This is a genomic window from Clostridium sp. OM02-18AC (assembly GCF_003481825.1).
Lineage (GTDB): Bacteria > Bacillota > Clostridia > Lachnospirales > Lachnospiraceae > Brotaphodocola.
Window position 1 is genome coordinate 1 of the sequence record NZ_QULW01000011.1, and the last position, 57671, is coordinate 57671.

48 protein-coding genes and 4 tRNA genes (1 of these 52 running past the window's edge) are annotated in these 57671 nt (G+C 48.8%); 19 read left to right on the forward strand and 33 right to left on the reverse strand.

Annotated elements, in window-relative coordinates; all coding sequences use genetic code 11:
* Nucleotides 1-527 precede the first annotated feature (527 nt).
* Together glgB and DXB18_RS08940 are read right to left on the reverse strand one after the other, a co-directional pair.
* On the reverse strand, nt 528-3218 hold the full coding sequence (gene glgB, locus DXB18_RS08935; protein WP_118707311.1) for a 1,4-alpha-glucan branching protein GlgB: 2691 nt from the start codon (nt 3216-3218) through the stop codon (nt 528-530).
* A 150-nt stretch (nt 3219-3368) separates the two neighbouring features.
* The gene (locus tag DXB18_RS08940) at nt 3369-4451 is read right to left on the reverse strand and encodes a DUF3810 domain-containing protein (protein WP_118707313.1); all 1083 of its coding nucleotides are present in this window, start codon (nt 4449-4451) and stop codon (nt 3369-3371) included.
* Nucleotides 4452-4686: 235 nt separating this feature from the next.
* Between DXB18_RS08940 and DXB18_RS08945 the strand changes: the two genes are divergently transcribed.
* The 6 genes from DXB18_RS08945 (at nt 4687) to DXB18_RS08965 (ending at nt 10117) form a co-directional block, all read left to right on the forward strand.
* The gene (locus tag DXB18_RS08945; RefSeq protein WP_118707315.1) at nt 4687-6018 is read left to right on the forward strand and encodes a potassium transporter TrkG; all 1332 of its coding nucleotides are present in this window, start codon (nt 4687-4689) and stop codon (nt 6016-6018) included.
* Between the two features lie 19 nt (nt 6019-6037).
* Nucleotides 6038-6685 (forward strand): TrkA family potassium uptake protein, encoded by a 648-nt coding sequence (locus DXB18_RS08950; protein ID WP_118544267.1) that lies wholly within the window; start codon nt 6038-6040, stop codon nt 6683-6685.
* A gap of 16 nt (nt 6686-6701) precedes the next feature.
* Complete coding sequence (locus DXB18_RS16170) at nt 6702-6875, forward strand: hypothetical protein (RefSeq protein WP_154106736.1); 174 nt, start codon at nt 6702-6704, stop codon at nt 6873-6875.
* 189 nt (nt 6876-7064) lie between these two features.
* Nucleotides 7065-8954 carry a DUF4118 domain-containing protein gene (locus DXB18_RS08955; RefSeq protein ID WP_182430524.1) on the forward strand — a complete coding sequence of 630 codons (1890 nt, stop codon included), beginning with the start codon at nt 7065-7067 and terminating at the stop codon, nt 8952-8954.
* Nucleotides 8947-9645: a response regulator transcription factor gene (locus tag DXB18_RS08960; RefSeq protein ID WP_118707318.1), complete on the forward strand. Its 699-nt coding sequence runs from the start codon at nt 8947-8949 to the stop codon at nt 9643-9645. The genes DXB18_RS08955 and DXB18_RS08960 overlap by 8 nt, the downstream gene beginning before the upstream one ends.
* A gap of 112 nt (nt 9646-9757) precedes the next feature.
* Entirely contained in the window at nt 9758-10117 is a 360-nt protein-coding gene (locus tag DXB18_RS08965; protein WP_118707320.1) for a cupin domain-containing protein, read from the forward strand.
* Nucleotides 10118-10200: 83 nt separating this feature from the next.
* Here the strand turns inward: DXB18_RS08965 and atpC are convergent, their stop codons facing one another.
* From atpC to DXB18_RS09050, 17 genes are all read right to left on the reverse strand, one after another.
* Nucleotides 10201-10599: an ATP synthase F1 subunit epsilon gene (gene atpC, locus DXB18_RS08970; protein WP_118544262.1), complete on the reverse strand. Its 399-nt coding sequence runs from the start codon at nt 10597-10599 to the stop codon at nt 10201-10203.
* An 11-nt stretch (nt 10600-10610) separates the two neighbouring features.
* Entirely contained in the window at nt 10611-12002 is a 1392-nt protein-coding gene (atpD, locus tag DXB18_RS08975; protein ID WP_118544261.1) for a F0F1 ATP synthase subunit beta, read from the reverse strand.
* Nucleotides 12003-12087: 85 nt separating this feature from the next.
* Complete coding sequence (gene atpG, locus DXB18_RS08980) at nt 12088-12951, reverse strand: ATP synthase F1 subunit gamma (RefSeq protein ID WP_118707322.1); 864 nt, start codon at nt 12949-12951, stop codon at nt 12088-12090.
* A gap of 19 nt (nt 12952-12970) precedes the next feature.
* A complete protein-coding gene (gene atpA, locus DXB18_RS08985) occupies nt 12971-14473 on the reverse strand; it encodes a F0F1 ATP synthase subunit alpha (protein ID WP_118544259.1) in 1503 nt (500 codons plus the stop codon).
* A 21-nt stretch (nt 14474-14494) separates the two neighbouring features.
* Entirely contained in the window at nt 14495-15043 is a 549-nt protein-coding gene (gene atpH, locus DXB18_RS08990) for an ATP synthase F1 subunit delta (protein WP_118544258.1), read from the reverse strand.
* Complete coding sequence (gene atpF / locus DXB18_RS08995) at nt 15031-15546, reverse strand: F0F1 ATP synthase subunit B (RefSeq protein WP_118544257.1); 516 nt, start codon at nt 15544-15546, stop codon at nt 15031-15033. The genes atpH and atpF overlap by 13 nt, the downstream gene beginning before the upstream one ends.
* A 58-nt stretch (nt 15547-15604) precedes the next feature.
* Nucleotides 15605-15865 carry an ATP synthase F0 subunit C gene (gene atpE / locus DXB18_RS09000; RefSeq protein WP_118544256.1) on the reverse strand — a complete coding sequence of 87 codons (261 nt, stop codon included), beginning with the start codon at nt 15863-15865 and terminating at the stop codon, nt 15605-15607.
* 170 nt (nt 15866-16035) lie between these two features.
* The gene (gene atpB, locus DXB18_RS09005) at nt 16036-16737 is read right to left on the reverse strand and encodes a F0F1 ATP synthase subunit A (RefSeq protein ID WP_118544255.1); all 702 of its coding nucleotides are present in this window, start codon (nt 16735-16737) and stop codon (nt 16036-16038) included.
* A gap of 19 nt (nt 16738-16756) precedes the next feature.
* On the reverse strand, nt 16757-17221 hold the full coding sequence (locus DXB18_RS09010; RefSeq protein ID WP_118544254.1) for a hypothetical protein: 465 nt from the start codon (nt 17219-17221) through the stop codon (nt 16757-16759).
* On the reverse strand, nt 17218-17562 hold the full coding sequence (locus tag DXB18_RS09015; protein WP_118707427.1) for an AtpZ/AtpI family protein: 345 nt from the start codon (nt 17560-17562) through the stop codon (nt 17218-17220). Before DXB18_RS09015 ends, DXB18_RS09010 begins: the two co-directional genes overlap by 4 nt.
* A gap of 350 nt (nt 17563-17912) precedes the next feature.
* The gene (locus tag DXB18_RS09020) at nt 17913-19100 is read right to left on the reverse strand and encodes an NADP-dependent malic enzyme (RefSeq protein WP_118707323.1); all 1188 of its coding nucleotides are present in this window, start codon (nt 19098-19100) and stop codon (nt 17913-17915) included.
* Between the two features lie 173 nt (nt 19101-19273).
* Complete coding sequence (gene citF / locus DXB18_RS09025; RefSeq protein WP_243103300.1) at nt 19274-20734, reverse strand: citrate lyase subunit alpha; 1461 nt, start codon at nt 20732-20734, stop codon at nt 19274-19276.
* Nucleotides 20700-21590: an aldolase/citrate lyase family protein gene (locus tag DXB18_RS09030; RefSeq protein ID WP_118707325.1), complete on the reverse strand. Its 891-nt coding sequence runs from the start codon at nt 21588-21590 to the stop codon at nt 20700-20702. Before DXB18_RS09030 ends, citF begins: the two co-directional genes overlap by 35 nt.
* A complete protein-coding gene (citD, locus tag DXB18_RS09035) occupies nt 21587-21859 on the reverse strand; it encodes a citrate lyase acyl carrier protein (RefSeq protein ID WP_118707327.1) in 273 nt (90 codons plus the stop codon). The genes DXB18_RS09030 and citD overlap by 4 nt, the downstream gene beginning before the upstream one ends.
* A gap of 21 nt (nt 21860-21880) precedes the next feature.
* A complete protein-coding gene (ttdB, locus tag DXB18_RS09040) occupies nt 21881-22501 on the reverse strand; it encodes a L(+)-tartrate dehydratase subunit beta (protein WP_118707329.1) in 621 nt (206 codons plus the stop codon).
* Nucleotides 22498-23397, reverse strand: a complete 900-nt coding sequence (gene ttdA / locus DXB18_RS09045) for a L(+)-tartrate dehydratase subunit alpha (RefSeq protein ID WP_118707331.1) — start codon at nt 23395-23397, stop codon at nt 22498-22500. Before ttdA ends, ttdB begins: the two co-directional genes overlap by 4 nt.
* Nucleotides 23398-23420: 23 nt before the next feature.
* Complete coding sequence (locus DXB18_RS09050) at nt 23421-24725, reverse strand: 2-hydroxycarboxylate transporter family protein (RefSeq protein WP_118707333.1); 1305 nt, start codon at nt 24723-24725, stop codon at nt 23421-23423.
* Nucleotides 24726-25002: 277 nt separating this feature from the next.
* Here DXB18_RS09050 and DXB18_RS09055 point away from each other — a divergent pair, with 277 nt between their 5' ends.
* The 7 genes from DXB18_RS09055 to DXB18_RS09085 all read left to right on the forward strand — a co-directional run bounded on the left by DXB18_RS09055 (nt 25003) and on the right by DXB18_RS09085 (nt 33876).
* Nucleotides 25003-25731, forward strand: coding sequence for a GntR family transcriptional regulator (locus DXB18_RS09055; RefSeq protein ID WP_118707335.1), 729 nt, complete (start codon nt 25003-25005; stop codon nt 25729-25731).
* A 232-nt stretch (nt 25732-25963) separates the two neighbouring features.
* Nucleotides 25964-27232, forward strand: coding sequence for a nickel-dependent lactate racemase (larA, locus tag DXB18_RS09060; RefSeq protein ID WP_118707337.1), 1269 nt, complete (start codon nt 25964-25966; stop codon nt 27230-27232).
* 28 nt (nt 27233-27260) lie between these two features.
* On the forward strand, nt 27261-28448 hold the full coding sequence (locus DXB18_RS09065) for a mandelate racemase/muconate lactonizing enzyme family protein (RefSeq protein ID WP_118707339.1): 1188 nt from the start codon (nt 27261-27263) through the stop codon (nt 28446-28448).
* 35 nt (nt 28449-28483) lie between these two features.
* Nucleotides 28484-29452: a D-2-hydroxyacid dehydrogenase gene (locus tag DXB18_RS09070; protein ID WP_118707341.1), complete on the forward strand. Its 969-nt coding sequence runs from the start codon at nt 28484-28486 to the stop codon at nt 29450-29452.
* A gap of 143 nt (nt 29453-29595) precedes the next feature.
* Nucleotides 29596-29925: a cupin domain-containing protein gene (locus tag DXB18_RS09075; RefSeq protein WP_182430525.1), complete on the forward strand. Its 330-nt coding sequence runs from the start codon at nt 29596-29598 to the stop codon at nt 29923-29925.
* Between the two features lie 382 nt (nt 29926-30307).
* Nucleotides 30308-32140 (forward strand): NAD(P)-binding protein, encoded by a 1833-nt coding sequence (locus DXB18_RS09080; protein ID WP_118544251.1) that lies wholly within the window; start codon nt 30308-30310, stop codon nt 32138-32140.
* A complete protein-coding gene (locus DXB18_RS09085; protein ID WP_118707345.1) occupies nt 32134-33876 on the forward strand; it encodes a [FeFe] hydrogenase, group A in 1743 nt (580 codons plus the stop codon). The genes DXB18_RS09080 and DXB18_RS09085 overlap by 7 nt, the downstream gene beginning before the upstream one ends.
* A gap of 198 nt (nt 33877-34074) precedes the next feature.
* Here DXB18_RS09085 and DXB18_RS09090 read toward each other — a convergent pair whose 3' ends face one another.
* Complete coding sequence (locus DXB18_RS09090; RefSeq protein ID WP_182430526.1) at nt 34075-36459, reverse strand: phosphoketolase family protein; 2385 nt, start codon at nt 36457-36459, stop codon at nt 34075-34077.
* Between the two features lie 276 nt (nt 36460-36735).
* Between DXB18_RS09090 and DXB18_RS09095 the strand changes: the two genes are divergently transcribed.
* The gene (locus tag DXB18_RS09095) at nt 36736-37635 is read left to right on the forward strand and encodes a LysR family transcriptional regulator (RefSeq protein ID WP_118543195.1); all 900 of its coding nucleotides are present in this window, start codon (nt 36736-36738) and stop codon (nt 37633-37635) included.
* Between the two features lie 47 nt (nt 37636-37682).
* Here DXB18_RS09095 and clpB read toward each other — a convergent pair whose 3' ends face one another.
* Both clpB and DXB18_RS09105 read right to left on the reverse strand, forming a co-directional pair.
* On the reverse strand, nt 37683-40274 hold the full coding sequence (gene clpB, locus DXB18_RS09100) for an ATP-dependent chaperone ClpB (protein WP_118543194.1): 2592 nt from the start codon (nt 40272-40274) through the stop codon (nt 37683-37685).
* A 225-nt stretch (nt 40275-40499) separates the two neighbouring features.
* Nucleotides 40500-41021 carry a phosphatase PAP2 family protein gene (locus tag DXB18_RS09105; RefSeq protein WP_118707347.1) on the reverse strand — a complete coding sequence of 174 codons (522 nt, stop codon included), beginning with the start codon at nt 41019-41021 and terminating at the stop codon, nt 40500-40502.
* A gap of 347 nt (nt 41022-41368) precedes the next feature.
* Between DXB18_RS09105 and bioB the strand changes: the two genes are divergently transcribed.
* The 4 genes from bioB to DXB18_RS09125 all read left to right on the forward strand — a co-directional run bounded on the left by bioB (nt 41369) and on the right by DXB18_RS09125 (nt 45160).
* Nucleotides 41369-42340 carry a biotin synthase BioB gene (gene bioB, locus DXB18_RS09110; protein ID WP_118543192.1) on the forward strand — a complete coding sequence of 324 codons (972 nt, stop codon included), beginning with the start codon at nt 41369-41371 and terminating at the stop codon, nt 42338-42340.
* A 22-nt stretch (nt 42341-42362) separates the two neighbouring features.
* Entirely contained in the window at nt 42363-42923 is a 561-nt protein-coding gene (locus tag DXB18_RS09115; RefSeq protein ID WP_118707349.1) for a biotin transporter BioY, read from the forward strand.
* Between the two features lie 93 nt (nt 42924-43016).
* The gene (locus tag DXB18_RS09120; protein ID WP_118707351.1) at nt 43017-43964 is read left to right on the forward strand and encodes an alpha/beta hydrolase; all 948 of its coding nucleotides are present in this window, start codon (nt 43017-43019) and stop codon (nt 43962-43964) included.
* A gap of 62 nt (nt 43965-44026) precedes the next feature.
* Nucleotides 44027-45160 (forward strand): diguanylate cyclase, encoded by a 1134-nt coding sequence (locus DXB18_RS09125; protein ID WP_347560876.1) that lies wholly within the window; start codon nt 44027-44029, stop codon nt 45158-45160.
* A 3-nt stretch (nt 45161-45163) separates the two neighbouring features.
* Here the strand turns inward: DXB18_RS09125 and bsh are convergent, their stop codons facing one another.
* Nucleotides 45164-46153, reverse strand: a complete 990-nt coding sequence (gene bsh, locus DXB18_RS09130) for a choloylglycine hydrolase (RefSeq protein ID WP_118707353.1) — start codon at nt 46151-46153, stop codon at nt 45164-45166.
* A gap of 162 nt (nt 46154-46315) precedes the next feature.
* Between bsh and hcp the strand changes: the two genes are divergently transcribed.
* Nucleotides 46316-47950: a hydroxylamine reductase gene (hcp, locus tag DXB18_RS09135; RefSeq protein ID WP_118707355.1), complete on the forward strand. Its 1635-nt coding sequence runs from the start codon at nt 46316-46318 to the stop codon at nt 47948-47950.
* 57 nt (nt 47951-48007) lie between these two features.
* On the opposite strand, the gene DXB18_RS09140 is transcribed toward hcp, so the two are convergent.
* The 10 genes from DXB18_RS09140 to ftsH all read right to left on the reverse strand — a co-directional run.
* A complete protein-coding gene (locus DXB18_RS09140) occupies nt 48008-48946 on the reverse strand; it encodes a mechanosensitive ion channel domain-containing protein (RefSeq protein WP_243031976.1) in 939 nt (312 codons plus the stop codon).
* An 8-nt stretch (nt 48947-48954) separates the two neighbouring features.
* Nucleotides 48955-50466: an AAA family ATPase gene (locus DXB18_RS09145; protein ID WP_118707357.1), complete on the reverse strand. Its 1512-nt coding sequence runs from the start codon at nt 50464-50466 to the stop codon at nt 48955-48957.
* Between the two features lie 112 nt (nt 50467-50578).
* The gene (locus DXB18_RS09150; protein ID WP_118707359.1) at nt 50579-51949 is read right to left on the reverse strand and encodes a VWA-like domain-containing protein; all 1371 of its coding nucleotides are present in this window, start codon (nt 51947-51949) and stop codon (nt 50579-50581) included.
* 107 nt (nt 51950-52056) lie between these two features.
* Nucleotides 52057-53388 (reverse strand): leucine-rich repeat protein, encoded by a 1332-nt coding sequence (locus DXB18_RS09155; protein ID WP_182430527.1) that lies wholly within the window; start codon nt 53386-53388, stop codon nt 52057-52059.
* Between the two features lie 384 nt (nt 53389-53772).
* Nucleotides 53773-53845 (reverse strand) — tRNA-Gly (locus DXB18_RS09160).
* A 125-nt stretch (nt 53846-53970) separates the two neighbouring features.
* A tRNA-Phe gene (locus tag DXB18_RS09165) sits at nt 53971-54043 on the reverse strand.
* Between the two features lie 4 nt (nt 54044-54047).
* Nucleotides 54048-54121, reverse strand: a tRNA-Met gene (locus DXB18_RS09170).
* Nucleotides 54122-54149: 28 nt separating this feature from the next.
* Nucleotides 54150-54231 (reverse strand) — tRNA-Tyr (locus tag DXB18_RS09175).
* A 293-nt stretch (nt 54232-54524) separates the two neighbouring features.
* Complete coding sequence (locus DXB18_RS09180) at nt 54525-56597, reverse strand: glycoside hydrolase family 13 protein (protein ID WP_118707437.1); 2073 nt, start codon at nt 56595-56597, stop codon at nt 54525-54527.
* 570 nt (nt 56598-57167) lie between these two features.
* Nucleotides 57168-57671: the 3' portion of an ATP-dependent zinc metalloprotease FtsH gene (ftsH, locus tag DXB18_RS09185; RefSeq protein ID WP_118707363.1), read on the reverse strand. The gene runs 1299 nt beyond the window's last position; the window shows 504 of its 1803 coding nt (coding positions 1300-1803); the start codon falls outside the window, past its right edge — the gene reads right to left on this strand; its stop codon occupies nt 57168-57170.

Sequence of the window (57671 nt, forward strand, 5' to 3'; positions counted from 1 at the left end):
AGCGGGGTGATGGAATACTGTGGGAAGCTCTTGTGGAACTCACGCGCCTGTTTGATATTCTCAATGCTCATAACAGGCAGGCACTTGTCTTCGCTTTTCGGCATCTTGTTTAATGTCCAAAGAATAGACTCCATTAGTAATATCCTCCTTATAAAATAATCTTACAAAAAGTTTGATTGTACTTATAAAATACAATTTTGAATTTTTGCGCGCATTTGTTATTTTGCATATTTTTTTTTCACTTGGACCATTTTTTTGTATATATTTACATATTATCATGTTTTTTTCAAAATGCAATAGATATTTTATAAAAAGTTAGCCTAAATTTTTTTTTGTAAGATTCTTGTTTTTATGTCAACTTTACTAATTTCGCTGTTATTTATTTAATATTATTAAATATTTTTTATTGTAAATGTAACACAGGATAAAAACGTCAGAATCCCGTGTTGTCCATTAATAAAAAAAAGCGACAAGGTAAACTTTAAAGTTCTCACCTCGTCACTTTTATCGCACATATTATTTTCTTCTTAGTTATTTTTCTTTACCACCGTTTTCTCCGTTGCTTTCTTCACTTCCTCCGCTGTTTTTCTCGCAGTTTCCTGTGCCTTTTTCACCACATCCTTGACTGCTGCTGCCGCAGTCTCTTTCGCAGCCTTTACTGCTTCTTCTGCGCTTCTCGCTACTGTTTCCAGATTTGTCTCCGCATCCTTTTTCGTAGTCTCCGGCTGTAATTCTACATGCTTCTTTGACGCTGCGTTTTTCTTTGCCTTTGTTGTCCGTTTTGGCACCGTAGTCATTTTGGCTGTCACGGTTTTTTCGGGCTCTGCAGACTTCTTCCTTCCAGCGTTCTTGGCAGTCGCTGCCTTTTTCTCCGCAGTCTTCGTTCCTGCTGTCTTCGTCTCTGCAGTCTTTTTCGCTGTCGCTTTCTTTGGTGCCGTCGGCTTCTTCGGTTCTGCCGCTTTCTTCGGTGCTGCCGGCTTCTTCGGTTCTGCCGGTTCGCAGGAGAACACGATCATCGCCATAGGCGGCACATCGACCAGCATGGAGTAATCCCGTCCATCGAACGCTTCCTTCTTTGCTGCCTTTACGCGGGAATTGCCCACACCGCTTCCGCCAAACTTCTTCGCATCGCTGTTGAAGATTTCTTTGTATCTTCCGGCAAACGGAAGTCCGATCTGATATTTTTCATGGACAACCGGTGCAAAGTTGCAGACAAAGAGCAAGGTTTCCTCCAGCTTATCGGTCTTTCTGGTAAATACGACGATATTGTCTGCCGCAGAGGTACAGTTGATCCATTCAAAGCCCTCCGGTTCAAAGTCTTTCTGGTACATAGCCGGATGGCTGCGGTAGAATTCGTTCAACGCTTTCACGTAGTCCTGCATGTTCTTGTGCAGCGGGTATTCCAGAATGTTCCACGGAAGCTCCTCATTCTCATTCCATTCGGAGATCTGCGCAAATTCCTGTCCCATGAACAACAGCTTCTTGCCCGGGTGTCCGTACATAAAACCGTATGCGGTTCGCAGGTTCGCTGCCTTTTCCTCATATGTCTCACCCGGCATCTTTAAGAGCATGGAAGATTTACCATGCACCACTTCATCGTGGGAGAATACCAGCACAAAGTCCTCACTGTAGGCATAGAGCATGCTGAAAGTCAGCTCGCCGTAATGCTGGTTGCGGAAATAAGGATCGCACTGCATGTAACCGGTAAAATCATTCATCCAGCCCATGTTCCACTTATAGTCAAAGCCCAGACCATTCTCTTTCACGGAACCGGTGATCTGCGGCCATGCGGTCGACTCCTCTGCAATCAGCAGACCGCCCTTGATTTCCTTCTTAAAGATACTGTTCAAATGTTTCAGGAACTCTACCGCTTCCAGATTTTCGTGTCCGCCATAAATATTGGCCACCCACTCGCCATCGTTCTTGCCGTAATCCAGATACAGCATGGACGCCACTGCATCCATACGGATACCGTCTGCGTGGTACTGCTTTGCCCAGAACAATGCATTTGCGATCAGGAAGTTTGTAACCTGCGGCCGTCCGTAATTATAGATCAGGGTACCCCAGTGCGGATGCGCACCCTGCCTCGGATCCTGATGCTCGTAAACACAGCTTCCATCGAAGCATGCCAGACCGTGGGCGTCACGCGGAAAATGAGCCGGTACCCAGTCCAGGATCACGCCGATGCCCTGTTCATGCATGTAATTCATGAAATACATAAAATCATCCGGCGTGCCATACCTGCTTGTCGGCGCATAGTAGCCGGTTACCTGATAGCCCCAGGATTCGTCTAACGGATGCTCCATCACCGGCATCAGTTCCACATGGGTATAGCCCAGCTTTTTCACATACTCTGCCAGCTTCGGCGCGATCTCCCGGTAGTTGTAAAACTCTGAACCGGTTACCGGCTCCCCGTCTTCTTCCAGTTTTAATTCATGGCGCATCCAGGAGCCCAGATGCAGTTCATAGATGGAAAGCGGCTTGTCCTTGGCCGCCTCCAGCTCCCGGTTCTTCATCCAGACCTCATCACTCCAGGTGAACTGCTCCAGGTCCCAGACGATGGAGGCATTGTCCGGACGCAGCTCTGAGTAGTTTCCGTACGGATCTGATTTCAGCATCGGTTCCCCGCGATGGTTCTTGATCTCATATTTGTAAAGTGTTCCAGCTTTCAGCCCCGGCATAAACAGTTCAAAGACCCCCGAATCCCCAAGACGTTTCATCTGATGGCGGCGGCCGTCCCACATATTAAAATCACCGACCACACTGACACGCATGGCACACGGTGCCCATACGGCAAAATAAACACCGTTTACACCGTCAATGGTCATCGGATGCGCACCCATTTTGCGGTATACATCATAATAGATTCCTGCGTCAAACTTTTTCAGTTCTGCGTCTGTAAACTGAGACGGAAATGCGTATGGATCCTGCAATTCCTCCGTTGTCCCGTTATCGTAAGTAATCTCCAGGAGATATTTGCTCATCTTCTTCCCATGCAGGAGCACCGCATAATATCCGGCCTCGTCCTGCAGTTCCATAGGATAGCTCTTATTTCCAACCTTCGCTGCCACAGCTACTGCGTGCGGCATGAACACCTGGATCAGCAGTCCCTCTTCCACCTCATGCGCTCCCAGAAGGCGTTCCGGATTTGCCGCCTCGGAATACACGATTTCCTCAATTCCAGCCCAGTCCATTAAATCATATAATACCTGATCCATTGATAGCCCTCCCAAAATATAGAGTCGGAAATTCGACAAAAATTGCGACTTTTCAAATTTTCCGATCATTAATTCTGAAATTTATTATAGCCGATTTTTCTCGCGTTTTCCACTGGTTTAATCCAAATTTATCAAGTTTTCGTTAAGAAATCACTGCTGTATTCTTCGGTAGGATAACATCAGGTCCACCATCCTTCCGTAGCTTTTCACGCCGTCGGCCTGGGAGTTCATTTTCAGATAAGTGTCATTCATCCGGGTTGCCGCCTCCGAAACTTTACTCTCGTACCGGTTCCAGAACTCGGAATTTGCATCCAGATCGGTTCGTGCTTCCTCACAAAGTTCGTTTGTCAGTTCTATGTAACGCGTCCTGTCTGCCCGTGCCAGGGCATTTCCCGCATAAACCCAGCCGGTCAGGTAACCGCTATAGCGGAACGCTTCATTTTCTGATGAAATACAGGCCAGATACCCGATAAAATTCGCCTCATCCTCCCGCATAAAGCCCTTCAGATGAGATAACTCATGGCAAAGGGTATGGGGCACGTTGTAATCCGGCATGTCCCCGTTATAGTTCGCTTCCACCGTAAACGGAGAGTAAACGCCACACAGCTGCTGCACGGAAAGGATCTGGGAAATGAAAACCTCTTTGGGTTTCGGATAAAAACCGGACAGGCACGGAAACTGCGCGCCCGCTGCCTGCATGGCGTGTACACTTTCTTCCATCCAGTTCTTTTTGTTTTCGCGATAGGACTGACGCCCGTTTTTTGCGGCTTCATTCACCTGCCGGACCAGTTCCTCGCAAAGCTCCTCCAATTCTCTCATGCTATATTTCCCATCCTCCAGACCGGCATAAGAAGAAAAAGAGGAGGCATAGTAATTGATGCCGCAGTTGACGGTGTATAAAAACAGCAGCGTACCGACGATCAAAAGCCACCGCCTGCCAATGACTGTCAGAATTTTTGCAGTTTCCGGTCGGATTAGCGCCGCAGACAGACGCACTACATCCAGAAACAGCAGGCACAGCAGACCATACAGCCCCATCTCCGCTACAGAAAATGGCAGCAGCCCCGTCAATCGCCCCACACCTTCCACGATCCACGGGTAAATATGGTGGGCATACCAGGTGCCAAAGCCCGGAAGTGTCCGGGCAGAAAGCTGAAATACTGCTGTCAGAAGCAGCAGGGAGATTCCTGCTGCCACAAAATATTGACTGTCATATCGCTTATTCTTTTTCATGAATCTCTCCTGAAATGTGTACCTCAAATATTGTCCAATAACAGCATGTTTTTACTATAGTTTACTATATATTTTCACTATTTTCCATACAATACAAAAAAAGCAGGAGCCAAAATCTTTGTACCATCTTAATACCGGGCAAAATACCTTTGTGCCCTCTTTAACTCTTTTTTTCTATAATAGAACTAACAAAAACAACGGTATCACTGCCCGACAGAAGATTGGAGCTGTATCCATGAAAACATTGTCCATAAAACCATTAAATTCTTTTCAGATCATTGTCCTGGGATTTGCCGGAGTCATTCTGGCCGGCGCACTTCTTTTAATGCTGCCGGTTTCCTCCGCCACCCACTGCGTTACTCCGTTTTTAAATGCGTTATTCACCTCCACTACCTCCGTCTGCGTGACAGGCCTGATCGTGGTCGATACCGGTACCTACTGGTCCGTTTTCGGTCAGGCTGTGATCCTGGTGCTGATCCAGATTGGCGGCATGGGAGTCGTAACTGTCGCTGCAGCAGTCACCATCGTTTCCGGACGCAAGATCGGTCTGATGCAGCGCAGTACCATGCAGGAAGCCGTGGCCGCACCAAAGATGAGCGGCATTGTGCGCCTGACCGGCTTTATCATCCGGGCTACGCTCCTGATCGAGCTGTCCGGTGCCGCTCTGCTGGCCCCTGTATTTTGCAGAGACTTTGGCCCCATCCATGGACTCTGGATGGCCGTGTTCCATTCCATTTCCGCCTTCTGCAACGCAGGGATCGATCTGATGGGAATCCGCATTCCCTTTTCTTCCCTCACACTTTATGCCGCAAGCCCACTGGTCAACCTGGTCATCATGGCACTTATCATCATCGGCGGCATCGGCTTTCTGACCTGGGAAGATATTCGCAGCAATCAGCTTCATTTCAGCCGGTACCGCATGCAGAGCAAGGTCATTTTAACCACCACAGCCATCCTGATCCTGTTTCCTGCCCTCTATTTCTATTTCGGAGAATTCCGGCAGGGAGGCTTTGGAACAAGACTTCTTTTATCCCTGTTTCAGTCGGTTACTCCGCGAACAGCCGGTTTCAATACGGCAGACTTCAGCCAGCTCAGCGCATCCGGCCAGATGCTGACCATCATTCTGATGCTCATCGGCGGAAGCCCCGGTTCTACAGCAGGAGGCATGAAAACCACTACCCTCGCAGTTCTTACCGCCACTGCCGTATCGGTCTTTCGGCGGAACGAAACCCCGGAGCTGTTTAAGCGCCGGATTGCCACGGAAACTGTAGCAAATGCTGCCTCCATCCTGATGATGTATCTCAGTCTCTGTCTGACCGGCGCATTTCTCATCAGCCGCATAGAGGAGCTTCCCATGATGGCATGTATGTTTGAAACGGCCTCAGCGGTAGGCACGGTCGGACTCAGCTTCGGCATTACTCCCGGGCTCGGGAGTATCTCCCGGATCATCCTGATCATCCTGATGTATCTGGGAAGAGTCGGAGGACTGACTTTAATCTACGCCGCATTGTCCGGACACCGGATCCGGCTTGGTAAATATCCATTGGAAAAAATCACTGTGGGATAACACGTAAAGGAGCAAGATCATGAAATCAATTTTACTGATTGGCCTCGGCCGTTTTGGAAAACATATTGCCATGGAGCTGCATTCCCTGGGGCACCAGGTGATGGCAGTCGATCATAATGAGGTGCGTGTCAACGAAGCACTTTCTTTCCTGACCAGCGCTCAGATTGGTGACAGCACCTCGGAGGATTTTCTTTCTTCCCTGGGCGTACGCAATTTCGATGTCTGCATTGTTGCTATCGGAACTGACTTTCAAAGTTCTCTGGAAACCACATCGCTCTTAAAGGAGTTAGGTGCCAGACTGGTTGTCTCCCGGGCTGCCAGAGATGTCCATGCCAAGTTCCTGCTGCGCAACGGCGCGGATGAAGTCGTCTACCCGGAAAAACAGCTGGCCAAGTGGACCGCCATTCGCTGCAGCTCTGACCACATCCGGGATTTTGTTGATCTTGACGGAGATCATGATCTGTTTGAAGTCGATCTTCCTGACCAGTGGATCGGCATGAGTGTCTCGCAGATCGACATCCGGAAGCAGTATGGCATCAACATCATCGGAGTGCGCCATAATGGCAAAATTGAGTATTCGGTTACGCCGCAGACCAGTTTTTGCGCAGGAGACTCCATCCTGGTCCTTGGCCGCTACCACGATCTGCAGAAATGTTTCCGGATCTGATTTCGGAGGTGATCTTATGGGAAATCTGATTCTGATTCTCTTTCTCATCCTGTTTTTTACCTTCATCTATCTGCTTATGAGCCGGATTGACCAGATTCTGGACCGGCTGCGCAAAGGGAATCTGCGCATGGAACAGCAGCGGCCGGATCCTGACCGGAAAATGCCGGAAGAAAATGATTCTTTAGATTGATTTGCAAAAGAATCCGTTTTATGATGGAAATCAGAAAAAACATGCCCGAATATGGAAGGATCCAGCATTATGATACAGGATAACAATTTTTCTGAAACATATCATTCCGAAAGGCAGACCAGGGAGCATATCCTCGTCTGTCTTTCTTCTGCGCCATCAAACCTGAGGATCGTGCAGACGGGTGCCCGTATGTCTGAGGCTTTTCATGGCACCCTGACTGCGCTCTATGTCCAGACACCGGATCATTCTGCCATGTCCAAAGAAGATCAGAATCGTCTGAAAGAACACATGCGTCTGGCCGAGCAGCTTGGCGCATCCATCGAAACGGTATATGGGGACGATGTTTCCTACCAGATCGCGGAATTCGCCCGGCTCTCAAATATCACCAAGATCGTCATTGGCCGCAGCAATGTCCGCCGCCGACATCTCTGGGGCAAGCCCTCACTGACAGAGCAGTTGACGGAAATCGCACCGAATCTGGATATCTACATTATTCCGGATGCAGCTTCCGTCCACAGCAGCTATCGTCCCAAAAAGCGCCTGAAAGCCGCCGACTGGAATATCCGGGCTGCAGATCTTTTTCGCACCTTCGTTGTCCTGGTTGCCATTACCCTGGCCGGACTCTTTTTCTACCGGCTTGGTCTGTCAGAAGCAAATATCATCACGCTCTACATTCTCGGTGTCCTTTTGACTTCCATCGCCACAACCGGTTGGAGCTGCAGTCTGCTTGCCTCTGCCTGCAGCGTCATTGTCTTTAACTATTTTTTCACTTCTCCACGCTTTACCTTCCACGTATACGGAAAAGACTATCCGGTGACTTTTGCTGTAATGTTTGTTGTCGCGCTGCTCAGCAGTGCCCTGACTACCCGCCTGAAAAACCATGCCCGGCAATCTGCCAAGCTGGCTTACCGCACCAAGGTTCTGTTTGACACCAACCAGCTTCTGCAAAAGGCTGACACCGATGAGGCTATTTTGAACACCCTGATCTCCCAGATTTGCAAGCTTCTCGGAAAATACATTCTCATTTATCCGGTCCTGGATGGCAAATTGAAATCCCCCATGCTTTCCCCGGATCCTGTTTCCGCAGAAAAAGGATCCGCCTTAACCTGTGACTCTGAGCGGGAGGTTGCCCTGTGGGTGCTTGCACACAACAAGCGTGCCGGAGCTTATACCGATATCTTCCCGGATGCTCTGTGTCATTATCTGGCGATCCGGGTGCAGGACTGCGTCTATGGTGTCGCAGGCATTGAAGCCGGGGAACATTCCCTGGACTCCTTCGAATACAGTGTTCTGGTTTCCATCCTCGGAGAAGGTGCCCTGGCTATGGAAAACCGCAAAAATATCCGGGAAAAAGAACAGGCCACGCTCCTTGCAGAAAAGGAACGGCTCCGCGCCAATCTCCTGCGCACCATCTCCCATGACCTGCGCACCCCGCTGACCTCTATATCCGGCAATGCAAGCAACCTGCTTTCCAACCACGCCGCAATCGATGAAGCTACCCGGCTGCAGATCTGCACCGATATCTATGACGATTCCATGTGGCTGATCAATCTGGTGGAAAACCTACTGGCTGTCACCCGCATCGAAGACGGCCGCATGAACCTGCGCATGGAAACCGAACTGGTCAGCGAGGTCATTTCCGAAGCGCTCCGTCATGTCAGCCGTCAAAGCGTTGAACATAGCATTACAGCAGAAAGCACGGATGATTTTCTGCTTGCCCGCATGGATGCCAGACTCATTGTGCAGGTCATCATCAACCTGGTGGACAATGCCATCAAATATACGCAAAAAGGCAGCCGGATCCAGATCCTGACCGACAGGCTGGCATCAAAGGTGCGGATCCGGGTCACGGATGACGGTCCGGGCATTCCGGATGAAGCAAAGCCTTTTGTCTTTAATATGTGTTATACCGGCGCAAACCGCATTGCAGACAGCCGCAGAAGCCTGGGACTCGGGCTCTGCCTGTGCCGCTCCATCATCCGGGCACATGGCAGCGAGATCACACTTACAGACAATACGCCTTCCGGCTGTATTTTTTCCTTTACACTACCCTGCGAGGAGGTAACCATTCATGAATAAACCACTGATTCTGGTTGTGGAGGATGACGCACCCGTCCGCAATCTGATCACCACTACATTAAAGCTGCACGACTACCGTTTTCTCACTGCTGCAACCGGAGAAACCGCGCTTCTTGAGGCATCCTCCCATAACCCGGATATTATCCTGCTGGATCTTGGGCTGCCGGACATCGACGGCATCGACATCATCCGGCAGATCCGCACCTGGAGCATCACCCCCATTATCGTCATCAGCGCCCGAAGCGAGGATACCGACAAAATTGAAGCTCTGGACAATGGTGCCGATGATTACCTGACCAAGCCCTTTTCCGTTGATGAGCTTCTGGCCCGCCTGCGCGTGACCCAGCGCCGCTTAAGCTTCATGCAGGAAACCATGTCTGCCCAGGATTCCGTGTTTGTCAACGGCCCTCTGAAGATTGATTTTTCTGCCGGATGCGCCTGCTTAAACAAGGAGCCGCTGCCCCTGACCCCTACCGAGTACAAGCTTCTGTGCCTGATGGCCCGCAACGTGGGAAAGGTCCTGACCCACACCTATATCACCGAGCATGTATGGGGGAGCAATTTTAAAAGCGATGTAGCCTCTCTCCGGGTCTTTATGGCAACGCTCCGCAAAAAGCTGGAATCCGCTCCGGGCGCTCCCCAGCAGATCCAGACCCATATCGGAGTCGGATACCGGATGCTGAGATTGTAATCTTCCATAATTTTATATTTCATTTTGTTTCAATTTGGGATATACTTTTGATAACACGTGACCGTGGAAACATGGAACAGTCACGATATTACAGACTAAGGAGGCTGAAATTATGGTTCGCAAAGAAAATACCGTTGCGGTTGAACATCTGGGTGGCGGCAAAGGTACCGCATATGTGCATCACATCATTTCCAAAGAAGAATTTTTTGGTCACGGCAGAATGTACGCTAAGGTGGTACTTCCTCCGGGCGCAAGCGTAGGTTGGCACCAGCACGTCCATGACACCGAGCCGTATTACATTTTAAAGGGACAGGCTGACTTCATCGACAACGACAAGTCTGTCACCAAGGTTGGCCCTGGCGACTGCTGCATCATCGAGGTCGGACAGTTCCACAGCCTGGAAAACAACTCCAGCGAAGATGTGGAGTTCATGGCACTTATTTATAATGAGCCGGGATTTTTGTACGAATAAAGATTCTTATACAAATTAACAGCAAAAACGGAGCATTCGCTAAGATCATTTGCGAATGCTCCGTTTTTATTGCTCTATTTTGTTTAATGTCTCAAATTCAAACGCACCATCGCGCGCTTGAGCGCTGCTTCCGCACGCGCTACATCCAGATCAGCCTGACCGGAGGAAAGGCGGCGCTCCGCACGGGAACGTGCCTCTTCTGCACGGTGATAGTCGATCTCATCCGGCCACTCCACTACCTCTGCCATGATCGTTACCTGCTCCGGCAGAATGGTGATGAATCCGGACATGAGTGCTGCTTCCTTCTCACCGCCGTTCTCATGGATCTTGAGGACGCCTGGCGCAACAACAGCAGTCAGCGGAATGTGGTCCGGGTAAATACCGATCTCACCCTCGGTGGTGGTCAGCTCTACCATGGAGACATCTCCGTCGTAGAACCCGCCGGTCGGGGTGACAACCTTTAATTTCATTCCATCAGCCATAGACGTACCCCCTATTTCACGCGGGCAAGAACGTCGTCGATATTACCTGCATTCAGGAAATACTGCTCCGGAATGTCGTCATGCTTGCCTTCCAGGATCTCCTTGAAGCCCTGAATGGTCTCGCTTAACGGAACGTAACGGCCTTCCAGACCGGTGAACTGTCCTGCTACGAAGAACGGCTGGGATAAGAATCTCTGGATCTTACGTGCACGGGATACGGTCAGCTTATCTTCCTCGGAAAGCTCATCCATACCTAACATGGCGATGATATCCTGCAGCTCTTTGTACTTCTGCAGAACTTCCTGCACGCCGCGGGCTACCTTGTAGTGCTCCTCACCAACGACACGCGGGTCGAGGATACGGGAGGTGGACTCAAGCGGATCTACTGCCGGGTAAATACCCTGCTCTACGATGGCACGGCTTAATACCGTGGTTGCATCCAGATGTGCGAAGGTGTTCGCCGGAGCCGGGTCAGTTAAGTCATCGGCCGGCACGTAAACTGCCTGTACGGAAGTAATGGAACCGTTCTTGGTGGAGGTGATACGTTCCTGCAGAGCACCCATCTCGGTCTGCAGGGTCGGCTGGTAACCTACTGCGGACGGCATACGTCCAAGCAGTGCAGATACCTCGGAACCTGCCTGGGTGAAACGGAAGATGTTGTCGATGAACAACAGGACATCCTTACCACCTTTGTCACGGAAGTACTCTGCCATGGTCAGACCAGTCAGGCCGACTCTCATACGTGCTCCCGGCGGCTCGTTCATCTGACCGAATACCATGGTGGTCTTATTGATAACGCCAGACTCGGTCATCTCGTAGTAAAGGTCATTACCCTCACGGGTACGCTCACCTACACCGGTGAATACGGAATATCCGCCGTGCTCGGTAGCGATGTTACGAATCAGCTCCTGGATCAGGACGGTCTTACCTACACCAGCACCGCCGAACAGACCGATCTTACCACCCTTCTGATAAGGGCAGAGCAGGTCTACGACTTTGATACCGGTCTCAAGGATCTCAGTCTGGGTGGACTGTTCCTCAAAGGTAGGAGCTTTTCTGTGGATCGGAAGGTACTCTTCCACCTGTGGCTTTTCTTTATTGTCGATCGGCTCGCCCAGTACGTTGAAAATGCGGCCCAGCGTATTCTCACCAACCGGTACGGAAATCGGTGCGCCGGTTGCAATGGCGTCCATACCACGTCTCAGACCATCGGTGGTTCCCATTGCGATACATCTTACGGTATCGTCACCAAGATCCTGTGCAACCTCGACGGTCAGGGTGCCGCCGTCCTCGAGCGGTACCTTGATTGCCTCGTTGATTTCCGGAATCTTGCCCTGGGAGAACTTGATATCCATGACCGCACCGATGATCTGTGTGATCTTACCAGTATTTTGTTCTGCCATCTTGCTTCTCCTTTTATTTCTTTCTCGAATGCACTCCCTGGGAGCGCTATCGTTTTGGCAGGGCACCAGGCTCTGTCAAAACAGATTAATTGATCGCATTTGCGCCTGCAATGATCTCCGTAAGCTCCTGGGTAATGGAACCCTGACGCGCACGGTTGTACTGCAGCTCTAACTTGCCCAGCATCTCTTCTGCATTGTTGGTTGCCGAATCCATGGCGGTCATACGCGCGCCATTTTCACTGGCAACTGCCTCCTGCAGCGCACCAAAGATCAGACTGCTCATATATTTCGGGATGATCATATCGAGCACTTCTTCTTCGCTCGGCTCGTAGTTCATGAGTGCTTCCGCTTTCGGAGCCTCTGCTTCGCCGCTTTCTTCCATGGTAAACGGAAGGAGCTTGATGAGCTTCGGAATATGAACTACGGTGTTCTTGAACGAAGTATATGCAAGATAGATCTCTCCGACCTCTCCGCGTCCGAATGCTGCCAGCAGTTCTTTTGTGAGATCTGCCGCATCCTGGTAAGCCGGCTCGTCTATCACCTCGGAGTAGTCCGCAGTGATCTCGTAGCCTTTCTTTGCCAGTCCGTCACGGCCCTTACGGCCAATGGCGTAGACCCGGGTCTTCTCCGAGGTCAGCGCCTCATTTCCTGCGATGAGCTTGACAATGTTGTTGTTGTAGCCGCCGGCAAGGCCGCGGTTGGAAGTGATCGCAATGACCGCCTTTCCATCCGTATTGCCTGCCCGCAGGTATTTGTGGTCGATGGTTCCTGACTTTTTCAGCATGGAAGAGATCGTCTCATACATCAAGTCGAAATAAGGCTTGGAGCCTTCTGCTTTCTGTCTGGATTTCTGCAGCTTGACTGTAGAAACCAGCTTCATGGCTTTGGTAATCTGGCCGGTGCTCTGGATACTTGCTTTTCTGCGTTTAATATCTCTCATCGATGCCATGATCGTTCACCTGCCTTATCTAGCGCTGCTCTTTGCACTCTTTGATCGCTTTTACAAGCAGAGCCTCGGTCTCCTCAGACAGCACCTTGGTGTCGCGGATTGCTGCCGGGATCTCCGGGTACTTGCTGTCAATATACTTAAATAAATCTTTCTCGAATGCCAGCACATCTGCAACCGGAATATCAAGAAGATGCTTTCTGGTTGCTGCGTAAATGATGATTACCTGGTACTCAACCGGCATTGGCTGGTACTGAGGCTGTTTTAAGACTTCACGGATGCGCTCGCCCTGTGCCAGCTGCTCGGTGGTTGCGGCATCCAGCTCGGAACCGAACTGCGCGAAGCTTGCCAGCTCACGGTACTGTGCCAGTTCCACACGGATCGGCGCTGCAATCTTCTTGATTGCCTTGATCTGTGCCGCGCCGCCTACACGGGATACGGACAGACCAGCGTTGATTGCCGGACGGAAACCGGAGTTGAACATCTCAGTCTCAAGGTAAATCTGACCATCGGTAATGGAAATAACGTTGGTCGGAATGTATGCGGATACATCGCCCGCCTGGGTCTCGATGATCGGCAGTGCGGTTAAGGAACCGCCGCCTAAATCGTCAGAAAGACGGGATGCGCGCTCCAGCAGTCTGGAGTGCAGATAGAATACGTCGCCCGGATAAGCCTCACGTCCCGGCGGTCTCTTCAGAAGAAGGGACAGGGTACGGTAAGCGGCAGCGTGCTTGGTTAAGTCATCGTAGACAACCAGTACGTCCTCTCCGTTTTCCATCCACTCCTCACCGATCGCACATCCGGAATATGGTGCGATGTACTGTAATGGAGCTAAGTCGGATGCTGTGGAAACTACGATGGTGGTGTAGTCCATAGCGCCGAACTCCTCTAAGGTTCTTACAATGTTGGCAACGGTAGATGCCTTCTGGCCGATTGCCACGTAGATACAGTGAACGCCCTGACCTTTCTGGTTGATGATGGTATCGATCGCAATTGCGGTCTTACCGGTCTGACGGTCACCGATGATCAGCTCACGCTGTCCACGGCCGATCGGGATCATGGCATCGATTGCCTTGATACCGGTCTGTAACGGGGTGTCTACCGATTTTCTCTCGATTACGCCGTGAGCGACACGCTCAACACGGCGGAATTTGTCAGTCTCGATCGGGCCTTTGCCATCGATCGGCATACCCAGTGCGTTGACAACTCGTCCGGTCATGGCGTCGCCTACCGGGACCTCAACCACACGTCCGGTTGTCTTAACGATATCTCCCTCACTGATGTTCCTGGTGTCACCTAAGAGAACGACACCTACGTTGTCTTCCTCCAGGTTCTGGACCATGCCGTATACTTCTCCCGGGAATTCCAGAAGCTCACCCTGCATGGCTTTCTCCAGTCCATGAACTCGAGCGATACCGTCCGCAACCGTGATTACGGTGCCGACGTCAGAGACTTCCAGTTTGGTAGAATACTTTGCAATCTGTTCTTTGATTACCGAACTGATTTCTTCTGGTCTCAAATTCATTGTCTGTTCCTTTCCGGCTTATTATGCCAGCTGAAGCGCGGATAACTCCTTCTTCAGCCCGTAAAGCCTTGTCTTAATACTGCTGTCTACCACGCGGTCACCGATGCGGATGACCATGCCTCCAAGAAGGGATGCATCTACATCGTAGTGCATTTCAAACTGCACATAGCCGGTTGTATCAAGCAGTCTTTTTTCCAAAGCGGTCTTCTGCTCATCGGAAAGCGCAACTGCGCTGGTCACATAAGCAGCTCCGATCTTTTTGAATTCTTTCACCCTCTGGATGAAATATTCCAGAATCGAGATCATCTCGTTCTGTCTGTCTTTCTCAACAATGATGCTCAAGAAGCCCATCAGCTCCTCCGCAATCTTTCCGGAAAAGACCTGATGTAATAAGGTAACCTTTTCTTCTTTTACGATCTGCGGATTTCCGAGAACGGAAAAGAGTTCCGGGTTGTCCTGTAAAATGGGGAGCAGGGCACTGGTCTCTTCGTAGAGCGTGTCCATGATCTCTTTTTCCATGGCTGTCTCAAACAATGCATCACCGTACACCTTTGAAACTAGCTTTGCCATGTATGTTCACCCATTTCCTTCAAAGTCTCATCAATCAAAGCATCCTGAATCTTTACATCGATGGAGTTTCCAACCACCTTCTCTGCCATGTAAGCAGCGATGTCTACGATCTCCTGCTTCATGTCATCGAGGGCTTTCTTCTTCTCCAGCTCGACCTCGCGGTTTGCCCGCTCAATGATTCTGGCTGCTTCGGCCTTGGCTTCATCGAGCATTTCCTCCTCACGGGCTTTGGCTTTACGCCGTGCAGTCTCCAGAATGCTCTCAGCTTCTTTGTTCACGTCTTTTAATTTTGCCTCGTACTCCGCCTTCATGGACTCTGCAGAAGCTTTATCTTCCGCAGCAGAAGCCAGTTCCCCGGCAATCTTCTGTTTTCTTTTTTCCAGCACATCGCGCACCGGATTGAAAAGCAGATAGGACAATGCAAAGAATAAAATGAAGATATTGATACCGGTCAGCACTGCATCATGCAGAAGCTGCGGATCAAATCCGATCAATCTGTCCAAGTCTTACGCCTCCTTTCGTTCGTTACTGTTCGCTACGCTCTCCGTAACGTTTCTGTTCTTATGCGCCGAACGGCTTAACGAACATCAGGATGATAGCAACAACCAGACCGTACAGACCGGTGGTCTCTGCTACTGCCTGACCAAGAAGCATGGTGGAAGTGATATCGGATTTTGCACCCGGGTTACGGCCTACTGCTGCAGCACCGTGACCAGCTGCGATACCCTGTCCTACACCAGGTCCGATACCGGCGATCATTGCCAGACCAGCGCCGATTGCGGAACAACCAAAGATAAAGTCCTGTCCTGAGATACCATTCATAGTTAAGTCCTCCTAAAATAAATTAATTGTGTCAATCCATGCCACCTCGATTCCGCTTCGCTTCATCTCGGTGTCGGGCTGCGCCCTATTCATCTGAATGTCCTCGTTCCGGCTTTGGAATGCAAGCATTCCGCGCCTGCACAAGTCCATCCATCTGAGCATGGCTTGGCTTATTCCATTTTGTCGTTGATGTATACCATGGTCAGCATACAGAATACGTATGTCTGGATCGCACCGGAGAATACATCACAGTAAACATGAAGTGCCGCCGGAATACCGATATTGGTAAAGATCGGCATCATGCCATACCATAATCCCATAATGATCACGCCTGACAGCAGGTTTGCGAACAGACGCAGGGAAATGGAAATCGGGTTCGCGATCTCACCGATTAAGTTGATCGGGAATAAGATCGGTGTTGGCTCAAACAGGCTGGTAAAATGTCTTACGCCCCTGTTCTTGATGCCCTGGTAGTTTACAATAAAGAACGTAAACATACCAAGCAGGAAAGTAACGCCATAATCTGCAGTCGGAGCACGCAGTCCCAGCAGACCGCTTAAGTTACAGAAGAGGATAAATACAAAGATCGTTCCAATGTAGTTGATGAAACGTCTTGCATTGCCTCCCAGAATTCCTGCAGTCATGCCCTGCAGTGCCTCGTACGCCATCTCCAGCACATTCTGAAACGTTCCGGGCTGGTCCGTTGCCTTTTTCAAGGTCCGGTTTGCCAGTACCGCAAGAATCAAAATCAGCGCGGTGATGATCCACATGCCTATGGTCGTTGTTGTGATCCAAAAATCCTGACCGAACAACTGGTATTTTAATACCCCGTGTATCATAAAGTCAGGCTCATTGGAAATCAGCATTCCCATTCACGGTTCCTCCTTTCTCTCATGATATCCCCGGACGGTCTTGCTCCGTGCTTTCCGCCTGGACAGAAGGCTCAGGATCTTTTCCACCGGAAATTCTGTGAATCAGTGGCTGCAGGTATGCACCTGCTTTCATGCCCATAGCGCCGATGACCGCTGCCAGAAGATCGATCTTAAGCACTTTCCAGCAGATCAGAAGTGCTGCCACAAACACAAGCTTGCGCAGCATGCTCTGCGCAACGGTATATTTGTTCGCATAGTTCTCACTTCCGCTGTCGAGTACCCGCTCGGTCGTCACCGCCATATGGATCAGCATGCAGATCGCTCCTGCTGCTCCTGCAATCAGTCCCAGGACTACCGGAATAACCGGATAGGAAACCTTGGGAAGAAGCAGAAACGAAAGAACGATCAGGACCAGATTGTAAAAAATAATCCCGGCCGACATCTCCGCAAGCAGCCGCTTTGTTGACTTACTCAGCCATCTCATTGTGATCTGCCTCCTTTGCTGTCTGACCCTGCACCTGCACCCGTAATACGGCTTGGCTGTTTCGGTTTGCTGATTCCACTGCGCTGCTGTCCGGCCTGCTGCTCACGTCTTAGACGTTCGTCCTCTTTTTGCTCCTGCAAAAGAGTATTCTTCGCCATAATCCAGCCACAGCGTCCGCCAGCCAACACCCCAAGGATCAGCATTGGTACCATGAGCTTCGTCCCAAAATGGGAATCCACCAGATAACCTGTATAAATGCACAGGAGGATTGGAGTCAGTACGCTAAGGCCAAGCTGTGTTACCATGGCAAGACTACGGAATACGCTTTTCTTATAATGCACCAACGCTCACCTCTTTCTGCATTTTTGCATGTACTACATATTATAACCAAACTTTTTGGTTTTGTCCATTATGAATAGTTGGTTCGGCAAAAAATGGTGAATCTTGCACATTGCAAACATTTCTGTCTTTTTTTTATCGAACATTTTCACAAAAACAACTGATAAAAATTGTCAAACTTGCCACTTAAAACCACATTTATACCAAAAAAACCGTCACACCCTGAAAATGTGACGGTTTTAACAGATTCTTTGCAGAAGAAATTTCTTCTTATCTTATATAGCACTTATGAGATCTTTTTGATTCTCATTTTTTCGTGATTTCTATTTCGTACGAATGAAGTTCCAAACCATTACTTTATCTCTTCATACGGAACCCGGTTGATGCCCTCTTCCACAGCAGCCTTTGCTACTGCATTCGCTACTGCCAGGGCAACTCTCTTGTCAAAGGAAGACGGAATCACATATTCTGCATTCAGTTCCTCCTCCGGAATGACGGAAGCAATCGCATGCGCTGCCGCGATCTTCATCTTCTCGGTAATGTCTTTCGCACGTACTGCAAGAACGCCCTTGAAGAGTCCCGGGAATACCAGCACATTGTTGATCTGGTTCGGATAATCAGAACGTCCGGTACCAACTACGGCTGCACCGCCTGCTTTTGCCTCATCCGGCATGATCTCCGGAACCGGGTTTGCCATGGCAAATACAATACCGTGGTTCATGGCAGCTACCATTTCTCTGGTCACCAGGTTCGGTCTGGACACACCAACAAAGATATCAGCGCCTTTTAAGGCATCAGCAAGTGTTCCATGCTCTTTATTCTTGTTGCTGATATGGGAGATTTCTTCCTGACCAGAATTTAAGTTTGCATCGCCCTCACAGATAATACCGTGGATGTCACACATGATAATATTTCCAAAGCCCATTGCAATCAGCTGCTTACCAATTGCCACACCAGCAGCACCAGCGCCATTGATGACAACACGGAGCTCGCCCATCTTCTTGCCGGTTACTTTCACTGCATTCAGAAGTGCAGCACCTACTACGATAGCAGTACCATGCTGGTCATCGTGGAAGACCGGAATGTCACAGCGCTCTTTCAGCTTTTTCTCAATCTCAAAACAACGCGGAGCTGCAATATCCTCCAGGTTGATGCCGCCAAAGCTCTTGGAGATCAGGGCAATGGTATTGACGATCGTATCCACATCCTTGGAATCCACGCACAGCGGAAATGCATCGACATCTGCAAAGGTCTTGAAAAGTGCGCATTTTCCTTCCATAACCGGCATACCTGCGGACGGTCCGATATCGCCCAGGCCCAGCACTGCGGTTCCGTCTGTGATGACAGCAACCAGATTGCCTTTACGGGTATAATCGTAAGCCTTGTCCTCATCCTCTGCGATCAGCAGGCACGGCTCTGCCACGCCCGGGGTGTAGGCGATGGACAGCTCCTCCGGAGTTGTAACCTTCGCACGGGAAATGACCTCAATTTTTCCCTTCCATTCTTTGTGTTTTTCAATTGCAAGCTGCTTCTTATCCACCAGTTTGTCCTCCTGTGTTTGTTAAATTTTCTACAATTACATTCATTTTCCCGGAACAGCTGTTATATTTCTGTCAGAATCCGTCATTCCGATTCTCGCATACACGCCTGATGACGGGCTTTTGCCGACTTCTCTGCTGTTCTGGTTTCTGATGCATTACAGCTAGTTTTATTCTAATACAAACCGGAAAACGCGTCAACTGCTGCGATTTCATCAATCTTCGTTCCATCGCGATAATAAACATCTGCTACTTTCTTTTCATGTTTTCTCACAGGAGCTGGTTTACCAGACATTCCTTCTGCTTTTTCTTTCAGTGCTCTAATATCAAAAACCGGAAGGCGGGCACTCGTAAAACGCTCAAGCAAGTCTTTTCTGTTCGGATTCACAGCAATTCCATACTGTGTCACTAATACATCTATGGTATCACCTGGTGTTGAAATGCATTGTACCCTTTCCCTGATCAGCGGGAGACGCGCCCGGATCAAAGGTGCCACGACCATTGCCATTTTAGCTCCCTGCGCTGCATCACTATGTCCACCGCTTCCTCCCATAATAACACCTTTGGAATCTGTGTGTACATTCACATTAAACGAAGTATCTACTTCCGTCGCACCAAGAATCGCCACATCCAAGCTATCTACCGTGCTGCTCTTTGCTGTAGGACTTGCATAATGAGAACAGGTAATTTCCCTATGATGAGGATTTGTTCTTAAGTCTTCCACTGCCTGCAGATCAAAACATTGCACATCCATCAGATTTTCAAACAATCCTTCATGCTGCATTTCTACCATATACCTCGTAATGCCGCCAGTGCAATAGCTGCCATGGATATTTTCTCTTTTCATGATTTCCCGCAAATAAGCGGCCGTTGCAAGAGAAGCTCCACCAGCTCCAGTCTGAAATCCAAAACCATTCTTTAAAAGTCCAGATGCAAAAATTGCCTGTGAAGCATAATCGGCAATCCGCAAAGCAACCGGATCTCTGGTTATGCTAGTTGTGCTAGATACAATTCCAGATGGATCACCAATGCAGTCAATTTTTACCACATAATCCACATATACTTCTGATACGGAAAAATCTGCCAACGGATAATCAACTAAATTATCCGTGATCACGATTACTTTATCTGCATATTGGGCATCACAAAAAATATACCCCATAGAACCACAAGCAGCAGGTCCATACTTTCCGGTAAAATTCCCCATACAGTCTGCACTGGGTGCTGCAATAAATGCCACATCAATATGTGTCTTTCCCTGCTCCAGATCACTCGGTCGTGCTCCATGCGTACAAAATACTGCTGGTTTTTCTAATTTTCCTTCAGAAACAGCGCGACCAACATCTCCACCTATATAAGGCGAAATGATCTGCGTGATCACTCCATGTTCTATCTGTTTTACGATTGGTGCATGTGCGTTATGAACCGAAGTTGCATTTAATGTCAGATCATGGAATCCCATATTTTCAAGGGTCTGACAAACCAGATTCATTACTTTATCGCCATTGCGTAAATGATGATGACAGGAAAAAGTCATTCCATCTTTCAAGCCAGATGCACGAATCGCTTCTTCCAGTGTTTCTATCATTTTTCCCTTCATCTTATCTTCCTCCGCCTTCACTAAAGCCACTTCCATAAATTGCTTCCGCAGCTTCCAGCACCAGTCTTGCACGTGCCACAATCGGTGCATCAATCATTTTTCCATTTAATGAAACTGCTCCTTTACCTTGACGCTTTGCCTCTTCCAACGCTTCAAAAACATCCTGTGCATGGCGGATTTCCAGTTCTGATGGACTAAAAACGCGATTTACTATTTCTACATGGCGTGGAGAAATTACTGCTTTCCCAGTGAAACCAAGACTTTTTGCAAACATTGCGTCAGCCTCAAGACCTTCCAGATCATCTACTGCCGTAAACGGAGTATCGTATGCTTCAATTCCAGCTGCGCGTGCCGCACAAACAAGCCTGGATCGACTATAAAAAATTTCATCTCCTTTTTTTGTTCGTTTGCAGCGAAGATCTGCCGTAAGATCTTCTGCTCCAAGATATAATGCCTCCATGCGCGGATCGGCTGTAGCAATCTGGTATGCATTTTCAATTCCCAATGTCGTTTCCAGCAATGGGATTAACCGGATCCCACCAATGGGCAATCCATTTTTTCCCTCCACCTCTGCCATTTTAGCTGACAGTGTTTTTATATAATCTGCACCGCTCACTTTTGTCGGCATGATCATATCTGGTTTCAATGGCACGATCGTCTCAACATCTTTTTCCCAATAAGGAGTGTCTAATGCATTGATACGCACGATCACTTCACATCCTTCAAAATTTCCATTTTTCAGGACGTTGCGTACCAAGATCCGCGCTGCATCTTTTTGTTCTGGCGAAACTGCATCTTCCAAGTCAAAAATAATACTGTCCGCCCCCAGTACTGCTCCGTTTAATACCATATTCGGGGAATTTCCTGGCAAAAACAACATTGTCCGTCTCATGCTTCCACCTCCCCACTGCGTAATACTGCCGTTTCAACCCGCGCACTAAGTACACAGTCTAATGCTCCATGATCTACCACTTTTATATAAATATCCTCAACCCCCAGATCATCGAGCATCTTTTTTATCACATGCTCCATTTGATCTCCATATTCTGCTTTTACCACTGACTGGAGTTCAATCTCACGCCCATTCTTACTGGGTTCAACAAAAACCATTGCATCGCTGGATTCCATGGTTCCAGCCACAGCATTTTTTATAATTTTCATACGGAACCTCTTCTGAACAGTCTACTGCACTTCTATTTTCTGATAATCTTTGACACTTTCTATGATCGGCTTTTCACATGCTTCCTTTTGAGATGCATAATAAGCCTTATTATCGAGAAACAGGTTATTTCCTTCTGTATCGATAGAAACAATCAGCGGCCCAAACTCTTTGACCTTCATAACCCAAAGGCACTCCGGCATTCCGAGTTCTCTCCAATATACATCTTCAATCTCTTCAACCATGGTAGCTGCAAGAACTGCACATCCACCAGGGAACACACAGTGGATCGCGTTTAATTCCTTACATGCCTTTGCTGTTTTTTCACCCATTCCGCCTTTACCAACCATGATTCTTACGCCGGTCTCTTTTATAAATTCTGCAGCGTCTGCCTCCATACGGATAGAAGATGTTGGACCTATCGAGATCATTTCATTATGTTCCGGACTTTCCTTAATAATGGGACCTGCATGAAAGATTGCAATATTTTTAAAGTCAACCGGACATTTCATATGTTCATGTACTACCCGGTGATGCACATCATCTCTTCCAGTTACCAGACAGCCTGTCAGATAAATGATATCTCCAATTCTAAGATCTTTAATGTCTTCTGCTGTAACTGGTGTTGTCAGGATTTTCTTCATAAGGTCACCCCCTTGTGGCTTAAAATTTCATAGGACATATCATTTTTAAAACGAATCACACTGCGGCGATGTGCATAACATGCCACATTTACACCAACTGCAATTGTTGCCGTATGCCGCGCACTGGATTCAATATGGACTTCCATTGCTGCATGCTTTCCTCGAAGCCCTTGTGCGCCAATCCCCAGTTTATTTAATCCTTCTAAAAGATCCTCTTCCAGTTTTGCTCCCTTTGGATGCGGATGATGTGTTCCTAACGGCCGAAGATATGCTTTTTTCGAAAGCATGGCTGCATTTTCCATATTATGCCCCAGTCCTACTCCTACAATCAATGGCGGACACGCATTAATGCCAAGATCCGATACCGTATCAAACACATATTTTACAATTGCAGCATAACCATCCGATGGTTTGAATACCTGACTGCGTCCAGGAAGACAGCACCCCCCTCCTGCAAAGTAGCAGATAATCTCCATTTCATCACCACCAGGTTCAATATCCCAATGGATCCAAGGCATTCTTTCTCCTGTATTATCTTCTGTATTTCTCTCCTCAAAATAATTTACTGTATTCTGACGTAACGGTACACTATAAGTTGCACGATGTGTTGCTTCACGCAAAGCATCTTCCACCATATCCATATGTTTAAACTCACTGCCAACAGTAATATAGAAATGAAGCAATCCGGTATCTTGGCAGCACGGTCTGTCCAGTTCCTCTGCCTTTTTCAAATTAGTAAAATACGCATCATATAAAACTTTCTGAATCGGATCGTCTTCCGTTTCCCTCAATGCTTTTAATTTTTCGTATACATCATCCGGAAGCCTTTTACAGCTCATAGCCATAAATTTTTCCATAATTTCTATAAACTGCTCTTTTGTCTTGTTGTCCGTCATTTATCAATACCTCCTCTCACCTTTTACAATCCTGCACCAATGATCAATGGCAAAATACTTGCCAACAAAATAATGATCGCACCACCAATACGAGATGATATCTGTGCAAATGGCATGAGTTCCATTCTATTCGCTGCACCTAATGTTGCAATATCTCCGCTACCGCCCATATTTGCCATGCAGAGACCTGCTGTGATTGCAGATTCAATCGGATAAAATCCAAGAAGTTTTCCAACAAACCAAGATCCTACAATTGCTCCAATTACTGTAAGTAATGTCAAAATAAGATAAATCGCACTCATGTTGGCAATTACAACACCAAGATCCGTATATACATAACCGATTGCAAAATATACTGCTGGTCCTGCACCTACCTTCATCATGAATTTATACCACTGACTTAAATCTGCCTGCAGATCTTCCGGTATAATATCGAAAATCTTGCATACTGCACATGCAATAATCGTCCATGCATAATAATGAATACCAGGCACTGCCTTTGCCAGTAGCCTTCCAATCAAGAAATAGCATCCAGTGATCACAAATCCTCGTCCGAGTGCTTCAATGGTGATCGGATCATTATCAAAATTTCTTTCCTGTAGTGTAAAGCCTTTCATTAACACACCGTTTCCCGTCGTGCTCGGGAATTTTTTACCTACACTATTCAATACACCAGCTGCAATAACTGCCAATGCATTACCAATAACAACTGCAGGCATTAAAAGTGACAGATAATACTCACTTCCCTGGCTCATAAGGTTTCCATATGTTTCAGATGTAGGTACAGCGCCTGCACTGGTGCCACCACCCATGATCGGCAAAGATACAAACAAAATTGCCTGACGCCATCCATAGCCAGAAATTGCTCCTGCAATTCCTGTTAACGTAAATGCTGCAACAATACCACCAATAACAGGGAGAAAATAACGGATACCTGCTTTGATCAATAATTTTCGATCCATTGTAAGAATACTTCCGCAGATCAATCCAGCCACAACCCAGCCGATATAATCCATATCCTTTACAAATGAAGTAAGCATCTTGGTCGTACCCTCTGGAAGAATTCCCAGATAAGCAATGATCGCTGCTCCAAAAATTGCAACAAATCCGCCACCACCAAGATAAGTCTTTACAAAAGGTGTATTATCACCGATCTTGACCAGTAACAGTCCCAAAATGGAACACAATGTAAATCCCCCCAAAAATCCAGGCGCATTCACATTAAAGAACTGCCCTACGATCACCAGTACCAACATGATTGCAAAATACCCTGCCGGAATATATCCGAACATACACGTTTGCCAAAATGATTTTTTATTTTCGCTCATAATGTAATCCCCTTTTTTGATAAGAAACAAAACATATTTGCAATTTGTTTTTGTGGATAACGTCCGGCAACGCCCCACTATTGGTCTGACCACATTGTATTTTCAAGATACCTCATTCCGTTTCACTTGTCAATACCATTTTTTTAAAATTGATCATACCAAAATTCTTTTCTGTTTCTCTTCATGTTTTTATTTCTTATAATCCAGTTTTCTTTGCAAATGCATTTTCCATATGTTATACTGATCTTATAACGAATAACAGGAAAGAGGAATCCCAATGTCAGCTACCGGTCAAAAAGTCTTGATTTATGAACAGACAGTTCAAAACATTTTAAAACTTGTAAAAGAAAGGAATCTAACCACCGGAGATAAACTTCCACCAGAGCGAGAACTTGCCGCTTTGTTAGGAGTGAGTCGCAGTTGTGTCCGTGAAGCCCTTCAAATACTGGCCGCTAATGATTATTTAAAAATAAAACGCAGCAGTGGTATTTATATTAATCTCCCAGAAATTCCAGCCGACATTTCATCTCTCAAAAGCGTTGAAGATAAGCTCAATCTTCAGGATATACAAAAGCTTCTGGAAACACGAATTCTTCTGGAAACATATGCAATCAAACAAACTGCTATGATAATTACAGAAGAACAACTTCAACAACTCTATGACATTGAAAATGAAGCATATCAAAGCATGATAGATGCGTCTCAAAAAGGAGGCAAACCATTCGGACACCCAAGTATTGTTCTGGAACATATGTTGGTTCAAATTCAGTCCAACCAATATATCACCGATTTTCACCGACGTATCTGTACCATCTGGCGCGAATACCTTGATAACAATGAGTTTGTTACCATGCCACCAGCCAAACGCCATCGCGATCATCTTGCAATTTTAAGAGCAGTAAGCGAAAACAATCCTTCACGAATCGAACGGTATGTTTCCATGCATTTACGTGACACCTATGACAGTATCTCTCTCCTAATCAACGAAATCGACTCAAAGCAATAATTCTTTTTAATAAATTGGTATTACCTATTTTACTATTTAGTATTTTTGGTCGTACCAATTTATTTATTTTTTACAATTTTTCACGTGTTATTTCGGTATTTCTGCCCGTTTACTTTTCTCGATTCTTCCCTCATAATAAAGGACAAGAAACTTTCTGTTTCCAGTACAGACCCGGCAGTCTGTGCGATTCCGGCATGTAACCATTCACAATGTGTAAAAAAGGAATCCATTTATGCAAATGTTACGTCTACCTTACGGTGACGGATATCAGACTGCCGAGATCGACGATTCTATAAAAATTCAAATGATCGATCCTCCTATTCATCCCGTCACAAAATCTTTAGAAGAGTTATTAGAATACGCCATGGAACATCCATATGGCACACCTACCTTGGAGAATTTGGCCAAACCCAATGATACGGTCGTAATTGTTATGAACGATCATACGCGTCCCGGTCCTAATCCGCTAATTCTTTCTGCTATCATGAAACGATTAGAGCACGCCGGAATTCCCGATGAAAATATTACCATTCTTTTTGCAACAGGAAGTCATCGTGCCCCTACTCCTGAAGAAGCAATTCGTATTATGGGAGAAGAATATTACCATCGGTTAAAATCCGTTGCACACAATTGTAAAGATGATGATGCAATGGTTTGTATCGGTAACACAAGTGAAGGTGTTCCGGTTTATGTAAATCGTTTAATCACGGAATGTAGCTTGTTAATCACAACCGGTCTTGTGGCTCCTATTCATACAGCCGGCTACAGTGGTGGTCGCAAAAGTATTTTGCCAGGTGTTGCCGGTTTGAAAACCTTGCATATTCATCATTCTTTCCCGGTTTACCAGTACGAACCTGCTATGGGATTTATTTATGGAAATCCATTTCATGAAATTGCTTTAAACGCAGCCCGCAAAGCAAATGTTCGTTTTATTGTAAATGCTGTACAAGATCCACATAAACAATTTTTCAATTTTGTAGCGGGTGATCTAGCAGAGGCACATGCTGCTGGTGTTGCCATGTGCAAAGAAGTAAGTGAAATTTCTATTGAAGAACGAGGCGATATCATTATCGCAAGTCCTGGCGGATTTCCACGTGATATTGATTTATATCAATCACAAAAGGCACTTTCTGTTGCTGAATTACTTGGTAACGAAAACTGTACTTTCATCATTGTTGCTGAATGTCGGGATGGCTTTGGAGAAAAGACATTTCATCAATGGATGGTTGAATGCCCAACTATCCAAAGTATTATTGACCGTTACGCAAAAGAAGGATTCAATGTTGGAAATAACAAAGCTTTCAACTATGCTAGAGCATTAAAAAAAGGACGCGTTATTATAGTGACTGACAAAATCAGTAAAAATGAATTGGAAGAAGCAAAACTAGAAAGTGCCGCAACACTTCAAAAAGCAATCGAGATGAGTCTCTCCAAACACCCTGCTAACATTATCACAGTTCTACCACAAGCAGCTAATATTATTCCTGTATTAAAAAAATAACAAATTCAAAATATAAGGAGGACGGCAAATGAAAATTACCGATATTAAAGTCATCTTAGTCAATAGTTTCATGTATGTAAAAGTATTCACAGATGAAGGTATTGAAGGAATCGGTGAATCTGGCGCCTGGGGTTTTTTGCCCGCAAGCGCAGAAGCTGTAGAATCATTTAAAACATATCTCATTGGTCAAGATCCTTTACAGATCGAACATCATTGGCAATACATGTATCGCTGCTTTCATTTTCGAGGTGCCGCCGTTATGGGTGCAATCAGCGCAATTGATATTGCACTCTGGGATATTGCCGGAAAATATTTCGAAGTTCCAGTCTACCAACTTTTAGGCGGCAAGTGTCGGGATAAAATCCGCACTTATTATCATGTCAGTGGTTCTACAACCGAAGAACTGGTGCAAAATGTGGTAAAAGCAAAAGAAGCTGGATATAACGCAGTCGGTCATCTTTCTCCATTTCTGGATGAACCGCGTAGTCTGCGATATCATGACAGTTATAGCCGTATGATCCACGACGCTGTAGAACGCGTACGTTTAATGCGTGAAGCCGTTGGAGACGATATGGACTTCTGTCTTGAGCTTCATCGCCGTATGAAACCTGGTGAAGCAATCGCATTTGCTAAGCAAGTTGAAAAGTATACGCCATTCTTCTTAGAAGATCCTACTACACCGGACAATTTTGATTCTATGGCGCTAATCACATCCAAAAGCAACGTTCCAATTGCAACTGGAGAACGCATCCATACTGTTCATGAATTTGAAATGCTTCTATCGCGTAATGCCATGTCTTATGTACGCACCAGCGTCTGCCTCTGTGGCGGTATTTCTGGTACTAAAAAAATTGCTGCAATCGCAGAAGCACATAACGCTATGATTGTTCCTCACAACCCATTAAGTCCAGTAAGTACAGCTGCATGCCTGCAAATTGCTGCATCTACTGAAAATTTTGCCATTCAAGAACTCCCTGATCACACTGGCATTGCTGCTTCGGAGCGTTACACCAGTACCAACATTATGGATCAGCATTCCTTTAGTCAAAAAGATCTCGTCACTTGGATTCCTACTGTAGAAAAAGGTTATGCATTACTCCCGGAAGGTCCTGGCATCGGTGTATCCCTTCAACCTGATATCGAGACCAAGTTCCCGTTTAAACGACGTACTATCAATACCCGCCTTCATGAAGACGGATCCATTGTAGATCAGTAATTATTATACCTACAACCAAAGGAGAATAATATATTATGAAAATTGTAATTCTTGATGGATACACAGAAAACCCTGGAGATTTGAGTTGGGCACCACTTCAGGAACTTGGTGAGCTGACTGTTTATGATCGAACAAGCCTAACCGATGAAGCAGAAATTCAGAAGCGTATCGGAGACGCTGAAGCTATTTACACCAACAAGACTCCCATTAGTTCCGCTACTCTCAAAAAGGCTGCTGGTACACTGAAATTTATTGGTGTACTGGCAACCGGTTATAATGTCGTGGACACAGACACTGCAAAGGAACTTGGCATTACTGTCTGCAATATTCCGACCTATGGTACTGCTGCAGTTGGACAGTTCGCCATCGCTCTCCTCTTAGAAATTTGTCATCATATCGGACATCACAATGACGCTGTACATGACGGACGTTGGAATAAATGTCCTGACTGGTGTTTCTGGGATTATCCACTCATTGAACTTGAAAACAAGACTATGGGCATTATCGGTTTTGGGCGAATTGGGCAAAGGACCGGGCAGATTGCCGCTGCGCTTGGTATGAACGTGATTGCGTACGATGAATATCCTTCTGAATCAGGGCATGCCATTGCGAAATACGTGGACCTAGACACGCTCCTTTCTTCCTCTGATGTAATTGCACTGCACTGTCCTCTTTTCCCTTCTACCAAAGGGATTATCAACAAAGATTCTATTCATAAGATGAAAGATGGAGTCATCATTATCAATAACAGTCGTGGCCCTCTCATTGTTGAAGAGGATTTAACCGCTGCCCTTCAGTCTGGAAAAGTAGCTGCAGCAGGTTTGGACGTCGTATCTACGGAACCGATCCGTGCTGATAATCCGCTTTTAAATGCTCCAAACTGTATCATTACTCCGCATATTTCATGGGCTCCAGCAGAAAGTCGCCAGCGCCTTATGGACACTGCTATCGAAAACCTGCGCTGCTTTTTAAATGGCACTCCAATCAATGTCGTAAATTCATAGCATAATATTTAAAAATCCGTTGTTTGGGCAATTTTGTTGCCTGGACAACGGATTTTTTTGATCTCTGCGTTTATAATAAAATCTATATAACTGCGAAACCACTTAACAGTTATGACTAGATTTTACTTAGGAGGTTTATCATCATGAGCTTTATCAAAAATATCGACAAGTCCCAGGTTCTCACATTAAAAGATGAGGTTTCCTACCAGAAAGGTCAGGTCGTCAGCAAGACCCTCGCCCAGAACGATGCCTTAAGCGTTACCCTCTTCGCGTTCGACAAGGACGAGGAGATCAGCACCCACGAATCCGGCGGTGACGCATTCGTGACCTGCTTAGACGGCGTTGGCCGCATCACCATCGACGGCAAAGCATATGAACTGCACGAAGGGGAATCCATCATTATGCCGGCAAAGCATCCGCATGCCGTGTATGGACAGGATCAGTTTAAGATGCTGCTGGTTGTGGTATTTTAGTTGTTGAGAAAAAAAGATTCAACTGGAAACAAAACAAGACTTGCCCAAACAAGCGGTCCTATTGTATACTTGGTCTCAGCTGCGGTCATTTCAAGGACCGCGCAGTGCGGCTGTCTTGCCGGATAATATGAGAAAAAGTTTTAAGTTTATAAGATACCCAGAAGGGAGTCGCATGAAAGGTCCAAAGACCCGGAATGCGGCTTCCTTTGTTTTATTTCTGACAAACTTTTAGAAAACCTAAAAAATTTTTAGTTTTCGCTTGCCTTTTTCTCTGGCACTCTGTATACTTAGAGGCAGTTGTATTTGAGAAACATCATCATTTTGTACAATAACGTGGCAATCAAGCGCATGGCCACCTAACAAAAAGGGAGGAACACCTACTATGAGTCGTTTGGAAATCACCAGTCCCAACCAGGCTCAGCTCATGATCGAGGAGCTGTACAAAGACCTGGAACGCCGAATCGAATCCAGTCCGCCAGGTCTCTGCCCGGTTGACATGACCAGAGCCTTTGTGGAAATGTGCCACACCCACACCTGCGGCAAATGTGTCCCATGCCGTGTCGGCCTGTGGCAGTTAAAGAACCTGCTCACCGATGTTATGAACGGGGAAGCCACCATGGAAACCTTAAAGCTCATGGAGGAACTGTCCCAGAGCATTATGAACGGTGCTGACTGTGCCATTGGCTACGAAGCTGCCCATACGGTATACCGAAGCTTAAAAGAATGCCGTGAGGACTATGAGGAACACGTTCATCAGGGTCGCTGTACCTGCAACTACACGCAGCCGGTTCCGTGCGTTTCCCTTTGCCCGGCACATGTGGATATCCCAGGCTATGTTTCCCTGGTACGCGAAGGCCGCTACGCCGATGCCATCCGTCTGATCCGCAAGGACAATCCATTTCCGACCACCTGCGGCTTCATCTGTGAGCATCCATGTGAGGCCCGCTGCCGCAGAAACATCATTGACGATGCCGTCAACATCCGCGGATTGAAACGCTTTGCAGCAGATTATGCCGGCAAAGTTCCTCCGCCAGCCTGTGCTGCTTCCACCGGCAAAAAGATCGCCATCATCGGCGGCGGCCCGGGCGGCTTAAGCGCAGCTTATTATCTGCAGCTCATGGGACATCAGACCACCGTTTTTGAAATGCTCCCGAAACTGGGCGGCATGCTCCGCTACGGCATCCCGAACTACCGTCTGCCAAAGGAGCGTCTCGATGACGATATCAACGCCATTCTGGAGACTGGTGTGAAAGTCGAGTACGGAAAACGGATCGGTACTGACATTACAATTCAGGAACTGCGCAAGGAATACGATGCCGTGCTCATCACCATCGGCGCAAGCACAGATAAAAAGCTTGGCATTGAAGGAGAATCTGCAGAAGGTGTCATCTCCGCAGTCCGCTTCCTGCGTGATGTCGGAAAGAACTTAAATCCAGATCTGAGCGGACAGGAGGTTGCTGTCATTGGCGGCGGCAACGTTTCCATGGATGCAGTCCGAACAGCAAAACGTCTCGGCGCAAAGAAGGTTTCTATCCTCTACCGGCGCCGTGTAGCTGATATGACTGCACTTCCAGGCGAGATTGAAGGCGCTGTTGCCGAGGGCATTGAAGTAAAAACCCTGATGGCTCCGGCCCGGATCGATGTCGATGAAAACAACCATGTGCGCGGTGTCTATGTCACCCCGCAGATGATCAGCAAGATCAAAGGCGGCAGAGCCAGTGTGCATGCGACCGGCGAGCCGGATATCTTTGTTCCGTGCCAGACCCTGATCGTGGCGATCGGACAGGATATCGAATTCCAGCACTTCGAGGAAGCCGGTCTTCCGGTCAACCGCGGCAAGATCCAGACCGAGCGCTACGGCGGTTTCGACAATATGCCTGGCGTATTTGCAGGCGGTGACTGCGCGTCCGGTCCGGCATCCGTCATCAAAGCCATTGCCGCTGCCAAGGTCGTTGCGGCAAATATCGACGAATACCTTGGTTTCCGTCACACGATCAGCTGCGATGTTGTACTTCCGGAGCCTGATCTGCGTGACCGCATTCCATGCGGCCGTGTCAATATGACCGAGCGCGAGGCCTGTGAGCGCGTCTGCGATTTCGAAGGCGTGGAAAACTGCATGACCGAAGCAGAAGCAAGACAGGAAGCAAGCCGCTGCCTCGGCTGCGATCACTTCGGCTATGGAATCTTCAAAGGAGGTCGTGAAAACAGATGGTAAATTTAAAGATCGATCATAACGAAATCTCGGTTCCGGAGGGAACCACCATTATGGAAGCGGCTGCCCTTGCAGGAATCGACATTCCAAAGCTCTGCTATTTAAAAGATATCAACGAGATTGCGGCTTGCCGCGTATGTCTCGTGGAGGTTGTCGGAAAAGAGAAGCTGGTAACCTCCTGCAACAATAAAGTGCAGGAGGGACTGGAGATCCTGACAAACAGTCCGAGGGTCCGTGTGGCAAGAAAACAGAATGTACAGCTCATTCTCTCCCAGCACGACTTTAAGTGCGCAACCTGTGTCCGCAGCGGCAACTGTACCCTGCAGACGCTTTCAAACGACTTAAACATCATCGACCTTCCGTTTAAAGAGCGTGTAGAACATGCTCCATGGGATAAGAATTTCCCGCTCATCCGCGACACGGAAAAGTGCATCAAGTGCATGCGCTGCATCCAGGTCTGCGATAAAGTGCAGGGACTGGGTATCTGGGATGTGACCAGTACCGGTTCCAGAACCACCGTCAATGTCAAAGGCAACCGCAAGATCACCGATGCAGACTGTGCCCTCTGCGGCCAGTGCATCACCCACTGTCCGGTGGGCGCCCTGCGCGAGCGCGATGACACCGAAAAAGTATGGGATGCCATTGCAGATGAAAAGAAAACCGTTGTAGTCCAGATTGCTCCCGCGGTCCGCACTGCATGGGGCGAAGCCATGGGAATGAAACGCGAAGACGCTACCGTCGGCAAGATTTTAGATGCCTGGAAGCGCATGGGCGCGGACTACGTATTCGACACGTCCTTCTCCGCCGACTTAACGATCATGGAAGAAGCAACCGAATTTCTGGAGCGGTTCCAGAGCGGTTCCTTAAACAACCGGCCGATGTTCACCTCCTGCTGTCCGGGTTGGCTGCGTTTTGTAAAAACCCAGTTCCCGGAGATGGTTTCGCAGCTTTCGACCGCGAAATCCCCGCAGCAGATGTTTGGTGCTGTCATGAAGACCTACTTCGCCCAGTCCATCGGCGTGGACCCGGAAAATATTGTGACCGTATCCGTTATGCCCTGCATTGCAAAAAAAGCAGAGGCAGACATGGATTTCTACTATAAAGAATACGCAGGGAAAGACGTGGACATTGTGCTGACCACACGAGAGTTCACACGCATGCTCCGCGAAACCCACATCCGGCCGGAAGTGCTGACTGACCGAAAGCCAGACAGCCTCATGCAGGAGTGGACCGGTGCCGGCGTCATCTTCGGCGCAACCGGCGGTGTCATGGAGGCGGCACTTCGAACCGCTTACCATGCCCTGTCCGGCAAAAATCCGGACCCAGATTTCTTTGATGACATCCGTACCGTCAATGAGGACTATGCACTCACAGAAGCAAACCTCGACTTTAACGGAACCACGGTCCGCACCGCCATTGTCAGTGGCCTCGGCAACACAAGAAAACTCCTCGAGGCGATCCGGCGCGGCGATGTATCTTATGACTTCGTAGAAGTCATGGCCTGCCCCGGCGGCTGTGTCGGCGGCGGCGGACAGCCGATCTGTGACGGCAAAGAACTTGCAGGTGTGCGCGGTGAAAACCTGCACTTCCTCGACAAGAACAGTAAGATCCGGTTCTCCCATGAGAATCAGGACGTGGCAAAGCTGTACCAGGATTTCCTTGAACATCCTCTTTCCCACAAGTCCCACATGATCTTACACACGGACCACAATGCATGGTCCATGCACGATCCGGAGTAATGACGGTTCGTGCGATGTAATTCATTTCCTCATTATCCTTCTAAACATGGTGTGCCGCCCTGCGGTATACCCACAACTGCCAGATCAGCGGAGGTGCCACCGGCGCCTCCGCTGATTTTTTTAGACAAAGAAACACCGCCCATTTTGCGGACGGCGTTTCTTCTATATATAATACTTCTGTTTCACTATCATCTGTACTTATTTTTCTACCGGTACATGCCACTCCCAGTTGCGGATCTCTTCGAGGTCCTGGCCGTACTCGGCAATGTACTGCTTGTGCTCTACCAGTTTGTCGTTCATCTTCTGAATCAGGAAAGAACCACGATTGCCAAGCTGCGGCAGATGCATCACGGCATCTTTCACCAGGCTGAAGCGGTCAAGCTGGTTCTGGACACGCATGTCGAACGGTGTCGTGATGGTACCTTCCTCCTGGTAACCATGAACAGACATATTGTGGTTGTTGCGCTCGTAGGTCAGCTCATGAATCAGGGTCGGATAACCGTGGAATGCGAAGATAACCGGCTTATCCGGAGTAAAGATTGCATCGTACTCTGCATCGCTTAAGCCGTGCGGATGTTTATGGTCGGACTCCATCTTGAACAGGTCAACCACATTTACAACGCGGATCTTCAGCTCAGGAAGCTCATCTCTCAGAATGGTAACGGCAGCCATGGTCTCCAGGGTCGGAGTATCGCCGCAGCATGCCATAACAACATCCGGCTCCTCGCCGCAGTCATTGCTTGCCCACTCCCAGATACCGATACCCTGGGTGCAGTGCTTTACAGCCTGCTCCATGGATAGCCACTGGCAGCTCGGATGCTTGGATGCAACGATCGCATTCACATAGTTCTTACTCTTGATGCAGTGATCGAAGCAGGACAGCAGGCAGTTGGTATCCGGCGGGAGATACATGCGGACAACGTCTGCTTTCTTGTTAGCGATATGGTCTAAAAATCCCGGATCCTGATGGGTAAATCCGTTGTGGTCCTGCTGCCATACGTTGGAAGTCAGGATGAAGTTTAAGGATGCGATCGGGCGTCTCCAGGACAGCTGGTTGCAGACTTTCAGCCACTTTGCGTGCTGCGCAGCCATGGAATCCACGATACGGATAAATGCTTCATAGCTTGCGAAGAAGCCATGACGACCAGTCAGCAGGTAACCTTCCAGCCAGCCCTCGCACATATGCTCACTCAGCATACCATCCATGATACGGCCATTTCTCGCCAGCTTATCATCGGTCGGAAGCAGTTCGCCGTTCCAGTCGCGGTTCTGCTCCTCAAATACTTTGTAAAGACGGTTGGACATGCTCTCATCCGGTCCAAAGATACGGAAGTTCTTGCTGTCCTCATTGAGCTTAAAGATATCACGGATATAGCCGCCAAGTTCAATCATATCCTGAGCCTTGGTCTTGCCCGGCTCAACTGGAATGCCATACTCGCGAAAATCCGGGAGACGCAAATCTTTCAGCAGCAGTCCGCCATTTGCATGCGGGTTTGCGCCAAGACGGGCATTGCCCTTCGGAGCCAGCTCAGCCAGTTCCGGGATCAGGCGTCCGTTTTCATCAAACAGCTCTTCTGCGTGGTAGCTCTTTAACCACTCCTCTAACAGCTGTAAATGCTCCGGCTTCTCCATGCTGATCGGCACCTGATGGGCACGGAAGGAGCCCTCGATCTGCTGTCCGTCTACTACCTTCGGACCAGTCCAGCCCTTCGGAGTGCGCAGGATGATCATCGGCCACTTCGGACGCTCCGGGTCCTGCTCCTCTCTTGCATGCTTCTGAATAGCCTTGATCTCCTCGATCACAGCGTCCATGGTCTCTGCCATCTTCTTGTGCATGGTCATCGGGTCATCGCCCTCAACAAAGTACGGCTTCCAGCCGCAGCCCTCGAAGAAGGACTTAATCTCGTCATGCGGGATACGGGAGAAAATGGTCGGGTTGCTGATCTTGTAACCATTTAAGTGCAGGATTGGAAGAACTGCACCATCGGTGACCGGGTTTAAGAATTTATTGGACTGCCAGGAAGTCGCAAGCGGTCCGGTCTCTGCCTCGCCATCACCTACAACTACCGTTGCGATCAGGTCCGGGTTATCGAACACGGCGCCAAATGCATGCGCAATGGAGTACCCCAGCTCGCCGCCCTCGTTGATGGAACCAGGTGTTTCCGGAGCGCAGTGGCTCGGAACACCACACGGGAAGGAGAACTGCTTGAACATCTTCTTCATGCCTTCCTCATCCTGGCTGATATTCGGATATACCTCGCTGTAGCTTCCATCCAGATAGGTGTTGGCGATCAGGAAGTTTCCGCCATGTCCCGGACCGGAAAGAAGGATCATATCCAGATCATAGCGCTTGATGGCACGGTTGCAGTGCACATACACAAAGTTCTGGCCAGGAACGGTTCCCCAGTGTCCTACGATTTTCTTTTTGATCTGATCCATGCTCAGCGGTTTCTTTAAAAGCGGATTATCTAACAGATATAACTGACCGGCAGACAGATAGTTTGCCGCACGCCAGTAGGCGTTCATCTTTTCCAGCATTTCCTCACACAGAGGCTGCTTTTCCAGACAGGTGTTGTTCTCCATGATCTTACCTCTTTCTTTGCTTACGTCGTTTTGCTGCTGTCTGCGCAACATGGGAAACGTTGCGTTTCTTGCTCAAAAATTTTGGTTTGTTATTTTTCTAACGTTTACGCATTGTATTTTCGCACATACAATCCAATCTGTAAAATGCAATTTCTGCATTATATTCATATCAATTTGATATGGATATGCCGCAAACCGTGGATTTTCCTTGATTTCTGTACTATAATGGAGACAACCTTTTGAGAAAAACAGACTGATAAACTTGGAGAATATACCATGACATCTAATTTCGAATACTATAAAATCTTTTACTATGTCGCAAAATACGGCAACTTAACCCGCGCCGCCGCTGCTTTAAACACCAGCCAGCCTGCCGTAACCCGCGTCATCCACAAGCTGGAAGCAGACCTTGGCTGCCGTCTCTTTATCCGCAGCAAATCCGGAATGGAACTGACCGCCGAGGGAAGCCGCTTCTTTGAATACGTCTCCGCCGGATGCCTGCAGTTTTTCCGCGCAGAAAGCCACTTAAGTGATCTTCTGCAGCTGGAGAATGGAAGCATCTCCATCAGCGCCACGGAAACCGCCCTGCACTCCTGGCTTTTTGAAGCCATGGAAAATTTCCATGAGGAATATCCCGGTGTCCACTTCCAGATCTTAAATCACAGCACCCAGGATTCCATCCAGGCTGTGCGGGACGGCAAGGTGGATTTTGCCGTGGTTTCTTCTCTCCCGCTCCATATTTCTGAACCTCTGCGCATGAAAAAGCTGCACACCTACCGCGACATTCTCATCAGTGGAAAACGCTTCTCGGAACTGAAAGGTCATCCGGTCTCCCTGCGCGAGCTGGCCTCTTACCCCTGGATCAGCCTGACCTCAGAATCTATCAGCCGTACTTTTTTAAACACTTACTTTGCGCAGTACGGACTCTCCTTCTCGCCCGACATGGAGCTGGCCACCACCGACCTGATCCTGCCCGCCGTGCGCCACAACTTAGGGATCGGGTTCATCCCGGAAGCCTTCGCCCACAGCGAACTCGCCGCCGGAAACATCTTCCAGATCCAGGTGCAGGAGCAGTTTCCGGAACGAAACATCCTGCTAATCTCCGACTCCGAATATCCGCAGAGCGTGGCATCCAAGGCTTTCCAGAAATTCGCGAAAGAAATAAGCCCCGTGTGAACTGCCATTCGGCAGTTCACACGGGGCTGTTAAGCCTGATAATATTGTTATTCTACATATGCGATCAGCTTCTCGCCCTTCTCATCAGTATCGATCACGATGGTCTGACCTTCGCTGATGTTGCCTTCCAGAATGATCCTTGCTGCCAGCGTCTCTACATTCTTCTGCAGATAACGTCTCAGCGGACGTGCGCCGTATGCCGGGTCGTAACCATGGTCGGTTACAAAGCTCTTGGCATTATCGGTCAGTTCTACCTTCAGTTCGCGGTCTTCCAGACGGCGGTTGACATCGGCTACCATCAGATCCACGATGTGGCTGATGTTATCCTTTGTTAACGGCTTGAAGAGGATCGTCTCATCCAGACGGTTCAAGAACTCCGGACGGAAGTGGGCACGCAGATCCTGCATGACCATAGCCTCAGCCTCCGGCTTGATATTGCCGTTTTCATCGATGCCATCCAGCAGATACTGGGAACCGATGTTGGAGGTCATGATCAGAATGGTGTTCTTGAAGTCCACGGTCTTGCCAGTGGAATCGGTGATACGACCATCGTCCAATACCTGAAGCAGGACATTGAATACATCCGGATGTGCCTTCTCCACCTCATCGAAGAGGACTACGGAGTACGGTTTTCTGCGGACTGCCTCAGTCAGCTGGCCACCCTCATCGTAACCAACGTATCCCGGAGGTGCTCCGATCAGGCGGGCTACAGAATGTTTCTCCATGTACTCACTCATATCGATACGGACCATATTGTTCTCATCGTCGAACAGTGCCTCAGCCAGGGCTTTCGCAAGCTCGGTCTTGCCGACACCGGTCGGTCCAAGGAACAGGAAGGAACCAATCGGTTTGGTCGGATCCTTGATCCCGGCTTTGGAACGAAGGATGGCTTCGGTTACCTTTTCCACGCCTTCATCCTGGCCTACGACCCGTTTGTGCAGCACGGTATCCAGATGCAGGATCTTGCTGCGCTCGCTCTCGTTTAATTTATTTACCGGAATGCCGGTCCAGCGGGAGATGATCCGCGCAATCTCATCCTCGGTGACACTCTCATGCACCAGACTCAGATCCTGATTCTTGACCTTCTCCTCCTCGGCTTCCAGTTCTTTCTGCAGCTGCGGCAGCTTGCCGTACTGCAATTCTGCTGCTTTATTTAAATCATACTGCTGCTGGGCAGTCGCGATATCGCGGTTTACCTGCTCGATCTCCTCACGCAATGCAGACAGATGGGAAACGGAATTCTTCTCATTTTCCCACTGAGCCTTCTTGCTGGCGAATTCGTCGTGCAGCTCTGCCAGATTCTTCTGCAGATCAGCCAGACGCTCCTGGCTCAAATGATCTGTCTCTTTCTTTAATGCAGTCTCCTCAATCTCCATCTGCATGATCTTTCTGGAAAGTTCATCCAGTTCAGTCGGCATGGAGTCAAGCTCGGTCTTGATCAGGGCACAGGCCTCATCGACCAGGTCGATCGCCTTATCCGGCAGGAAGCGGTCGGTGATGTAACGGTCAGAAAGCACAGCTGCTGCCACCAGGGCAGAGTCCGTGATCTTGACACCGTGGAACACTTCGTAACGCTCCTTGATACCACGCAGAATGGAAATGGTATCTTCTACGGTCGGCTGGTCTACCAGCACCGGCTGGAAACGACGTTCCAGGGCCGCATCTTTCTCAATGTATTTCCGATATTCATCCAGTGTGGTCGCACCGATACAGTGCAGCTCGCCTCTGGCCAGCATCGGCTTTAAGAGGTTGCCCGCATCCATGGAACCTTCGGTTTTTCCGGCTCCCACAATGGTATGCAGCTCATCGATGAACAGAATGATCTGTCCTTCGCTCTTTTTGACTTCTTCCAGGACCGCTTTTAAACGCTCCTCGAACTCACCACGGTACTTCGCACCTGCGACCAGTGCGCCCATATCCAGCGCGAACAACTTGCGGTTCTTTAAGCCTTCCGGCACATCGCCGCGGACAATACGCTGGGCCAGTCCCTCGACAACCGCCGTCTTACCAACACCAGGTTCACCGATCAGGACCGGGTTGTTCTTGGTCTTTCGGGAAAGGATCTGGATCACGTTACGGATCTCGCTGTCACGGCCGATGACCGGGTCCAGCTTCTGGTCCTTCGCACGCTCTACCAGGTCGTAGCCATATTTTTCGAGGGTGTCATAAGTTGCTTCCGGATTGTCGCTGACAACTCTCTGGTTGCCGCGCACCGTAGACAGTGCCTGCAAAAAGGTGTCGCGGGTAATGCCATACTGACGGAACAGCTCCTTCATGGTGCGGTCCGCATACTTTAACATGGACAGGAAAATATGCTCTACAGAGACATACTCATCGCCCATGGCTTTGGATTCGTCCTCCGCATTGATGAGGACTTTATTTAAATCATTGCTGATGTAAACCTGGCTGGAACCGCTTACCTTCGGCAGTCCTGCCAGCTTCTGCTGTGCTTCATTGGTAATCAGCTCTTTGCTGATGCCCATCTTGGTTAACAATTTTAAAATAAGGCTGTCATCCAGTGTGAGCAGGCTGTAGAACAGATGCTCCTGTTCGATCTGCTGGTTGCCATATTCGTAAGCAAGCTTTTCACAGTTCTGGACGGCTTCCATTGATTTCTGGGTAAATTTGTTTATATTCATAAATCACACCTCCATTCCTTTTAGTGCAACGTCATCTTTTATCTCATCTGTTATACTACTTCTATAACATTGACTGTACTATAGCACATGTTGTTAGCACTGTCAATAGGTGAGTGCTAATTTTTTGTGAAGAATTTGTGTTTCTCACAATGCCATCTTCTGCAACTGCAAAAAGAGCTGGTTTTTCATCTGGAGGAATCCAAAAAAGTGCTTTCCAGTTAATTTTTACCGGGATGACTTAGCAGGAATTTTCTTTATCATCCAGTTTCCTGCGTACCCGCAAATGCATCCCACAAGAACGCCTGCGAGCACATCCGTCGGATAATGCACATACAGATACAATCTGGAAAATGCGATCAGTACAGCCAGCACCAGTGCACCTTTCCAGATTTTTTTCTCCCCGGCAAAAAAGAGTGCCGACACGGCAGCGAAGGCTGCCGCCGTATGACCGGACGGAAAAGAATAATCTGCCGGTTTTGAGACAAGAAGCTGAATCGACGGATTTGCTGTAAATGGGCGTGCCCTGCCTACCAACGGCTTCAAAATACCATTGCATAAAACCATATCCAGTACCAGAGCCGCAAGCACCACCATACCGTACTTTCTTGTTTTGGGGATCAACAATAAAATACAGGTAAGGACAATCCAGATGATTCCCGCATTTCCTATGCCTGTGATCAGACACATCAGCGAATCCCCAAGCGGTGTCCGAAAAGTCTGGATCCAGTCTAATATTCTTAATTCCATAATATTGATTCACCCTTCCTTTGATTTCCGGCAGCAGCCCCAAACCTGTCCTGCCCGGAAAATCATTTTATCATTTCTATAGGATATCGAATCGTACCTATCATATCGTATCTCGATTTTACCAACCTATTTTTAACAAAACAACGGTATTTTCTAAACAAATTCGAAACTCTGAAAATTTCATCGCAATACATGGACTCCCTTGTCCACATGCTCTGGCTGTCTTCTATTTCCTTGCATCTAATTGTTAACTAATTTTCAATTATAGGTTGACAATCATATCTCCCCGTGCTATTTTATTTCTCAAAGCCAATTTTTATTTACCATATCAAAGGAGATCCGATCTTATGAGCACAACGCCTGATATTTCCACCGATCCACAGCTTTCCCGCGAGGAAGCGCTTGCCATCTTAAACACTCCGGATGGAGAACTTCCGGAACTCATCGCCCGTGCAGAGGTCCTGCGCAGAAAGTATAAAGGAAACCATGTAAGCATCCATATCCTGACCAATGCCCGCAGCGGAAACTGTTCCCAGGACTGCGCTTACTGTGCCCAGTCCTGCCGCTCCAAAGCTGAGATTGATAAATACAAATGGGTAGACGATGAGAAATTATATAAAGACAATGACTTTGTCAACGAGAACCATCTGTCCCGCCACTGTATCGGCTTAAGCGGAATGAAATTCACCGACGCGGAAATCGAAGATCTGGCGAAACGGATCCGTAAAATGAAAGAAACCGGTACGCATCTGTGCTGTTCCATTGGTTTTCTGACCGAGCATCAGGCAAAAATTTTAAAAGAAGCCGGACTCGACCGCATCAACCACAATTTAAACAGCAGCCGTTCCTATTATCCCAACATCTGCTCCACCCATACCTTTGAGCAGCGCGTGGCCAACATCAAAATGCTTCAGGAACTGGGATTTGAGATCTGCAGCGGCGGAATCATCGGCATGGGCGAGTCCAAAGAAGATGTTGTCGACATGCTTCTGGAACTCCGCGAGATCCAGCCGGAAGCACTCCCGATCAATTTCCTGCTTCCGATCCCGGGTACGCCGTTAGAGCACGCCGATATTTCTGGGCTCACAACGGAATACTGTCTGAAGGTGCTCTGCCTTGCCAGACTTCTGGTCCCGAAATCTGATATCCGCTGTGCTGCCGGACGGGAAGTTTATTTTAAGGGAAAAGAAAAAGACCTGCTCCGCGTGGTGGATTCCATTTTTGCCTCCGGTTACCTGACCGCGGGCGGGCAGGGAATCCAGGATACCATCCGGGCCATTGAGGAAGCCGGTTTCACTTACGAAATCGAATCCGCTTAACAAAAAACGAAAGGAGTTCACTATGACAAACCAGACTACCGCCGGATCTTTCCGGAGAAGCAACACTTATGCCATGACTATGATAGCGCTTATGACCGCTGTCACCTGTATTCTCGCACCGCTGTCCATCCCGATCGGGCCGGTGCCGATCTCTCTTACTAATTTCGCCATCTATCTGTCTCTTTACCTGTTGGACTGGAAAAAAGGGACAATCAGTTATTTCATTTATTTACTGCTCGGCTTTGCCGGACTTCCTGTCTTTTCCGGTTTTACCGGTGGCGTTGCCAAGCTCGCCGGACCAACCGGCGGTTACATAGTAGGCTTTATCCCGATGGCAATCATTGCCGGATTTGTGATTGACCACTGCAAAAAGCGCTGGGTTCAGCTGGTCGGCATGATCGTCGGCACCCTGGTCTGCTATGCACTCGGAACCGTATGGTTCTGCTTCCAGGCCAACTACACGGTATCGGCTGCCCTTGCAGTCTGCGTTATCCCATTTATCCCGGCTGACCTCATCAAGATGGTGCTTGCCATGAGTATCGGTCCGGAAATCCGCAAAAGACTGGGTTCTGTGGTTCAATAATAGCAACAACTGTAGTATAATGGATGTCATGAGTGTCTCCATGAGACAACGAATCGTAAAAACACAAAACCTTAAACAAGCGAGGAAAAAAACATGACATCCATCCGAGGTCTCCTGATCAGTCATATGATCTGGAAAAATATGAATCATAATGCGCCACATAAAAAGCATTCTGCCGCAAGACACCGCTGGCAGGATGCTATTTTCAATAAAGACCGCTTGCCAGAAGCCTACACCTGGTCTGCAGAGACCACACCAGGCGGCACTGCCTTTCAACGTGTCATCCGTACAGACACCGGACGTACCGGACGTGTACTCCTATATTTTCATGGAGGTGCCTACCGGGACGGCCTGGTGCCATCCTACCGCAATTTTTCCACCGGCTTTTTTCAAGCAGCCAATGGCTGCGAGACCATTTACCTGGATTACCGGTGCGCTCCGGACTACCAATACCCCACACAATTAAATGAAGCCCTGGATCTTTGGGATAATCTTACCAAACGGCAGGGTTATGCGCCGGACCAGATCATACTGGGCGGTGACTCCGCAGGCGCCAATCTGGCCCTGGCTCTGCTCTTAAAGCTGCGGGATCTAAACAAAACCATGCCGAGAGCCGCATTCTGCATCTCCGCCTGGACCGACATGACCTGCAACACCCAGAGCTTCCGTGACAATTACGGAAGGGATGTCATGTTCGGCAACAAGGGAAAAACTCTGACCGAAGAGCGCCTGCAGGCACTCATGCAGGGAAAGATTTTTTCATTTCTGGGAAATGCAGACCGGACAGATCCGTATGTTTCACCGATCTTCGGGGATTATCACGGCTTTCCACCCATGTTTTTCTCTGTTGGCACCCATGAAATGCTGTATGACGAGACTTTACAGGTCGTAGAGAAGCTGAAAGCATGTCAGGTTCCGGTCACCTGTGAGATCCAGCCGGGAATGTTCCATATTTATGTCGTATTTGCCCGCCTGGTTCCGGAGGGAAAGATTTCTTACCACCGGCTTCTGGATTTTATCCGGGAAAGCTTCGCCCGTTAACAGCGTTTTAAATATTATGGAAACAATAGCCGCATTATAGCATATTTTTCGGAGGAGTTCTTATGAAACAAACATCATCAGCATCTTCAGACAGCATTGTCATGACACGTTCCCAGTTTGTCTCGGAACAGATAAAGAAACTGCAGAATTTTTTCACTGCCCTGCAAAGCATACTGATCGTGATCCTGATCGGACTTGTCAGCACCATGATGGTCCAGATCGGACAGATCCAGGGCACAGCCCGGGTCATCAACTATGCCGGACTGGTGCGCGGTGCGACCCAGCGTCTGGTCAAGCTCGAAATTACCGATGCCCCGAACAATAATCTGATCCAATATCTGGACAATATTCTGACTGGTCTGAAATACGGCACCGGCGAATACGAGCTGGTGCGCATCCCGGACGATACCTACCAGCAGAAGCTGGATGAACAGGTTGCCTACTGGGAAAAGCTAAAACAGGAGATTCTTCTGGTCCGCGAAAACGGATATCTGAAAACCGATGTGGTTGGCATGAGTGAGACCTACTTCGCCCTTGCCGACCAGACCGTAACCGCCGCTGAGGATTATTCCGAAATGCTGGCACGCCATATCCGGTCGATCGAATACATCTCCGCAGCCGATATGATCCTGCTTCTTATGCTGATTCTCCGCCAGTATATCACCGCAAGAAAAATCGCAAAAGCAAACAAAATCCTCCAGCAAAAGGCGTATCTTGACGTTCACACCGGCCTTCCTAACAAGAGCCGCTGCGAGGAGCTTTTGCAGGATTCCAGCTTTATCTCGGCAGAGGAACCCATCGGCTGCCTGGTTTTTGACCTGAATAACTTAAAAACCGTCAACGACTCCCTGGGGCACTCTGCCGGAGATGCGCTGATCTCCAATTTCGCACGGATCCTTAGAAACACCATCCCATCCATGGATTTTGTGGGACGCTACGGCGGCGATGAATTTATGGCTGTGATCTACAACACCGATGAACCCCAGATCATGTCCCATCTGAAGGCATTAAAGGAAACGGTTGACCGCTTCAACCAGTATGGAAAGCACACGCCAATCAGCTATGCATGCGGCTGGGCAGTATCCACCGAGTACAAAGAATGCACGCTGCGGACGCTGTTCGACAAGGCAGATCACTACATGTATCTGAATAAGCAGAAAAGTAAGATGGGGCGGGAATATAGCTCGGGGAAATAATTGTTATTTTCTCCGGTTCTGCCAGCAGATCTGCTCACCCTGCACAAGCGGATACCGTGCGAGTTCTGCCCCGTCCAGATTCTCCGCATGCATGTCCACGCCTGTAATCTGGTGATTTTCGTAGGTGGTGTAGTAGTAGATTCCCTTGTCTGCATTGCAACAGGAAGTATAAATCGTAATCTCATACTTTTCGCCGCCTACATCACAACAGCCTCTCTGCTGCTCTACGGAGTGCAGGATATGGAAGAACTGGCTCACGCTTGCGCTTTCAGAGTCTTTCGATAAAGAATTTGCACGGACATAAGCAGCCCGTATAAAGCGGGATGCAGAAGATAGATCGCCCGGCAGCCCCAATGCACCCATACCGCGACTGTAGGCCGTAAGGTCAAGTCCCGGTGCGAAGGTGTTTTCCGGCTGCCTCGGAGACAGACCGCGGTAATCATTTAAGCGGAACATCTGCTGCGGAAACGGCGGGTTATTTGTGAGGACTCCGGCCGGATTATCATAAATATGAAGTCCGTCTGCCACGGCTTCCACTACGATGGTTTCTTCCCGGTCCGCGATCATCCAGTGGAGCTGGGAAACCGGATATTTTTCATTGAATGGCGTATTCGTGATCTGGATTTTTGCAAGCAGCGCACGCACCTCTTTCACAGTTGCGCACTGTCCCAACAGCCACAGCGGCAGTTCAAACTGCGCAACATTTTCTTTTGTTCCATCGGTTACGGGTTCTCCGTACACAGCGTTTCCCACAAAGTTCAGACCGGCCATGCCGAGCCCTTTTTCATTTACCGCATCGTAATAAAGCGGATAGTTATCCGCAATATGTGCCATGCCGATCATGGCATAATGATGCTCCATCTCACCAAGGAAACGGAATTGGAACGGATAATTCCGGGGTGTGACTGTAACCTCCTCCCCGTACGGAAATTCGTAATCCAGATTCCGTCCAAAATAAAAGTCTTTTGTTTTATAGACTGCTGCTGTACACATCGCGGTTCCTCCTTCTTTATCATTCCATATATTTCCAGCATTTTAACACCATTATAATGCAATTTTGTTGTTTTAACAACATTCAAATGCAGCCATATCTATTATACTCTAACCATGTTGTTACGTTACTGATATTATTTGTATTGTAAGGAGGAAATATTTATGAGTCAGAATATGTTTTGCTATCAGTGCCAGGAAACTGCAGGCTGTACCGGATGCACCAATTCCGGTGTCTGCGGAAAAACTCCGGAGGTCGCTGCCATGCAGGACCTTTTAGTATATGTTACCCGCGGGATTTCCGCTGTCACCACGCATCTGCGCAGCCTGGGAACCGAAATCAGCGCTGAGATCAACCATCTCATCACTGTGAATCTCTTCACCACCATCACCAACGCGAACTTTGACAAAGAGATGATCGTTGCCCGCATCCGCGAAACGCTGGATACCAAGGAAAATCTCTTAAAGCAATGCCCGGATACCTCCGTGCTTCCGGCTGCCGCACTCTGGAACGGCGAGGAACATACCTTTGCAGTCAAAGCGGCCCTGGTAGGGGTTCTCTCTACCAAGGATGAGGATATCCGCAGCCTGCGCGAGATGATCACTTATGGTTTAAAAGGACTTTCCGCCTACAGCAAGCACGCGAATGCCCTGTTAAAGGAGAATGCAGAGCTGGATGCTTTCCTGCAGCGCGCCCTGGCCGCTACGCTGGATGATTCCCTGACTGTCTCGGATTATGTAAACTTAACCCTGGAGACCGGAAAATACGGTGTGGAGGGTATGGCTCTGTTGGATGCAGCCAATACCGGCGCTTACGGTCACCCGGAAATGACCCGTGTGAACATTGGTGTTGGCAAGCACCCGGGCATTCTGGTTTCCGGCCACGACCTGCGCGACCTTGAGATGCTGCTGATCCAGACACAGGGAACCGGTGTAGATGTATACACCCATTCCGAGATGCTTCCGGCCCACTACTATCCGGCTTTCAAGAAGTATCCGAACTTCGTCGGCAACTACGGAAATGCATGGTGGAAACAGAAAGAAGAGTTTGAGAGCTTCAACGGACCGATCCTTATGACGACCAACTGCATCGTGCCGCCGAAGGACAGCTATAAAGACCGCCTCTACACCACCGGTGCAGCCGGATATCCGGGCTGTAAGCACATCGGCGGTGAGATTGGCGAAGAAAAAGATTTCTCTGAAATCATCGAACAGGCAAAACGCTGCGCCGCTCCGACGGAAATTGAGCAGGGTGAGATCCTGGGCGGCTTTGCCCACAACCAGGTGCTGGCCCTGGCTGACCAGATCGTAGACGCAGTAAAAACCGGTGCGATCCGGAAGTTCGTAGTTATGGCTGGCTGTGACGGACGGGCCAAATCCAGAAACTACTACACCGATTTTGCAAAGGCACTGCCGCACGATGCCGTGATCTTAACCGCAGGCTGCGCAAAGTACAAATATAATAAGCTGGACCTGGGCGATATCAACGGGATTCCGCGTGTGCTGGATGCCGGACAGTGCAATGACTCCTACTCCCTGGCTGTCATCGCACTGAAATTAAAGGAAGTTTTCGGTCTGGACGACATCAACGACCTGCCGATCGTCTACAACATCGCATGGTACGAGCAGAAAGCGGTCATTGTCCTGCTGGCGCTTTTATACCTCGGTGTGAAGAATATCCACTTAGGACCGACCCTTCCGGCCTTCTTATCCCCAAATGTTGCGAAGGTTCTGGTGGAAAACTTCGGCATCGCGGGCATTGGAACAGTTGAAGAGGATCTGAAATTATTTTTCGAGTAATGGAGTTTCTGCAAAAATGCACCGCAAGCCAAAAGCCTGCGGTGCATTTTCAATGTCTCACTGATGTTTGATATTCACATCCATCTGGTTGAACGGGATCTCAATGCCGTTCGCATCGAACACTTCCTTAATGCTTTCCAGCACATCCCAGCGGACCTGCCAGTAATTTTCCGTTTTGGTCCAGCCGCGGCAGCCGAGCATAACCGCGCTGTCGGCCAGCTCATCCACAAAAACGGTGATGCCGTCCTCTGCCAGTACCAGCGGATGCTTCTCGTACACCTGACGGATCAGCTCTTTTGCCTTTTTGATATCGGCACCGTAACCAATTCCTATCACCAGGTCTACCCGGCGCTTTTCCTGGGAAGTAACATTTACAACCGTGCTGTTGGAAATCTGACCATTGGGGATCGTAATCTTTTTGTTATCGACCGTAATGATGGTGGTGTAAGCCAGGCCGATACTCTGTACCGTTCCCTCGTATCCGCCGCTCACAATGTAGTCATGCACGCCAAACGGACGCAGCAGCAGCAGCAGGATTCCGCCTGCCACATTCGCCAGGCTGCCCTGCAGGGAAAGGCCAACGGCCAGTCCGGCAGAACCCAAAAGCGCGATGATGGAAGCCGACGGGATACCGATCTTATCGGCCGCGATAAAGATCGCCAGCGCGTAAATGCAGGCATCTGCCACAGAGATCAGGAAACGGCTGATACTCGGATCCAGATTCATGCGTGTAAAGGTCTTATATAAGAACTTGCGCACGGCATGCACGATCCGGTTTCCGATCACCAGAATGAGAATGGCGATCACCAGACGGTAACCAAAGCTCATAAGTCCCGGAAGCCAGCTCTTTACGGTTTCTAAAATTACATTGGGTTTTAAATTCTGCAGATCCTCATGCACCTCTTCTGCCACTGCCTTGGTTTCCTCCAAAACAGTAGAAAGGTCTGCATCCGTTTCTGCTGCCGTGAGCAGCATCAGCTTTGTCAAAAACATCATTGTGGTTCTTACCCTCTCTTATTTAGTAGTGCTTCGATCTCCTGCTCCTCCTGGGAGAACAGCAGATTCCGGTTGTACTGGTAATAGCGCTCGCATTCATAATCCTGCAGGAAATGAACGCTGTATGCCCCGGTATTGAGTTCTGTCACAAACAGCACCAGCTCCTGGCTGTTTGCAAAAGCCGCTTCCATAAAGTCAAACGCATGCTCCAGCGCTGCGCCCGCCTCATCGAACAGTTCCTCATAACGGTCACTGTCCACGCCAAAACGCTCACGCAAAAGCGCAAAGCCCTCGTCCCAGTCGGTGATGCCGCTCTTTAAGAGTGCCATGGAATCCTCTTCCAGTTTGGCACTCACCGCACGGCAGGTGCGAAGCTGTGCGCGGGAGAGCAGGGCATTTTCCAGCCGGTTGGTCCAGTCTGCGCGGAATTGACCGGCAAGTGCTGCCAGGGCATTTGCCAGCACACCATCCCGGTTTGCTGTCTGGGCACTCTGCAGCTTTTTCATCTGTTCCATACGCAGATTCATCATCTCTTCCATATAAATAAGATTTCGGAACTTTTCATTCAGCCCCGACAGAAGCAGGCTCACCACGCTGATGCGCTCATCAAAGGATGCCCGCTGCAGCTTGTCCACCGCAGCCTCGGAAATATGACCCGCAAGCACCTGCTCCACCTGGTAATCATCCTGGTATTTGTAGTACAGCTCCAGATAATTTGCAAAGTCCTTCGCAATCTTTGGAAACTGCAGATATTCTCCCACCAGTTCCCGGTCCATCTTGCGGCCCTGCTTTTCGTAGATCCAGATCAGCTCGGACAGATCTTCCCAGCCACGCGGCGTCACAAAGCGCTTGCCGTCCACCGTTGTCTCGATCTGACAGAAATTCTGCGGCCGCACACTCAGATAGGAAAGGATCGCCGGATGCACCCCGGCTGTCTTTGCGTATTCTTTCCAGACGTTCAGATCCGGTTCCACATCGATGCGGCGGATCCGGTCCATGGTGACAATATCGAACTCGCGCACTGACTTGTTGTATTCCGGCGGGTTTCCTGCTGCCACAATGATCCAGCCCTCCGGAATCTTATGGTTTCCAAACGACTTGCCCTGCAGAAACTGCAGCATAGTCGGTGCCAATGTTTCCGACACACAGTTGATTTCATCGATAAACAGAATGCCCTCCGGCATTCCACTCCGTTCCATGCGCTCGTAGACCGATGCCACGATCTCACTCATCGTATACTCGGTAACGGCATACTCCTTTCCGCCGTACTGTTTATGCTCGATAAAGGGCAGTCCCACCGCACTCTGCCGGGTATGATGGGTGATGGTGTAAGCCACCAGACCGATCTGACATTCCTGCGCCACCTGCTCCATAATCTGGGTCTTGCCGATTCCCGGCGGTCCAATCAGAAGCATCGGACGCTGGCGGATGGAGGGAATCTCGTAAGCCCCAAACTCATCCTTTGCCAGATACGCGGCCACAGTGTCTTTGATTTCCTGTTTTGCCCGCTTAATGTTCATGATTCCTGTTCTTCCTTTCCAATGTAATTCTATCGTAACTGTTCCGTACCTTCACAGTTACGTTCCGTCCGTCATGTTCGCTGCCTGTGACATCGTTCTCCAGCAGCTGCTCCTAAAGCGGACCGACCTTCGCTGCCTTACTGCCAGAAGATTGTCCGCCGCTGTTCTCCAGCAGCTGCTCCGGCTCCAGGATCAGTTTCATGGTCCAGGCCGGGACAGAAATATCGGTATACTGATCCTTCAAAAAGACGAAGGCGGTATCATACACCGGCCGCTTTACCGGGTAGATCCCCTCTCCGTCTGTAAAATACAGCAGTCCCTTCAGGCGGTGAAAAGCCCCCTGACGGATCAGCCCATTCACATACTCGAATGCCGGACGGAAATCTGTGCCGCCCTGCCCGATGATGGTAAAATCCCGCATGTAGGCTTCCATCTCTTCCTGATTCGTAATGAGACGGTCCTGCTGCACCTGTTCATCGCACTGGATGATGTGGATGTTGGTCTTCTTAAAATAACTGTCCGACTGACAAAGCACGTCGTAGGTTTCCTCCAGAAAACACCGCACCAGATCCCCGGAACAGGACATGGAGGTGTCGATCACCACAACAAAATCCTCGATCCGGCTGACTTCTTTGGATTCCAGCGGCTCGATGAGCGGCATATTGCCATACAGCGAAAGCCCATAGGTATAAAAGATCGCATCAAAGGAATCCGGATCGACCTGCATCTCCTCCCGCAGCACCGAAAAGCGCTGCAGAAAGTGACGGTAATCATACCGTTCCCGGTTCTCCACCTGGATCTGCTCCAGTATGCTTTTATTTTCCTCATCCTGCTGGTTTCCCATGGTTTCCATCTCGGTCTGCACCTTTTCCCGGTTATTGCTCCACTGCGTCTGGCGCACCATGGGAGTCTTCGGGGAATCCTCCGGGAGATCCCAGAAACTGTGGTCATCCACCAGAAACTCCGCCGCCAGACGCTCCAGCCTCCTCGGCTCCAGCTGCTCTTCCTTCAGCACACGATACACACCCTCTGCATTCAGCACAGTAAGCTTCGCATGCAGCCGTCCGTACCAGTCCCGGCGAAACGGCGTCGGTGCCACACGAATGCATTTTACATACATGTCGTCCAGCATGGATTCCACCGCAATATCGCAGGCCAGGTTCCAAAGTTCCGGTTCCCGTTTGCCGCGCGTGTCCATATGGCAGAACAGGCAGTGCAGCACCATGTGCAGATATGCCCGGTTCACATGCACGCGCCCCCTCTGGTACAGATCGCAGACGTAATCCGGATGATAGTAGATCACAAATCCATCTGTCCCCACACCACGGCAGCACGGATCTGCCTCAAAGCCAAGCGAACTTAACGAAAGGTCCAGATACCGCATATTCAGGTACAGTTCATTCCTGGCATTCCGGAAGATCCGGGTACAAAGTTCCACCATATTCAGTTCTTCCAGCTGTCTGTGCCTGGTTGGATCGATCATGTTCCGTAATTCTCGTTACCAGACACACAACCATGTGCGTCCGACAGCGATTTCCCCTTTCTTATCTATAAACTGCCCATCGACAAAAAACACTGCGAGGGCGGTTTTCAAAATTCGAATCGGCGTTTCCGCTTTGATGACTGCGTTTTCACTGAATGTTCCATGTCACCAGTTAAATCCTGTATTGTTTCGGCATCCTGTAGTGCACCTGCAGACTGCATCGAATCTGCAGCCCGAAGCTGATGCCGCCGTTCCATCAGCCAGCTCACCATTTCCGTATCGCCGGATTCCTGAGCTATCTGAATAAATGTGGAAAGCTGGGCAGAGAAATTCTGAAGCGGCTGATTTTGTTCCGTATTCCGGAGTTGTTCTGCCGCAAGTTCTGGCTGCCGGGTTTCGCATTGATCTTTCCTTGGCATAAGCACCTCTTCTACCAGCCACGGCAGTTTTCCTGGTTCCAGGTTGCTCACGTGGTTCTTCTTCATGTTATCTGCCTGAATCAAAAGCCGTCCGGCCATCTCCCAGTGCTCCCGGATATAAGTCTGGTACTGTTCCCGGAATTTCTCCGATAATTCTTTGGGATAGAGCAGCCTTCCCAATGCCAGCTCTGTGACCAGTTCTTCTTTTTCCTGCACCTGCACATGTGGAAAAAGCTCATCGTAGCCCCGGTACTGGAACACCCGCCCGGCAAAACAGTACCGGTAACGGTGCCCACAGCCATGCGTCTCGATGCAGACAATGCGGGCTGGTGTATTCTCAACCGAATCCTCGAAATACTCCGGAAAGATCAGTCTTGCCTCGTATTCTTCCGGCAGTTTCTCCGAAGACAGATCCAAGTTTTGCTGTTCTCTTTCCCGCTGCTTTGTTTCTTCCGGTTTTAAGATTTCCTGCCCTGCTTCCTTTCGCCCCGCCTGCCGCAGCGGCTGAATCATTGCTGTACACGGGTAGGAATTTTCTGAACTGAAAATTCCGTACGATACAGTTGTGGCTGCGGATTTTGCCGATTTGGAATGCGAAGCATCGGCAAAATCCCGTTGCTGCACACGCATGCGTGTGCAGTAACAATGGATCTGCACCCGCAAAGTCTGCCGGAGTTCTGTCAACATCTCCTTTAAGCAGGAACGCTCACCCGGAAACTCCGTAATATCCAGATACTCTACTGCAGGTACACCCGCAAACAGTCCGGCGCCAAGATCCAGCACCCGGCTGTAGCAATAAATTCTTTTTAGTTGTTCACACTCATAAAATCCGTACGCACCGATCTTTCTGACATACGGTGGAAGATGAATCTCCTCCACAGAACTGTGCGCCAGCACATAGGAGCCAAGCTCTGTCACCGGACAATCCTCAAAACGCTCCGGTACATAGATCACCGCCTCTGGGTCTTCGATCTGATCTATACGGATTTCATCGTTGCTTCTGGTATAAATAAACTTCATCGTAATGCCTCTATATTCTAACTTATTGCTGAAAAACAACAAACAAATCCTGCTGTTTGCGCAACGCATGAACGGTAATAACTGTGTTACACTTTGCAGTCACACGGTTCTCTAATATATTAGAAAACTTTGGGGCAAAAGTAAAGCCTTGTTTGTTGTCTCTGTTTCTCCTATAATAACGATAATGGAAAGGAAGTGTTAACATGCCATTGGTCAAAGGTCCTTATACCTCCAAAGATTACTGGAATTTGCCAGAAGGCAAACCAAAAACCCCAGAGGGTCCTAATTAATCCTCTGGGGTTTTCTTCAAATAAAAACTTTCAGTAATTTCATTTATACAAACAAATAACGGGTCCCGAATAACTCGGAACCCGTATTTTAGAGAGCGCGAGACGGGACTCGAACCCGCGACCCCGACCTTGGCAAGGTCGTACTCCACCAACTGAGCCACTCGCGCATATTTTGTTGTTGTCTTTTGGACATTTCATATCTTACCACAAGTTATTTAGGATTGCAAGCACTTTTTCAAGTTTTTTTGAAATTCGTGAAAACCATGTGAATAAGAATCTTTGTATATCCAAGTGCCTTGGACCGGAATCGAACCAGTGACACGAGGATTTTCAGTCCTCTGCTCTACCAACTGAGCTACCAAGGCAAAATTGCGGGGATAGGATTTGAACCTATGACCTTCGGGTTATGAGCCCGACGAGCTTCCAGACTGCTCCACCCCGCGATATTCGCGAAAATATGAAGTTGTTGAGTGGGGGAAGGTGGATTCGAACCACCGAAAGCACAGCTAACAGATTTACAGTCTGCCCCCTTTGGCCACTCGGGAACCCATCCATACTAGCTTCGACAAGCAAAAATTATATTATCATACCAACTGCCAAAAAGCAAGCAGTTTTTTGCTTTTCCGTTTACTTTTATAGATACAAATTGCCAAAAAAGACCTCCGCACCGTGGCATGTTCCCGGTACGAAGGTCTTTTCTTTATCTGATTTTTGCCTGCCAGCCTATGTTTTCTTACGGTCAGCGCAGTAAATGCGCAGACCTACTGAACAGTTACATTCCTCCATATTCTTCCGCGAGACTGCAGTCTATATGCGGTCTGTCATGCTGACACCGATTGGCGCTCCTTACACCAGCGCTCCGCTGGACAGCAGTACGCCGCTGTGCGCCGGTACATCCAGTGTCAGGTATCCGTGATCTGCATGGTAGTCTACCCGTCCTACGTTATAACCGCTCTCATAGGACATCATCATGCGGGTAATCACATCCTCATCCGTGATACCAAGTTCCCACACCGGCACGCTGACGGTTCTGCCCTCACCACGGTTGTTGATGATGACCGCGCACTTATTTTCCCCGCTCATACGACCATACATGATAAGCTGACGGTCTGCCTGCAGCTGTTTTAAGGAGCCGCGACGCAGGGCCGGAAGTTTCTTGTGCAGGGCAATGAGATAACGGTGATACTCGATCAGTTCAAAATTTTCCGATCCCCATGGGTAGGTTCTGCGGTTATCCGGATCCGTCCAGCCGCACACGCCTGCCTCATCGCCATAATATAAGGTCGGCGCGCCAGGCCAGGTCATCTGCACCATAATGGCTTCCCGGAACGTTCCGTAATTGATGCCAAATTCTGCCATCTTCGCACCCGCACTGGCCAGACGTCCCACAATCTGGTTGGTCCTGGTCAGGAAACGGCTATGGTCGTGGTTTGACAGCTGGTTCATGGCCACCAATACCGACTGGGTCTGCATCCGGCTCATGTGGTAATACATGGAGCGGAAAAAGCTGACACCATCGCCGTAGAGAGCACCATTATACTCATCGCTGTGCTTTTCCATGCCCGTTAAAAACCAGGTCAGCGGCTCCATGAACGCATCATAGTTCATGACCGTATCCCACTGGTCTCCGGCCAGCCAGCCGCTGGGGTCTCCATAATGCTCTGCCAGAATGATAGCCTCCGGATTTGCTTCTTTGACATGTTTGCGGAACTCCTGCCAGAATTTGTGGTTATACTCGCTGCTGTGACCCAGATCGGCTGCCACGTCCAGACGCCAGCCGTCTACCTGGTACGGTGCGGATACCCACTTGCGGGCAATCTTCATGATGTATTCAAACAGCTTCGGGGAATCCTCATAGTTTAACTTCGGCAGGGTATCGTGTCCCCACCAGCCATCGTAAGTGCCGTTATCCGGCCATGCATCTTCATTGTAAAACTTAAAGAAGCTGCGGTACGGACTTTCCTTACTCTCATAAGCACCAGGCTCGTAGCTGCCCTGGTTGCTGTAGATTTTCTCACGGTCCAGCCATTTATTAAAAGAACCGCAGTGATTGAAGACTCCGTCGATGATCACACGCATGCCGCGCTTGTGGACCTCCTCCATAAAACGGGCAAAAAAGGCATCACTGGCAGCCAGATTCTCCGGATCTGCACTGCGCATCTGGTAGCGGGTCGCATGTTCATTATTCACTGCATTCTCTGCCACCGGTTCTCCGCCATCTTTCACGATCACGCCATAGTGCGGATCGATGTGGTCATAATCCTGGCTGTCATACTTGTGATTGGATGGGGAGACGAACAGCGGATTAAAATAGAGGACTTCCACCCCCAGATACTGCAGGTAATCCAGCTTGTCCCACACACCCTGCAGGTCTCCGCCATAAAAACAGCCCACATCCATCGTAGACGGATTGGTGCTCCAGTCCGTAACACGGTGTACCGGACGCCCAATGTAGACGTACTCACACTCTGTCACATCATTGCTCTTGTCTCCATTGCAGAAGCGGTCCACAAAGATCTGATACATGACCGCACCCTTGGCCCACTCCGGGGTGTGAAAACCCGGGGTAATGCGAAATGCATAGCAGCTCTGGATGTCCATCGTAGCTCCTAATCTGTTAAAATAACAGATTTCGTTATCCTTCACTACCTGGAAATAATACCGCTGTGGCTCACTGTCCGCCTCCATCCGGTATTCATAATAATCAAACAGGCGGTCCGAAGATACTTTGCGCATCTCTGCTTGAATGTTTTTATCTTCCTCAATATAAAAAACCCGGTCAACATTGTCTTTCGCGGTGCGAAAGCGGAGTGTTACAGTCTCGCCTGCGTCCGGTTCTTCCGGTCTGCGGTAATCCTGCGTCTCATCCGTAAACAATGCCTGCCGGTTGATTCCTTTTTCCTGATGCTCATCAAACATAACCCCTGCTCCTTCCTCCCGGGTTTGCTGTCTCTGTCCTGATTCTGCCTGTGTGTTACGCAGCAAAACGTTTGTGTAACGGTTCCGCATCCTCACAGTTACACGTTACTTTTCTCTTTCACCCGATGGAATCGTATAACCTCATTTTAAATGATTTTCATGTCAATGACAACATGTTTATTTTCTGAAAACAAACATCTACATTCCAGTCGTAGATAGGAATTTTCTGAACTGAAAATTCCGTACAGTACAGTCGTGGTAGCAGATTTTGCCGATTTGGAATGCGAAGCATCGGCAAAATCCCGCTGTTGTTTGCGCATTGCGCAAATAACAGCGAAAGAGCCAGCGGGGTAGCTGGCTCTTTCAGGAGAAGGTATTTCGTTTCTTATGGGGTGTAGCAAAAACTATATAATGTATTGGGGGGTTTACGTGTATTATAATAGCACGGACCAACCAATAAGTGTTAACAAACATGAACAAATTTCAAAACTTTTTTTGTGCATTTTGCATAGTTTCATCTGTTTTGTCCCGCTAAGCAACGCATCTATGCCTTCTGACTTCTTTTTATTTCTAGAACAGCGCCTCGAACTCTTCCTGTCCGATTTTCTCTTTCTCGATCAGCAGGGCGGTGCAGCTCTCCAGTACATCCCGGTGTTCCAGGATGATATTCTTTGCTTTTGCGTAGCACTCATCGATGATACGCTTTACTTCCGCGTCAATGGAAGCCGTCACCTCATCACTGTAAGCACGCACATGACCAAAGTCTCTTCCGATGAATACCTCATCATCGTCGCTGCCGTAATCGATCATGCCGACCTTCTCGGACATACCATACTGGGTCACCATGGCACGCGCGATCTTGCTGGCATGCTTGATATCCTGGGAAGCACCGGTCGTCACATCACCGAAGATGATCTCCTCTGCAATCCGGCCGCCTAAGGATACCATAATATCCTGCAGCATCTTGCCCTTGGTGTTGAACATCTCGTCCTCACCCGGAAGCGGCATGGTGTAGCCTGCTGCCCCAACGCCGGTCGGGATGATGGATACCGTGTGAACCGGTCCTACATCCGG

Coding starts and splice junctions, on each gene's coding strand:
- glgB (WP_118707311.1), bottom strand. CDS start 3,218: ATGGATCAGGTATTATATGATTTAATGGACTGGGCTGGAATTGAGGAA.
- DXB18_RS08940 (WP_118707313.1), bottom strand. CDS start 4,451: ATGAAAAAGAATAAGCGATATGACAGTCAATATTTTGTGGCAGCAGGA.
- DXB18_RS08945 (WP_118707315.1), top strand. CDS start 4,687: ATGAAAACATTGTCCATAAAACCATTAAATTCTTTTCAGATCATTGTC.
- DXB18_RS08950 (WP_118544267.1), top strand. CDS start 6,038: ATGAAATCAATTTTACTGATTGGCCTCGGCCGTTTTGGAAAACATATT.
- DXB18_RS16170 (WP_154106736.1), top strand. CDS start 6,702: ATGGGAAATCTGATTCTGATTCTCTTTCTCATCCTGTTTTTTACCTTC.
- DXB18_RS08955 (WP_182430524.1), top strand. CDS start 7,065: ATGTCTGAGGCTTTTCATGGCACCCTGACTGCGCTCTATGTCCAGACA.
- DXB18_RS08960 (WP_118707318.1), top strand. CDS start 8,947: ATGAATAAACCACTGATTCTGGTTGTGGAGGATGACGCACCCGTCCGC.
- DXB18_RS08965 (WP_118707320.1), top strand. CDS start 9,758: ATGGTTCGCAAAGAAAATACCGTTGCGGTTGAACATCTGGGTGGCGGC.
- atpC (WP_118544262.1), bottom strand. CDS start 10,599: ATGGCTGATGGAATGAAATTAAAGGTTGTCACCCCGACCGGCGGGTTC.
- atpD (WP_118544261.1), bottom strand. CDS start 12,002: ATGGCAGAACAAAATACTGGTAAGATCACACAGATCATCGGTGCGGTC.
- atpG (WP_118707322.1), bottom strand. CDS start 12,951: ATGGCATCGATGAGAGATATTAAACGCAGAAAAGCAAGTATCCAGAGC.
- atpA (WP_118544259.1), bottom strand. CDS start 14,473: ATGAATTTGAGACCAGAAGAAATCAGTTCGGTAATCAAAGAACAGATT.
- atpH (WP_118544258.1), bottom strand. CDS start 15,043: ATGGCAAAGCTAGTTTCAAAGGTGTACGGTGATGCATTGTTTGAGACA.
- atpE (WP_118544256.1), bottom strand. CDS start 15,865: ATGAATGGTATCTCAGGACAGGACTTTATCTTTGGTTGTTCCGCAATC.
- atpB (WP_118544255.1), bottom strand. CDS start 16,737: ATGGGAATGCTGATTTCCAATGAGCCTGACTTTATGATACACGGGGTA.
- DXB18_RS09010 (WP_118544254.1), bottom strand. CDS start 17,221: ATGAGATGGCTGAGTAAGTCAACAAAGCGGCTGCTTGCGGAGATGTCG.
- citF (WP_243103300.1), bottom strand. CDS start 20,734: ATGGAAGTGGCTTTAGTGAAGGCGGAGGAAGATAAGATGAAGGGAAAA.
- DXB18_RS09030 (WP_118707325.1), bottom strand. CDS start 21,590: ATGAGACGGACAATGTTGTTTTTGCCAGGAAATTCCCCGAATATGGTA.
- citD (WP_118707327.1), bottom strand. CDS start 21,859: ATGAAAATTATAAAAAATGCTGTGGCTGGAACCATGGAATCCAGCGAT.
- ttdB (WP_118707329.1), bottom strand. CDS start 22,501: ATGAAGAAAATCCTGACAACACCAGTTACAGCAGAAGACATTAAAGAT.
- ttdA (WP_118707331.1), bottom strand. CDS start 23,397: ATGACGGACAACAAGACAAAAGAGCAGTTTATAGAAATTATGGAAAAA.
- DXB18_RS09050 (WP_118707333.1), bottom strand. CDS start 24,725: ATGAGCGAAAATAAAAAATCATTTTGGCAAACGTGTATGTTCGGATAT.
- DXB18_RS09055 (WP_118707335.1), top strand. CDS start 25,003: ATGTCAGCTACCGGTCAAAAAGTCTTGATTTATGAACAGACAGTTCAA.
- larA (WP_118707337.1), top strand. CDS start 25,964: ATGCAAATGTTACGTCTACCTTACGGTGACGGATATCAGACTGCCGAG.
- DXB18_RS09065 (WP_118707339.1), top strand. CDS start 27,261: ATGAAAATTACCGATATTAAAGTCATCTTAGTCAATAGTTTCATGTAT.
- DXB18_RS09070 (WP_118707341.1), top strand. CDS start 28,484: ATGAAAATTGTAATTCTTGATGGATACACAGAAAACCCTGGAGATTTG.
- DXB18_RS09075 (WP_182430525.1), top strand. CDS start 29,596: ATGAGCTTTATCAAAAATATCGACAAGTCCCAGGTTCTCACATTAAAA.
- DXB18_RS09080 (WP_118544251.1), top strand. CDS start 30,308: ATGAGTCGTTTGGAAATCACCAGTCCCAACCAGGCTCAGCTCATGATC.
- DXB18_RS09085 (WP_118707345.1), top strand. CDS start 32,134: ATGGTAAATTTAAAGATCGATCATAACGAAATCTCGGTTCCGGAGGGA.
- DXB18_RS09090 (WP_182430526.1), bottom strand. CDS start 36,459: ATGGAGAACAACACCTGTCTGGAAAAGCAGCCTCTGTGTGAGGAAATG.
- DXB18_RS09095 (WP_118543195.1), top strand. CDS start 36,736: ATGACATCTAATTTCGAATACTATAAAATCTTTTACTATGTCGCAAAA.
- clpB (WP_118543194.1), bottom strand. CDS start 40,274: ATGAATATAAACAAATTTACCCAGAAATCAATGGAAGCCGTCCAGAAC.
- DXB18_RS09105 (WP_118707347.1), bottom strand. CDS start 41,021: ATGGAATTAAGAATATTAGACTGGATCCAGACTTTTCGGACACCGCTT.
- bioB (WP_118543192.1), top strand. CDS start 41,369: ATGAGCACAACGCCTGATATTTCCACCGATCCACAGCTTTCCCGCGAG.
- DXB18_RS09115 (WP_118707349.1), top strand. CDS start 42,363: ATGACAAACCAGACTACCGCCGGATCTTTCCGGAGAAGCAACACTTAT.
- DXB18_RS09120 (WP_118707351.1), top strand. CDS start 43,017: ATGACATCCATCCGAGGTCTCCTGATCAGTCATATGATCTGGAAAAAT.
- DXB18_RS09125 (WP_347560876.1), top strand. CDS start 44,027: ATGAAACAAACATCATCAGCATCTTCAGACAGCATTGTCATGACACGT.
- bsh (WP_118707353.1), bottom strand. CDS start 46,153: ATGTGTACAGCAGCAGTCTATAAAACAAAAGACTTTTATTTTGGACGG.
- hcp (WP_118707355.1), top strand. CDS start 46,316: ATGAGTCAGAATATGTTTTGCTATCAGTGCCAGGAAACTGCAGGCTGT.
- DXB18_RS09140 (WP_243031976.1), bottom strand. CDS start 48,946: ATGATGTTTTTGACAAAGCTGATGCTGCTCACGGCAGCAGAAACGGAT.
- DXB18_RS09145 (WP_118707357.1), bottom strand. CDS start 50,466: ATGAACATTAAGCGGGCAAAACAGGAAATCAAAGACACTGTGGCCGCG.
- DXB18_RS09150 (WP_118707359.1), bottom strand. CDS start 51,949: ATGATCGATCCAACCAGGCACAGACAGCTGGAAGAACTGAATATGGTG.
- DXB18_RS09155 (WP_182430527.1), bottom strand. CDS start 53,388: ATGAAGTTTATTTATACCAGAAGCAACGATGAAATCCGTATAGATCAG.
- DXB18_RS09180 (WP_118707437.1), bottom strand. CDS start 56,597: ATGTTTGATGAGCATCAGGAAAAAGGAATCAACCGGCAGGCATTGTTT.